This is a genomic window from Streptomyces sp. NPDC056738, from assembly GCF_042790435.1.
Classification (GTDB): domain Bacteria; phylum Actinomycetota; class Actinomycetes; order Streptomycetales; family Streptomycetaceae; genus Streptomyces.
The window spans coordinates 1-57,177 of record NZ_JBHTZF010000017.1; the positions used below are offsets into that span (position 1 = coordinate 1).

The following is a 57,177-nucleotide window of genomic DNA, read 5'->3' on the forward strand; positions in this document are numbered from 1 at the left end:
GTCGTGCACACGCCTCCGGCACCTCCTCAGACGCGCCCGGCGGTGTCCCGGCCGGCCTTCGCGCCCGTCGGCGTGATCCCCGACGCCACCTTCTCCCGGGCCGCGAGCAACGCCCGCAGCCGCGGAGGCCACTTGCGGGTGTCGCGCGGTTCGACGTAGGGCTCCTCGGTCGGGGGCCGGCCCTCGGTGATGGCGCGCTGGCGGGCCAGCTCCGCGTCGAACTCCAGGCCCAGCAGGATGGCCAGGTTGGTGAGCCACAGCCAGACGAGGAAGACGATGGCGCCCGCGAGCGTGCCGTACGTCTTGTTGTACGAGCCGTAGCCGGCGGCGTAGACGGCGAAGCCCGCGGACGCGGCCAGCCAGACCAGGGTGGCGAGGACGCTGCCCGCGCTGAACCAACGGAAGCCGCGGCCGGAGACGTTGGGAGCGGCCCAGTACAGCAGCCCGATCATCAGCTCGACGAACACCAGCAGGACGGGCCACTTGACGATCGACCACGCGGTGATCACCGCGCCGCCGAACCCGAGGGCGGTCCCGGCGCGTTCGGCCAGCGGGCCGGTGAACACCACGATGACCGCGCTCCCGGTGAGGAGCAGCATCAGCGTGACGGTGAGCGCCAGCCTCAGCGGCGTGGTCTTCCAGACCGGGCGGCCCTCCGGAAGGTCGTACACCGCGTTGGACGCGCGGATGAACGCACCGACGTAACCGGACGCGGACCACAGCGCGGCGAGCAGCCCGACGATCGCCAGCACCCCGCCCGTACCGCCGCTGTGGCCCAGTTGGGTCACCGCGTCGCGCAGGATCTCGCGGGCCGGGCCCGGTGCCAGGTCCCCCACGTTCTCCAGGAGCCGGTCCGTGACGCGCCGCCCCATGACACCGAGCAGCGACACCACGACCAGCAGCGCGGGGAACAGCGACAGCACGCCGTAGTAGGTCAACGCCGCGGCACGGTCGGCGAGTTCGTCGTCGCTGAACTCCTTCACCGTGCGCCAGGTCGCGGACCACCAGGATCGAGCGGGCAGCTTGACGCGACCGCCCTGCCCTTCGGACCCCTCCGTGACCGCGCTCGCACCCGTGCCCCGCGTGCTGCCGGTGTCCGTGTCCGTGTCGGTGCGGGTACCGGCACCGGTGCCGGCGACCCTGCCCGTGTCCGCCTCCGCGCCCGTGTCCGGAAGAGCTCTCCGCTTCGATTCCGGTCGCTTCTCGTCCATGCCCGCCGTGTTGCCCGGATCCCGCTCCTGAAGCCCATCGGAGTGCCCCGGCCGCCCCGGATCCCGGTCGGCTACTGCGTCCGCCCCCGTCGGAACCCTGCCCCGCGGCCCACCGACGAATCGAGCCGTCTGGACAAGAAAAGTTTTCGGTGGGAGTCTGGAGTCATGTTGGACGTGACCGTGATCGAGGACGCCGAGGCCGCCGCCGTGTCGCTGGACCCCATACGGGCCCGGCTGCTCGCGGAGCTGGCCGCCGGGCCGGCGTCGGCCGCCATGCTGGCCGGCAAGGTCGGCCTGCCCCGGCAGAAGGTGAACTATCACCTCAAGACGCTGGAGCGGCACGGCCTGGTCGAGCTGGCGGGCGAGCGCCGCAAGGGGAACGTCACCGAGCGGATGATGCGCGCGACGGCGGCGTCGTACGTCATCTCTCCCCAGGCGCTGGCCGCCGTGCAGCCCGATCCGGACCGGTTCCGGGACCAGTTGTCCGCCCGCTGGCTCCTCGCGCTCGGTGCCCGGCTCGTCCGGGACGTCGGCTCGCTCCTCACCGGGGCCGCGAAGGCCCGTAAGCGGCTGGCGACGTACGCGCTCGACGGCGAGGTGACCTTCGCGTCGGCGGCGGACCGGGCCGCGTTCATCGAGGAGCTGACGGCCGGGGTGAGCGCGCTCATCCGCAAGTACCACGACGGGGACGCGGAGGCCGGGCGCCCGCACCGGATCGTCGTCGCCGTGCACCCCACGCTCAAGGCCGAGACCGAGGCCGAGGCCGGGCCCGAAGCCGGGGCGCCGTCCGAAGTCGAGGCCGGGCCCGAAGCCGGGGCGCCGTCCGAAGTCGAGGCCGGGCCCGAAGCCGGGGAAGCCCCCGCGGGTCCCGAAGCAACCCACTGATCATCCAGGAGTCATCATCATGCCCAAGGAATTCGAGGTCGTCCGCGAGTACGAGGTCGACGTCCCGCCCGCCCGGGTCTGGGACGCGATCACCGAAGGCAGCGGCGGCTGGCTGTGGCCGATGGAGTACGAGCCCCGCGAGGGCGGGGCGGGACCCTTCGGCAGCGTCATCACCACCTGGGACCCGCCGCACCGGCTGACCGTGCGCACCGAGGACGTCGGTTTCCCGACGCAGAGCCTCAACCAGATCGACCACACCATCGAGGCCCGCGGCGACGGCCGGAGTTCCTGGGTCCGGTACGTGCACAGCGGCATCTTCACCGACGACTGGGACAACCAGTACGACGGAGCCGACAAGCACACCGACTTCTATCTGCACACCCTGCGCGAGTACGTCACCCACTTCGCGGGCCGCCCGGTGGCCTTCGCGACCTTCGACGGGCCCGGCGTGTCCGCGACCGCCGACGCCTTCGCGGCCGTCGGAACGGCACTCGGCCTCCAGGACGGCACCGCCGAGGGCGCGCGGGTGCGGGCGAAGGGTCCCGGCGGCGAGGACTTCGACGCCGTGCTCGACTTCCGCAACCCGTACTTCATCGGGCTGCGCACCGACAACGCGCTCATCCGCTTCTTCGGGCGGGGCCGCTGGGGCGCGCCGGTCGGCATGAGCGTCCACGACTTCGCGCCCGGCGCCGACGCCAAGGCCGACGAGACCGCCTGGAAGGGCTGGCTCGACGAGGTCTTCGCGGGCTGAGCCGAGCGCGGCCGGAGAGCCGCGCCCGGCGAGCCGGAGCGGAGTCCCCGAGCAGGCGAAGAGCCCGGCCCCCCGGACGACGGGGCCGGGCTCTCGCGTACCGGAGCGGCTACGGACCGATGACCGGAACGGTCACGGTGCGCATGCCGGCGCGGCTACGGACCGACGGCGTGGCTACGGACGGAACCGCAGCACCTGCGGGTCGTGGTCGCTGATCTGGTCGGAGAACTCCGCATTGATGTGCACGCTGTCGTAGTCCAGGTCGCAGCCCTTGCGGATCGAGGGGCTGACCAGGATCTGGTCGAGGACCTGGGCGTTGCCCTGGTAGTCGTACGTGTAACGCTGGCTCTTGGGCAGCGACTTGATCGCCGACCAGAGCTCGCCGTCGCCTTCGAGGATCTTGGCGGTGTCGGAGAACTCGAAGTCGTTCATGTCGCCGAGCGCGATGACGTCGGCGTTCTTCTGCGTCTTCAGGATCTCGCCGACGAACGCGTTCACCAGGGTCGCCTGGGCGTGCCGCTGGACCTCGGAGCTGCGCGTCGGGGGCTGGTACTGCGCGGTCAGCCCCTGGTCACCACCCTTGGAGTTGAGGTGGTTGGCGATCACGAAGACCGTGTGGCCACGGAAGACGAACTCGCCCGCGAGCGGCTTGCGGCTGCTCTTCCAGGCCTCGTTCGCCGGGTCGATGCGGCCGGGGGACGCGGTGAGCTGCGCCTTGCCGCGCACCTTCGTGACACCGACGGCGGTCGTCGAGTCGCCGCCCGCGCGGTCGGTGAACGAGACCCGCTCGGGGTTGAAGAGGAAGACCTGGCGGATGTTGCCGCCGGGCTCGCCGCCGTCCTGGTCGTTGACCGGGTCGATGGAGCGCCAGTCGTACTTCGGGCCACCGGCCGCGACGATCGCGTCGATCAGCTTGTTGACCGTCTGGTCGGCGGCGACCGTGCCGTCGTCCGTCGCGCCGTTGTTGTCCTGGATCTCCTCCAGGGACACGACGTCGGGCGAGCTCAGGTTGTTCACGATCGCGGACGCGTGGGCGGCGAACGAGGCGTCGCCCGGGTCCAGGTTCTCGACGTTGTACGTCGCCACGGCCAGCTCGCCGCGCGCCTGCTTGCGCGTGGTCTCGCGCTCCAGGCCGCCCTTCTGGAGGGTGCCGAGCTGGTTCGCGACGAGGGTGTAGCCGCCGAACTGGTTGTAGTCGAGCGGACCCGCCGTGACGCCGGTGAGCTTGTCGCCGACGTTCGCGGTCGGGAAGTCGGCGGTCGCGCCGAGGGACTGTATCTGTATGCGTCCCGTGTTCTGCGAGGTGTACGAGCCGTACACCGTGCCGCCGCGGCGGGTGGCGTTCTCGTGCGGCTTCACCGTGACCCACAGCTCGGTGTACGGGTCGGTGGCGGTGACCACGCGGGTGTCTGCGACCTGGACGTTCATGCCCTCGAGGGACTCGTAGTAGTCCAGGGCGTACTGCGCCGGCTCCAGGGTGAGCGCGTTGACCGAACCGCCCGCGGCGGTGTCGCCGGCGGGGGCGTAGTCGTCCGGCACGGACCGGGCGCCGACGACCGTCGCGGCCGGGACGGCGTTGCCGCTGGAGACGACGGTGACCGTCGGCTTGGTGACCTCGGTGACCGACTGGTTGCCGGTGGAGACGCCGCCCGGGACGTACTCCGAGACCGTGCCCGTCACCGTGACCGAGTCGCCGACGGCGACCTTGGGGGCGGAGCTGGTGAAGACGAAGACGCCCTCACTGGTGGCGGGGTCGGCGTCCGGCGTGGGGTCCTGGAACCAGAAGCCCTTGGACGAACCGTACGTCCGCACGCCGGTGACGATGCCGGGCACGTCGGTGACCTTCGTACCCGCGAGGGGGGAGGTCCGGGTGGTGCCCTGGATGTCGTGGATGTGGACGGTGTCCGCCTGGGCCGGTGTGGTGAGCACAACGGCGGAGACGGTGGAACAGACCGCGGCGACGGTCAGCGCGCCGATGCGCGCGGTTCTCTTGCTCGGCAAGGGAATCCCTCCGGGGACGTTCGTGAGCGCCGGGACGAGGGTGGACTGGTGGGGGGAGCGCGACCTGCTTGCGGGCCAGTGACGCGCGTAGAAGGGTTCGACCGCACGGCCGTTGAACTTCTACGCGCGTCAATCTCGTGTGTGACGGGGGGAGTTGTCAAGGTTTCGACGGTGTACGAGACCTGTCGGACACATGAACCGGGCGGCATGGGTGGAAATCCGTCTAGGCTGAGCAGTTGGACGGATCCCCCGGGCCGCCTCCGGGCTCCCGTGCCCGCCGACGTCCGGCGGGACCCGGCGCCCGCCGTGGAGCCGGTCGGACCGCTCGCCTGCCTGTCCCTGATCGTCGTGGTTGTTCGGAGGAGAACTCAGCCGATGTCAGACAGCTCTTCCCTGCCGCCGGTGCGGCTGCACTCCGAGGCGCAGCTCGCGCGGGACGCGCTCGCCGCGCCGCTGCTCTCGCGCGCCGCGGGGCTGGCCCGCTGGGCAGGTCCCGCCACCCGGGTCGGCGCCGGGGGCGAACTCGTCGAGGAACAGCTTCCCGAGGCGGCCGGAGTCCTCGGCCTGACCGGCGACGACGCGGCCGCGCTGGCCGGAGAGGCCTGGCGGGTGGCCGTCGACACCGGGCTCGTCGAGATCGTGGACGAGGAGGAGGGCACCGTCACCGCGGGCGAGGACCTCGCCCTGCTCACCTCCGGCGCCCCGCAGGACGTCCTCGGCTACTGGCTCGGCGCCCTCGACGTCGTGCTGGCCGACGCGAGCGTGCCCGACCTCGGCGAACTCGTCGACGCGATGGACGAGCAGGGCGAGATCGACCTCTCCTCGGTGAACTGGGACCCGGAGGCCGAGTCCGAATTCCTCGACGGCGTGCTCGGCAACCTGTATCTGCTGACCGTCGGCGAGGACGCGCTCGGGGAGGTGTCGGTGCCGCTGCCCGCGCTCGCCGCCTCGATGATCCTGCCCGACGACATGGGGGAGCCCAGCAACGACGTCCTGGAGCAGGTCTCGGACGCCATGATGCGCCTCGACGAGCAGTTCCGGCTGCTGGAGCCCATCGGACTCGTCGCCTTCCAGCCGGTCGACGAGGCCCTGATGGTGGACGCCGCCGAGGAACCGGCCCCCGCCGACGACATGGACGTGTCGCGGTACGGGATGGTGCGGCTGACGCCGCTCGGCCTGTACGGGCTGCGCGCCCGGCTCATCGAGGCGGGCTTCTCCGCCCCCGCGGTGGGCGAGCTGACCGACAAGGGCGCGGACACGTTGCTCGACGGCACGGCGGGCTTCCCCCCGACCGCCGCGCAGGCCGAGATCGAGCAGTGGCTCGCCCGGCGTGAACCGCTCTCCGCCGCACGGGAGTTGCTCTCCGCGGCACGCGGCGGGGACCCGAACGCCCCGCTGCGCCGACTGCACTGCCAGCAGGCACTCGCGCTCGTCGGCACGGAGGCCGAGCCGGCGTTGCGCGAGGTGCTGGACGACGCCGAGCTGGGCGGTCTCGCCCGGGTCTGGCTCTCCGAGCGGGGCGCGTCCGACGTGCCGCCGCCGTCCGAGGCGATGGTCTTCTGGCTGACGATCGACACGGTGGCCGCCCAGCTCGCCGCCGAGGGGAACTCCGACGAGCTGCAGGCCCTGGTCGAGGGCCTGGCCCAGCAGCACAGCGGCTTCTTCGACACGGCCTGGCGGGTCGAGCACCCCGCCGCCCCGGACGTCCTGGAGGCCATGGGCCGGCTGCACCCCGACAAGAAGGTCGCCAAGGAGGCCCGCAAGGCCGCGTTCAAGGCCCGCTCACAACAGGGGGCGTGACGCGCGGCCGGTGAGGTGACGGGGGCGGGGCGTTGGCTGGCTGGGGGCTGCCGGGTGCCGGGCCCGGTGGTCCCCGGAGGGGGACGTTCCTGCTCCGGGTGGGTGGATTCACGCAAGCGGGGGCGCGGAAGTCGGCGTGCGTTCAACTCGTGTTCAGGCGGGGGCGGGACGGTGTGCCGCGAACCGAGGCCGCCGGCCGCCCCCCCACGACAGTCCGAGTCCACCGTCACAGGAGACATCACATGTCGCTCTCTCGCAGGGACTTCGCCAGGCAGTCCGCGATCACCGGTGCAGGCGTGGTCCTGATCGGCAGCGTGGGTGCCCTCGCCACCGCACCCAACGCGCTCGCCGCCACCGAGACGGAGACCGAGGGCGCGGGTGCGGACTCGGCGGAGGCCCGGCACGGCGGCGTCGGCTACGGCCCGCTCGTCACCGACCCCAAGGGCCTCCTCTCGCTGCCCGCCGGCTTCTCCTACCGCGTCATCACCTACAGCGGCCGCACCAAGCTGGACTCGGGTGAGTTCACGCCGTCCAACCACGACGGCACCTCCACCTTCCAGGGCCCGCGCGGCGCCACCCTTCTCGTCAACAACCACGAGCTCAAGGGCCCCCGCTCCGGCTGGACGTATCCCGTGCCGCTCACCGAGGGACTCGTCTACGACCCGGCCGCGTCCGGCGGCTGCACCGTCGTCGAGGTACGTCACGACCACGTCGCCGAGTGGGTCGGCATCGCCGGAACCTCCACCAACTGCGCGGGCGGCAACACCCCTTGGGGCACCTGGCTCACCTGCGAGGAGACCGAGGACAAGGCCGGCCAGAACGGCATGACCAAGGACCACGGCTACGTGTTCGAGGTCGACCCGCAGGACCGCCGCCGCAACAAGAACCCCAAGCCCGTCAAGGCGCTGGGCCGCTACGCCCACGAGGCCGTCGTCGTCGACCCCAAGCGCGGCCGGCTCTACCTCACCGAGGACGCCTCGGGCCCCAACGGCCTGCTGTACCGCTGGACGCCTCCGCAGGGCTTCGAGCACGGCCACGGACGGCTCGCCACCCTCGACGACAACGCCGGGGCGCTCCAGGCCTTCAAGTGCTTCGACTCCGGCGGCAAGTTCGTCGACGACCTCTCCCGCGCCACCAGGATCGGCACGGTCTACGGCGTGGACTGGGTCGACGTCCCCGACCGCGACGCCAAGACCGTCTCCGTCCGCAAGCAGTTCACCGACACCCAGGTCACCCGCGCCCGCAAGCTCGAAGGCATGTGGTGGGGTGACGGCGGCGTCTACATCGTCTCCTCCTACGCCCGCGCCGAGAGCCCCGGCCAGGCCCACGACGGAGCCGTCTGGTTCTACGACCCCAAGCGCCGCACCCTGACGCTGAAGGTCCTCATCGGCGTGAACCCCGACCCGTCCGTCGACGGAGCCTTCGACGGACCGGACAACATCACCGTCTCCCCGTACGGCGGCCTCGTCATCGCCGAGGACGGCGAGGGCGTCCAGCACCTCTTCGGCGCCACCGAGAGCGGCCGCACCTACCCGATCGCCCGCAACGAGCTCAACATCGGCACCGCCGAGGCGCCGGCCTACAGCGAGTTCACCGGCGTCACGTTCTCGCCCGACGGCCGTACTCTCTTCGCCAACATCCAGGAGCCGGGCATCATGCTCGCCATCACGGGCCCCTGGAAGCGGCAGAAGCGCGGCTGAACTCCCCCCCCCGCCTTCCCCGCGGATTAATTCGCTCGCCGGGTTCGCGGCCGCCCTCCTACAGTGGTGCACGTCCAGGTGCGAAGGCAGGACCTACTTCCACTGATAATGGGGCGGTCGCGGGTTCGAGTCCCGCCGTCGGCACAACGCGCCGATGTAGCTCAGGGGTTGGAGCACCTACGTCGGTTCCGCCGATCTCGATCTCTGGACACCACAACTTCATGCACCTCCCGGTGCGCGGGCCGCGGCTACTTCTCTCTCAAAGAATCCCCGCCGCGGCCGACTTGATCTCGGGAGGCGCAGCTCATGGTGGGTGCCCGGTGCGCAGGCAGCGGATACTTCGGGAACTGGTGGGGCCACGGCCTCGTGCGGGTTCGAATCCCGTCATCGACTTCGGGTCGGTGTGGCGGAAACGGAAGACGCGCCAGTTTATAAGCAACCGTCGCCGTCCCTGATCTCGGACACCCTCCATTTGCTGTGCCTCCCTCCGAAACGCTCATGAATTCGGGGGAATTCACCATGGCACGCTTCAACAACAAGGCGGCGAAGGCGCAGCCCACTTCCCGCGTGACGTCCACCGGCCGAGTGCTGCGGACGCACCAGGGGGGCCTCGGCCGCGAGCGTGACGCGCGCTCCGAGCTCTTTCTGCTCGCGATCGCCAACTTCGTCTCGCAGCGGACCTTCTACGAGACCGGCGACGCCCGCGACGACCGGTTCGCCACGCTCGTGCGCGAGCTCGCCGTCGCCGACCCGTCCTGGACGGCGGGCCTCCTGGGCTGGCTGCGCGGCGAGGGAAACCTCCGTACGGCCTCGCTCGTCGGTGCCGCCGAGTACGTGAAGGCGCGCCTCGACGCCGGTGCCACCGACGGCCCGGCCAACCGGCAGGTCGTCGCCTCCGTACTGCGCCGTCCGGACGAGCCGGGCGAGCTGCTCGCCTACTGGACCTCCCGGTACGGCCGCAACGTGCCCAAGCCCGTCAAGCGGGGCATCGCCGACGCCGTACGACGTCTCTACAACGGCAAGTCGCTGCTGAAGTACGACACCGCGTCCAAGGGCTACCGCTTCGGCGACATCCTCAACCTCGTGCACGCGGCGCCGGACCCGGACAAGCCCTGGCAGGGCGACCTGTTCCAGTACGCGCTGGACCGGCGCCACAACCCGGACACGGCCGTCGTCCCCAAGTCGCTGCCCGTGCTCGCCGCCCACCGCGACCTGATGGCGCTGCGGCCCGCCAAGCGGCGCAAGGTCGTGACCGGCGCGCAGGCCGCCCAGCGGCTCGCGGACGCCGGGATGACGTGGGAGGCGCTGGCCGGCTGGCTCCAGGGGCCGATGGACAAGGAGGCCTGGGAGGCCGTCATCCCGTCCATGGGTGCGATGGCCCTCGTCCGCAACCTGCGCAACTTCGACGAGGCCGGTGTCAGTGACGAGGTGGCCGCCCGGGTCGCCGCGAAGATCAGTGACCCGGCGGAGGTCGCGCGTTCGCGGCAGTTCCCGTTCCGCTACCTCGCGGCCTACCAGCACGCGCCGTCGCTGCGCTGGTCGTACCCGCTGGAGCAGGCGCTCGGCCACTCGCTGGCCAACGTGCCCGCGCTGCCCGGCCGCACCCTGGTCCTTGTGGACCGTTCGGGCTCGATGTTCTACTCGCGGCTGTCCGAGCGTTCCGAGCTCAACCGGGCCGACGCGGCGGCGATCTTCGGCACGGCGCTCGCGCTGCGGGCGGCGGACGCGGATCTCGTCGAGTTCGGCACCACCAGCAAGCGGGTGAAGTTCAGCTCGGGCGAGTCCGTGCTGAAGGTCATCGGACGGTTCGGCGACCTCGGCGGCACCAACACCACCGAGGCGGTCCGCAAGCACTACAAGAAGCACGACCGGGTGCTCATCGTCACCGACGAGCAGGCCATGTACAGCCAGTTCGGCGACCCGACCGAGCAGGTTCCGGCGCACGTTCCGGTCTACACGTGGAACCTCGCCGGCTACAGCGTGGGTCACGGGCCGTCGGGGACGGGTAACCGCCACACGTTCGGCGGGCTCTCGGACGCGGCCTTCCGGATGGTGCCGCTTCTCGAGTCGGCTCGGGACGCGGACTGGCCGTGGGCCCAGGCCGGGTGAGGGGCCGGGGCCGGGGTGGCTGAAGCCCTCGTCTCGGCTTGGGACGGTGCCGCCTGAGGGTTCAAGGGAAGGGTGCGGTCCGTACTTTGGTGCGGACCGCACCCTTGTCGGCTTCTGGGTCCGGGGCTAAGCGCCGCGTTTGGGTCGTCCACCCGTGATCACCAGTGCCGACAGCACCAGTGCGGTCAGGGCGATCAGGGAACCGGCGCCGAACGCCTGGGCCGAGCCCTTGGTCAGGATCTCCGACGGGGAGCCGTGGGCGTGCCGGGTCGCCGTGCCGAACACGGTGACCAGGACGGAGAGTCCCAGGGTGCCGCCGAGCCACTGGAGGGTCTGCAGCAGTCCGGACGCGGATCCCGCGTCGCGCGGTGCCACGCCCGCGAGAATGGTGGCGGTCAGCGGCATGAAGCTCAGGCCGACGCCGAGCCCCATCAGCAGCAACGGGCCCAGCAGACCGGAGAGGTAGCCGTCGCCCGGCTCCAGCCGCCACAGCCAGACGCCGGCGACCGCGATCAGCGACATCCCTGACAGCAGGACGGGCTTGGCGCCGAAGCGCTGAAGCAGCCGTGGCACGAGGCGCACGGTCGTGAACATCACCAGCGTCAGCGGCAGGAAGGCGAAGCCCGTGCGCAACGGGCTGTATCCCAGGGCCTGCTGGGCGACCAGGGTGAGGAAGTAGAACGCGCCGAACATGCCGGCGGGCAGCAGCAGGACCCCGGCGTAGCCGCCCGCCCGGTCACGGCTCGCGAAGAGGCGCAGCGGTATGACCGGTTGCTCCGCGCGCCGCTCCACCAGCAGGAAGCCGGCGAGCAGGGCCGCCGCCGTACCGAACCCCGTCAGCGCCTGGGTGTCCCTCCAGCCCTGCTCCGAGACCCGGATGAACGCGTAGACCAGCGAGGCGGTGCCCGCGGTGCCGGTGAGCGCCCCCGCCGCGTCGAAGCGGCCCGCGTGACGGGGGGTCTCGGTGACGAAGCGCGGCAGGGCGGCGGCGACCGCTGCGCCGATCGGCACGTTGATCAGCAGCGACCAGCGCCAGGACGCCCACGACGTGAGCATGCCTCCGACCACCAGGCCGACCGACGCGCCGATCCCGGCCATGGAGGAGTAGACGCCGAGCGCGTGGTGGCGTCGGGGGCCCTCGGGGAAGTTCGTGGTGATGAGCGCGAGGGTGCTCGGGGCGATGAGTGCCGCGCCCACGCCCTGGAGCGCGCGGGCCGCGAGCAGCCAGGAGCTCTCGGTGGCGAGGCCGCCGAGCAGTGAGGATGCGGCGAAGAGGAGGGCGCCCGTGGTGAGGGTCCGGCGGCGGCCCGCGATGTCGCCGATCCGGCCGCCGAGGAGGAGCAGGCCGCCGAAGGCGAGGGTGTATGTGTTGAGGACCCAGGACAGGCCGGTGGGGGTGAAGCCGAGGTCCCGCTGGACGTCCGGCAGGGCGACGTTGACGACGGTGGAGTCGATTCCGACCATGAGGTAGGCGGTCACGATGACGAGGAGGGCCGTCGTGCCGGGTGTCGCCTCCGTGCTGCGGAGTCGCTTTGGACGTAACGCTGCTGACGGGGTGTCGGGAGTGGGGGTGCCGGTGCCGGTGGACATGGAGTTCTCCTGGTCTGGCGTCCCCGGTACGGTGCGAGTGGGCAGCACGGACTGCCCGCGACATAAGCGGGGACTGTCTCCGTTTAACCCTCGCCAAGATACGGAGGGGGTCCCCGGTTCGCAAGGAGTGTCTGAATGACCCAGGTCAAGCCGATGCGGGCGGATGCGCGGCGGAACTATGAGCGGCTTCTCGCGGAGGCGGCGGTCGCGTTCGCCGAACACGGGGAAGGTGCGTCCCTGGACGACATCGCCAAGCGGGCCGGTGTCGGGTCCGGGACGCTGTACCGGCACTTTCCGACCCGGCGGGCGCTGTTGGAGGCCGTCTACGTGGACGCCATCGAGGCGATCGCGGTCCGCGCGGACGAGATCGCGGCCGCGTTGCCGCCGGGGGAGGCGCTCGTGGAGTGGCTCAACGAGCTCTGCCTCGGGATGATCCAGGTCCGGGGGCTGAAGGCGCTGCTCGGGTCGGCCGTCGCGGACGGGAGTTCCGAGGTGCTGGCGCGGTGCGGGGCCTCCGTGAAGGGGGCGGCGGGGAGGCTGGTCGGGGCCGCGCAGCGGGAGGGCACGCTGCGGGGGGATCTGGAGCCGATCGATGTGTTGCGGCTGGCGCATGGGGTGGCCACCGCGTCGGAGCTGGGGAGCTCGGACGGTTCGGACATCCGGCGGTATGTGTTGTTGCTGACGGAGGGGTTGCGGGCGTAGCCCTCCGGGCGGGTGGGCGGGCGGGTTCGGTCCGGTGGGTGCGTCGGGTTCTGTCCGGTGGGTGGGTCGGGTTCGGCCGGCGGGTGGGTCGGGGCCGTGCCGGTGCATCAGCCCGTCGCCGTTGGGTGAGGTGTGGGCGTCGGTGGCGACGGCCATTGATGTACCGGCACGTCCCCTCACGCCGGATCCCGGCTGCGGGTCCGCGTTCGCTGGGGTTCGGGGGTGAGTTCCAGCCCTTCCGGGCTGCCTTTCGGGTGCGGGGCACGTTTCAGCCCCGGCCGGCGAAATTTTCAGCCCCTCCGGCGTTTGAGGAGCGGGGTCTGGGGCGGAGCCCCAGGGGTGATGGGGGTCCCCCCTGGTCGAGCGAAGCCGAGACCTTGGGGGAGGGTAGGGGCGGAGGGGGCGAGGAAAAGGGTGGGCTGAGCCGGGCCGGATTCTCGCCCCCGGTCATGGGGGTCGCCCCGGGTCAGAGGGATTCCGCTGCCGGCTTCACCATGCCGCGGACCGTGCGGGACTTGACGAAGTTGCCCATCGCCGTCATGTCCCACTCACCGGAGAACTGCTTGATCAGCTTGGCCATCATGACGCCCGTCTGGGCCTCGGCGTTGGTGAGGTCGAAGCGGACGAGTTCCTCACCGCTGGCGGCGTCGATGAGGCGGCAGTAGGCCTTGGCCACCTCGGTGAACTTCTGGCCGGAGAAGGAGTTGACCGTGAAGACCAGGCCGGTGACCTCCTGGGGGAGACGGCCGAGGTCGACGGTGATCACCTCGTCGTCCCCGCCGCCCTCACCGGTGAGGTTGTCGCCGGAGTGCTTGATCGCGCCGTTCACGATCGAGAGCTTGCCGAAGTAGCAGCTGTCGATGTGGTTGCGCTGCGGGCCGTACGCGATGACCGAGGCGTCCAGGTCGATGTCCTTGCCGCGGAACGCCGGCTCCCAGCCGAGGCCCATCTGGACCATGGAGAGCAGCGGGGCGCCCCCCTTGACCAGGGACACCGTCTGGTTCTTCTGGAGGCTCACCCGGCCCTTGTCCAGGTTGATCTTGCCGGTGGCGGCGGGCGGCGCCGGGGGCATGGGCGGGACCGGGGGCGCGGCCGGGGACTGCGGGGCGGAGAGGCGGGGGTCCGCGGCCGGGGGCTGGGCCGCGGGGGCGGGCTGGGCGGCCGGGGCGGGCTCCTCCACGCTCACGCCGAAGTCGGTGGCGATGCCCGCCAGGCCGTTCGCGTAGCCCTGGCCGACGGCGCGGGCCTTCCAGGCGCCGTTGCGGAGGTAGATCTCGACGATCACGAGGGCCGTCTCCGTGCCCAGCCGCGGCGGGGTGAAGGTGGCCAGGACCGTGCTGTCGTCCGCGTTGCGGATCGTCGCGGTCGGCTCGATGCCCTGGAAGGACTGGCCCGCCGCGTCGGGGCTCGCCGTGACGACGATCTTCTCGATGCCCGGGGGCACCGCGGCCGTGTCGACCGTGATCGCGTCGGGCGCGGTGCCGCCGCCCGACCGGTAGGTCACGCCGGGGCCGGTGGGCTGGTTGTAGAAGATGAAGTCGTCGTCGGAGCGCACCTTGCCGTCGGCGGTGAGCAGCAGGCTCGACACGTCGAGCCGCACCGGGGCGGTGACGTCCACCGTCACGCGCGAGACGGGGAGAGGGATGTTCGAGCCGGGCGTCATAGCTGTCATGACTGGGGTAACGAGCGGGGGCGCTTTACCGTTCCCTTACCCAAGGGTGAAGAGGGACGCAGGGGGAGGGTTCCACTTCGGGCCCGCTCGCGGGGGCGTGCGGGCCCGGGTGGTCGTGTCTCAGGGCACCACGACGATCTTGCGGCCCACGCCCGACGCGAACTGTTCCAGGGCCTGGGGGTAGCTCGTCAGGGGGAGGCGGTCGCTGATGAGGACCGACGGGTCGAGGACGCCCGCGGCGAAGAGTTCCGCCGCGCGTTCGAAGCTGTGCAGGACGGCCATCGAGCCGGTGATGGTGATCTCCTGGTTGTAGATGCGGTACGGGTCGACGGTGACCCGGGTCGCGTAGTCCGCCACGCCGAACTGGAGGAAGGTGCCCGCCTTCGCCACCCGGTCGAGACCGTCCTGGATCGCCGCGGCGTTCCCGGTCGCGTCGACGACCACGTCCCAGCCCTGGGGCCGGTCCAGCTCGTCGGCGTTCGCCGCGGCCGCGGAGACCCCGAGCCGCCGGGCGGTGGCGAGCCGTTCGGGGTTCACGTCGACGACGTCCACGCTCGCCGCGCCGGTGCGCTTGGCGAGCTCCAGCATCATCAGGCCCATCGTCCCGGAGCCGTAGACCAGGATGTGGGCGCCGAGCCGGGACCGCAGGACGTCGTAGCCCCGGACGGCACAGGAGAGCGGTTCGATCAGGGCCGCGTCCTGGGTGGCGACGTGTTCGGGGAGCTTGACGCAGTTGGCGACGGGCGCGGTCGCGTACTGGGCGGCGCCGCCCGCGGTGGTCACGCCGATCGCGGCCCACCGTTCGCAGAGGTTGCTGTGGCCCGTACGGCAGTAACGGCACTCGTGGCAGTACAGGGACGGGTCGACGGCCACCCGGTCGCCGACCGCGAGCTCCGTCACCCTTGTGCCCACGCCGACCACCTCGCCGGCGAACTCGTGGCCCGGCACGATCGGCAGCTTCGGGGCGAACTCGCCCTGGAGGATGTGCAGATCGGTGCCGCACAGGCCGCAGGCGGCGACCTCGACCACGACCTCGCGGGGGCCAGGAGACGGGTCGGGGACCTCGGTCACGACGGCACGGCCCACGGACTCGATGACTGCGGCCTTCATTTCACGGCTCCGAGCGACAGGCCCTGGACCAGTTTGTCCTGGGCGGCGAACCCCGCGGTGAGCACCGGCAGGGAGACGACGAGCGACGCGGCGCACACCTTCGCCAGGAACAGGCCCTGGCTGGTGATGAATCCGGTCAGGAAGACGGGGGCGGTCCCGGCGACCACACCCGTGAGCACCCGGGCGAACAGCAGCTCGTTCCAGCTGAAGATGAAGCAGATCAGGGCCGTCGCCGCGATGCCGGGCAGGGCGATGGGGGCCACGACCCGGCCGAGGACCGTCGGGAGCCGGGCACCGTCGAGCTGCGCCGCCTCGATCACCGCGACGGGGACCTCGGCGAGGAACGACTGCATCATCCACACGGCGATCGGCAGGTTCATCGAGGTGTAGAGGACGACCAGCAGCCAGATGTTGTCGAGCATGCCGGTGTTCTTGGCGAACAGGTAGATCGGGAGGAGGCCCGCCACGACCGGCAGCATCTTGGTCGACAGGAAGAAGAACAGGACGTCCGTCCACTTCCGCACCGGGCGGATCGACAGGGCGTACGCGGCCGGGAGGGCCAGCAGCAGGACGAGGAGGGTCGAGGCCACCGACGCGACCGTGGAGTTGACGAGGGAGGGCCAGGGGCTCGCGCCGCCGCCCGCGCCGAAGAACTCCCGGTAGCCGTCGAGGGTCAGGGCCGCGCCGAAGGCCGGCGGGTTCTTCGCCGCGTCCGGTTCGGAGTGGAAGGACGTCAGGGCCATCCACGCGATGGGCAGGAAGAACACGATGCCGAGCGCCCAGGCGGCCAGGCCCAGGCCGGCCCCCCTGGCACGGAGGGGACGCGGATGTGTCGCGGTCGTACTCATCAGCGGGACCCCTCCTCGCGGAACAGGGACGACACGACGCGCAGCGCGAAGGTCGCGATGACGATGGAACCGATGACCACCAGAACGCCCGCGGCGGAGGCGAGGCCGTTCTCGTGGGCCTGGTAGAAGCTCTGGTACACGGTGTAGGGCAGGTTGGCGGTGCCCAGGCCGCCGGAGGTGATCGTGAAGACCGCGTCGAAGTTCTGCACGATGTAGATCGAGCCCAGCAGCGCCCCCAGTTCGAGATAGCGGCGCAGGTGGGGCAGCGTGAGGTGGCGGAACACCTGCCAGTCGTTCGCGCCGTCCACGCGGGCGGCCTCGATCTGCTGGTGGTCGCGGCTCTGCAGACCGGCGAGCAGGATCAGCATCATGAACGGCGTCCACTGCCAGACCAGGGACGCCTCGACCGCGAGCAGCGGGGTGTCCGAGATCCAGTCGGGCGCGGGGCCGCCGACGTAGTGCAACAGGCCGTTCAGCAGGCCGTATTCGGGGTTGAAGAGCACGTGCTTCCACAGCAGGGCCGCGGCGACCGGGACCACCAGGAACGGTGCGATCAGCAGGGTGCGGACGATGCCGCGGCCCCGGAACCGCCGGTCCAGGAGCAGGGCGAGGGCCAGGCCGAGGACGAGGCTGACGAGGACCACGCTGACGGTCAGCAGGATCGTCGTCCAGACCGAGTGCCGCAGGCCCGCGTCGGTCAGCACCTCCGTGTAGTTGCCGAAGCCGGTGAAGTGGCGGGCCTTCGGATACAGGGCGTTCCAGTCGAAGAACGAGATCACCAGCGTGGCCACGAAGGGCAGTTGGGTCACCGCGATCATGAAGATCAGGGCCGGGAGCAGGGGGCCGCGGGCGGCCCAGGCGCGCAGCCGGGCCGAGGGTTGTCCGTGGGTGCGTACGGGGGGAGCGGCCACGCGGGCCGTCGTCGTGGCGGTCATCGGCCCTCGTACTCCTTGGAGATCTTCTCGGCGAGCTTCTGGGAGGTGTTCAGTGCCGCGTCGACGGACTGGCGTCCGGCGATGGCCGCGCTGATCTCCTGCGAGACCTTGGTGCCGAGGTCGGTGAACTCGGGGATGCCGACGAACTGGATCCCGGGCGCGGGGCGCGGCTGGACGCCGGGGTCGCGCGGCCGGGCGCCCTCGATGGCCTGGCGGGTCATGTCCTGGAAGGCGGCGGCCTCTTTGACGTAGGCGGCGTTCGTATACGTCGAAGCGCGTTTGCCCGCCGGGACGTTCGACCATCCGGTGGTGTCGCCCACCAACTGCTCGTAGCCCTTGCCCGAGGCCCAGGAGATGAACTTCCAGGCCTTGTCCGGGTTGTGCGAGGCCTTCTGGAGTCCCCAGGCCCAGGTGTAGAGCCAGCCGGAGGACCCGGTCCTCTCGACGGGGGCCGGGACGTATCCGAGCTTGCCCCTGACAGGGGAGTCCTTGGCCTCCAGCAGGCCCGCGGCGGAGGTGGCGTCGTACCACATGGCCGTCTTGCCCTGGGTCATGTTGTTCAGGCACTCGGCGAAGCCGGACTGGGCGGCACCGGACTCGCCGTGCTCGCGGACGAGGTTCACATAGAACGTGGTGGCCTTCTCGAACTCGGGGGAGTCCAGGCGCGCCTTCCAGTCCTTGTCGAACCAGGTGCCGCCGAAGGTGTTGACCACGGTGGTGAGCGGGGCCATGACCTCGCCCCAGCCGGGCAGACCGCGCAGGCAGATGCCCTTCATGCCGGGCTCGGCGCCGTCCGCCTTCGCCGCGAGGTCTGCCACCTGCTGCCAGGTGGGGTGCGCGGGCATCGTCAGGCCCTTCGCGGCGAACACGTCCTTGCGGTACATCAGGAACGACGACTCGCCGTAGAACGGCTGCCCGTAGAGCTTGCCGTCGGCGGCCGTCAGCGACTGCCGCATGGGCTTGAGGATGTCCTGCTCGTCGTATCCGCGGTCCTGGCGGACGTACGAGTCCATCTCGTGCAGCCAGCCGTTGCGGGCGTAGATCGGTATCTCGTAGTTGGAGAGGGTGGCGACGTCGTACTGGCCCGCCTGGTTGGCGAAGTCCTGGCTGATCTTGTCGCGGACGTCGTTCTCCGGCAGGACGGTGAAGTTCACCTTGATGCCGGTGTCCCGGGTGAAGTGGGCCTTGGTGAGTTTCTGCAGCTCGACCATCTGCGGGTTGTTGACCATCAGGACGTTGATGGAGTTTCCGCCGGAGCCCGACCCGCCCGCTCCGGTCCAGCAGCCGGAGAGGAGCGGGGAGAGCAGCGTCCCTGCGGCGGCCGCGGCGAGCAGTGCGCGCGGCCTCCGCCGGCTCGGGGTTCGCATGGATCACTCCTGGGGATGGGGATGGGGAGGGGGATGGGGAGAAAAGGGGAGAGATGGGGAGGGATGCGGATATAGGGGGCGGGGTGAGGTGTGGGGGTGCCTCGGGGCGACGCGGGGAGGGGGGAGTGGGCAGGTGGCCGGGGCGGGAGGGCTTTCAGACGCGGATGACCTGGGGGCCCAGCAGCGAGTAGCGGTGCGCCTCGGAGGCCGGGAGCAGGGTGCTGGTGACGATCGTCTCCAGGTCGCCGATGCCGGCGAACCGGCAGAAGCTGACGGCGCCGAACTTGGTGTGCACACCGGCGAAGACCGTGCGCCGGGAGGCCCTGATCGCCTGCGCCTTGACCTCGCTGACCGCCGGGTCGGGTGTGGTGAGGCCGTGTTCGCGGGAGATGCCGTTGGCGCCGATGAACGCGAGGTCGATGACGAAGCCGGCGAGCATCTTCGTGGTCCAGTGGTCGACCGTGGCGAGGGTGCCGGGGCGGACCCGGCCGCCGAGCAGCAGGACGCTCGTGTTCTCGGCTCCGGCGAGTGCTCCGGCGGTGGCGAGTGAGGCGGTCACCACGGTCAACGGCCTGTCCCTGGGCAGGGCTTCGGCGATGAGCTGCGGGGTGAACCCCTCGTCGACGAACACGGTCTCGGCGTCCCGGGCCAGCTCGGCCGCGGCGGCGGCGATCCGGCGCTTCTCGGGGACATGGCTCGTGGTGCGGAAGGCGAGCGTCGTCTCGAAGCCGGCGCTCTCCACGGGGTAGGCGCCGCCGTGGGTGCGGCGCACCAGGCCGTGGTCCTCCAGGGTGCGCAGATCCCGTCGTACGGTCTCCTTGGCGACGCCCAGTTCGACGGCGAGCTCGGTGACCTCGACCGAGCCCGTGCGGCGCGCGGTCCGGACGATCTCGCGCTGCCGTTCCTCCGCCGTCCTGCCCGTCATCGCCGTCACCCGCTCCCTCGCGCTCCGTCGCGCACTGCCCGTTCGGACCCGGTGGGGTCCATGAGGGAAGTTCTACAGCCGGTGTCCGTCACTGACCAGGCCTGTTGCGGGCCCGATGCTGCCCGGCTGTGCCCGTTCCGCGGCGCGGCCGCCCGCGGCGGACCTGGGGTGGAGCGGGGGAGGCGGCGGGATCGGGCAGGGGTCGTGCCCGAACACGGGGGCGGGCGGGCCCGTTTCCGGCCCGCCCGCTTCTCACCGGGCGGTCCGCTGTCCGCCCGCCCCCTCCGCCGGGCGGTTCCGCGGTCCGCCCGTTCCTTCGTCGGGCGGTCCGCTGTCCGCCCTTCCTGCGCCGGGCGGTCCGCTGTCCGCCCGTCGTCCCCGCCTTCTCGGCCGTGGTCAGTACGGCCAGATCGGCGGGTGCGTCGTGAAGTGGCCGCCCAGGTGCGCGTGGTCCGGGTTCGCCGGGTCGAGCTCGCCCTGTTCGGCGATGAGCTTCTCCGCGTACGGCTCGGAGTCGTCGCGCGGTTCGTAGCCGAGGGCCCGTGCCGACGAGAGGTCCCACCACAGGCGGGTGTTGGCGGAGGAGCCGTAGACGACCGAGTGCCCCACGTCCCGCGCGGTCAGGGCGGCGTGGAAGAGGCGGGCGCCGTCCTCGGGGCTCATCCAGACCGAGAGCATGCGCACACTCGTCGGCTCCGCGAAGCAGGACCCGATGCGCACCGAGACGGTCTCCAGGCCGTGCTTGTCCCAGTAGAACTGGGCGAGGTCCTCGCCGAACGACTTGGAGAGCCCGTAGAAGGTGTCGGGGCGGCGCGGGGTGCCGACCGGGATCAGCGGGTCGTCGCCCACCGGGCGCGGGGTGAAGCCCACCGCGTGATTGGAGGAGGCGAAGACGACACGGCGTACGCCCTCCTCGCGGGCCGCCTCGTACAGGTTGTACGTCCCCTCGATGTTGGCCTTGAGGATCTTGTCGAAGGAGGACTCCAGGGAGATGCCCGCGAGGTGGACGATCGCGTCGACGCCCCGTACCGCCTCGCGCAGTGCCGCCCGGTCGGCGAGGTCCGCGGTGATCGCCCCCGGTTCGCCCTCGACCGGGAGGACGTCGAGCAGACGCAGCTCGTAGCCGTACTCCGGCAGCAGCCCGCGCATGAGGGTGCCGAGTCCGCCGGCGGCGCCGGTGAGCAGAACGGTGCGGGGAGCGGGCATGGGGGTCTCCTCCGTGCGGGCGGGTGCGCCAGGGCCGGCTGCCGGGGGCCGTCGGCGGGGCCTTGTTCGTCAGTCGTATGCGTGTATGGCATTCACATTCATGGACACGCTAAGGAGCGTCGACGTGCCGCGTCAAGTGTCGCGCGGACGGGCGAAATCCGCCTTCGAGTTGCGGGTTTGCATGCTTGACCGGCCCCGAGGCGGCGGCTTAGCGTGGGCGAGTTCAGGGATATGGACATGGATCAGAAACATGCACTCGATGGGCACCTTTTAAGGGAGAGTCCGTGACGTCAGCCCCTCTTGCCGCCCGGCTGAGCATCCCCAGCGGGCCGCTCTTCTTCCCCGTCACCGCGTACGGCCCCGACGGCACCGTCGACCCCGGTGTCTACCGGGAGCACGTACGGCGCGGCGTCGAGGCGGGCGCGGCGGCGGTCTTCGCGTGCTGCGGCACCGGCGAGTTCCACGCGCTCGTGCCCGAGGAGTTCGAGACCTGCGTACGGGCCGCGGTGGAGGCCGCCGAGGGGCGCGTCCCGGTGGTCGCGGGCGCCGGATACGGAACCGCCCTGGCCGTGCGCTACGCGCGCCTCGCGGAGGCCGCCGGGGCCGACGGGCTGCTCGCCATGCCGCCGTATCTCGTGACGGCCGGGCAGGAGGGGCTGCTGCGGCACTACCGGGAGATCGCCGCCGCCACCTCCCTCGACGTCATCGTCTACCAGCGCGACAACGCCGTCTTCACCCCGGCGGGCGTGGTCGAACTCGCCCGCACCGAGGGGATCATCGGCTTCAAGGACGGGCTCGGCGACCTGGACCTGATGCAGCGGATCGTCAGCGCCGTACGCAGCGAGGCGCCCGGCGACTTCCTCTACTTCAACGGTCTGCCGACCGCCGAGCTGACCGGGCTCGCCTACCGGGGACTGGGGATCACGCTCTACTCCTCGGCGGTCTTCTGCTTCGCCCCCGAGATCGCGCTGGCCTTCCACCGCGCCCTGAACACCGGGGACGACGCGACGGTGAACCGGCTGCTGGACGGCTTCTACCGGCCCTTCGTCGATCTGCGGGCGCGGGGGCGCGGCTACGCGGTCGCCCTGGTCAAGGCGGGTGTCCGGCTGCGCGGACTGGACGTCGGCGAGGTCCGGCCCCCGCTCCACGAACCGGCCGAGGACCACGTCAAGCAGCTCGCGCAGCTCATCGACCGCGGGTACGCGCTCATCGAGGAGGGCCTGTGATCGCGTCCGCGTTCCTCTACCCCTGGGACGTCAACGGGGACCCGGAGGCCGCCGCCAGGACCGCGGCCCTCGGCGTCCGCCGGGTGACGCTCGCGTCCGCCTATCACTCCACGCGCGCGCTGACCCCTCGCCACCCGCGGCACCGGATCGTCACGGCCTCGCACGCCGCCGTGCTGTACCCGGTGGACGAGGCGCGATGGCGCGGCCGGGCCCTTCGCCCCTGTCCGGCCGGTGACTGGGCGCCCGGTGACGCGTACGGCGAGGCCGCCGCCGCGCTCGCCGGGGTGGGGCTCGACGTCCACACCTGGGTCGTGCTCGCGCACAACTCACGTATGGGGGAGGAACATCCGGAGACCTCCGTCGTCAACGCCTATGGGGATCGCTATCCCTGGGCGCCCTGCGTCGCCCGGTCCGCGACCCGCGCCTACCTGGCCGACCTCGCGGTGGAGGCCGCGGTACGGCCGGGTGCCGCGGGTACGGAACTGGAGTCGCTCGGCTGGTACGGACTCGCCCATCTGCACGCCCACGACAAGATCGGCGGGGTGTCGCTCGGGGACGCCGGGCACTATCTGATGTCTCTGTGCTTCTGTGCCGTGTGCGCGGACGGATACGGCCGACAGGGCCTGGACGCGGAGGAGTTGGCGTCCTTCGTGCGCGGGGCGCTGGAGCCGGTGTGGCGGGGGGAGCCGTCCGGTGGCGGCTGGGCCGGGGTGGAGAAGCTGCTCGGGGCGGGGACGGCGGCGGCCACCCGTGTCTGGCGCGACCAGGTCGCCCGCTCGCTCCAGGAGGAGACGGTCGCGGCGGTCCGCTCCGCCGCGCCGGCCGGGTTCCAGGTGCTGCTGCACGCCGACCCCGTCTCCTTCCACTGCGGCGCCAACGCCGGTGTGGACCCCGGGCACATCCTGTCCGTGGCCGACGGTGTGGTCGTGCCGTGCACCGGGGACGCGGGCCTGCTGACGCCGTTCGCGGAGGCGGTGCGGGCGGGGGCGCGGGGGAGGGTGCTGGCCGCCAACTTCACCGTGGTGTCCGGGATGGGGGGCCGGCCGGACCGTCTCGCGGCCGACGCGGCCCGCGCGGTCGAGCTCGGCGCGACCGAACTGCGGCTGTATCACGCGGGGTTGGCCTCGGACGCCGATCTGGAGGCGGTGCGGGGGGTGTTGGCGGGGCTGGACTAGGGCCCTTCCGGCAAGGCGCGCCGTTGCTTGAAGGGTGGCCCGGCGGTGTCGGGTGCGGCGAGAGGGCGTGCGCGGCGTCACGGCGTCGCCGGGCGGACGGGAACTGCCGGACGGGCCCCAGGGGGTGTCCGCAAAGTCTCGCTGGCCCGGCGACGCCTGGTGCGTTCCTCCAAGCTCTTCGAGCAGGGGCCCCACGACGCCGTCCGGCCCGCCCGGCGGGTGGACGACGCGACTTTGCGGACACGCCCCAGGGGCGGTCCGGCCGGGACCTCGCCGCTGCGCCCCCGCTGCCCCGGACGGGGTGGCGGGGGCGCAGCGGGTCGTGCCTTCAGCTCTTCACCGTGCGGGCGGTGATGTCGCCGTGGGCGGTGGTCGCGTGGATCGTCAGGCCGGGGGTGGCGCCCGAGTTCGTGAGCGAGTTGCTGATCCGGCCGAGGGTGGTGCCGGCGTCCAGGGCGGCGGAGACCCCGGGAGCGGCGCCGACGGTGATGTCCCCCAGCTGCGTGCTCAGCGTGAGCGTGCCGCGTGCGGCCTCGCTGACGGTCAGGTCGCCCTTCTGGGTGCTGATCTCGGCGGGGCCGTGCAGTCGGCCGACGGAGATGTCGGCGTCGAGGCCGGTCAGGCGGACGCTGTCGGCCTCGTCGAGCTCGACCGAGCCGTGGCCGCCCTCGAAGGTGACCTCGCCGAGCCGTCCCACGCCGCGGAACTCGGCCGCGGCCGCCTTCGCCTCGACCCGGGAGCCGGCCGGGAGCTGCACGGTGACCTCGACGGACCCGGACGGGCCGAGGCCCCGGTTCCTGGCCCCGGGGATCTCCACGCGCAGGACGCCGTCGGCGTAGGAGACCTCGGTCTGCTCGGCCGCCTTCACGTCGCGGCCCTTGGAGGCGTCGGCGGGCAGGACCTCGACGGTGGTGTCGGTGCGGTCGGCGGCGATGAAGCGGATGTGTCCCGCGGGGATGTCGATGATCGCGGAGACGGGGGCGGTGGTGTCGAACTTCTGCATGATGCTCTCCATGGTCTGCTTCGCGTGCGTTCCCGGTGTTTCTGACATTGGAAACGCTACGTTGCGTTCGAGGATCGGGCAACATGCTTGTTGCGCAATTCTGTTGTATCTGCAGGTAGATGTCGAGATTTCATTGCAATGACTCTGGCTCTAATGCAATGTCGACCGTTCGTTGTGTTGCAATGATCTGAGCTGAACGCTATGCGGGGAGCGGGCGCCCGGACTTCGCGGGCGCCCGCGTGCATCCGTCAGTCCTTCAGCAGCGCGCAGACGAAGTTCTCCTCGACCGTCCGCAGCCGCTCCAGCAGCGCGGGCTTGTTCGTCTTGTTCACCTGGGTGGTGAGCGTGAAGGTCAGGGACCGCCGGCCGTCCGGCGTGGCGGCGATCAACTGGGTGTATCCGGGGAAGTTGCCGGTGTGGCCGAGGACCACTCCGCAGCGGGTGGAATAGCGGAAGATCGCCTCTCCGGCCTTGTTCCGGCCGGGACCCGCCGGCTCGGAGGCACCGTCGATCCACCGGCGCTGCTCGCGCAGGGTGGCCTTGGAGATCAGCGCCCCGCCCGCGTACCCGCTGATGAAGCGCGTCAGGTCCGCCGGGGTCGAGATGATTCCGCCCGACGCCCACACGCCGGACGCGCTGAGCGCCTCGCTGACGTCCTCCGGGGGGTTGGGCGGCGTGACGTCGTACCCGTGCATGTACGGCTCGGGCATCTCGTAGCCCTGCGGGAGGCTCGTGTCCCGCAGGCCGAGCGGCCGGTAGACGAGCCCCCGCAGCAACTGCTCGTAGGGCTGTCCGGTGACCGCCTCGGCCATCAGCGCGACCGCGATGTTGTCCGAGTTCGAGTACTGGTACGTCGACCCCGGCCGGAACAGCAGCGGTTCGTCGGCCACGAAGTCGAGCAGCCGGCGCGAGTCGAAGTGGTGGTGCGGATCGGCGGTGAGGATCCTGATGAACTCGGGGTCCTGCGAGTAGTCGGGCAGCCCGCTGGTGTGGTTCAGGAGCTGGCGCAGCGTCACGGCGCGCCACTGCCGGGGCAGGGACGGCAGTACGCGGCCGATCGTGTCGTCGAGGGAGAGCGCGCGCCGGTCCACCAGACGCAGCGCCACGGCGCCGCTGAACGCCTTCGCCGTGCTCGCGATCCGCGTGTGGTCGTCCGGCCGGATCGGACGTCCGCTGTCCAGGTCGGCGACCCCGGCACGCACGACGCGGGACTCGCCCCCGCGGCGCAGGACGGCGATGACTCCGGGCGGGCCGCCGGGGCTGCGCACCAGTTCTTCGAGCTGCTGCCGCAGCGCGCGGTCGTGGTCCGCGGATCCGGAACCGGAACCGGCGTCGGCCGGTCCGGACACGGCACCGGTCAGGCAGGCGGCGGCCAGGAGGGCGCCGAGGGACGTACGCAGCCGGGGGCGGCGGGGCAGGGGCATGGGGGTCTCCCGAGTCGGGCGGGGCCAGGGCACGCCCAGCTTCGGCCCCGGGTGATCCGCTCGCCTGCGCCGCTGCTGCATACGGAGGAGCGGGTGACCGGGTGTTGGGCCGTCCGGCCGACCCGTTGCGGAAACCCCGGTCCGGGGAACCGATGAGTTTCCGGGACGGACGGGGTCCACCCCACCGGAGTGCACCCACGGGACCGCCCCATGGGCTTCGCTCAGGGGTGCGCTTCGAGGGGCCCGTCCCGCGGGACTCGCGAACGGAGACGCCTCGACGGGGCTCGCTCACGGGCGTGTCCCGTGTTCCCGGCGGATCCCCGAACCGGACCAGCAGAGAAATACGCGTTCTGAGGAGAATCGGATGACCGGCCAGACCTTCGACTTCGGGCCGCAGGCCCTCGTCGTGGCGCGCCTCGCTGAGGGTGTCACGGACGCGCAGCTCGACGGGGCGACCCCCTGTCCGCGGTACGCGGTGCACAACCTGCTCGGGCATCTGGCCGGACTGGCCGTCGCCTTCCGCGACGCCGGGCGCAAGGACCTGGGCCCCACGACCGACACGAGCCCCGCCGCGGCCGTGCCCGACATCGAGCCGGGCTGGCGCGAGGCCCTGCCGAAGGCGCTCGACGAACTCGCCGACGCCTGGCGGGACCCGGCCGCCTGGACCGGCATGACCCGGGCGGGCGGAGTGGACCTCCCGGCCGAGGTCGCGGCGGCCGTCGCCGCCGACGAACTGGTCGTGCACGGCTGGGACCTCGCGCGGGCCACCGGCCAGGACTACGCGCCCGACGAGACCGCCCTGCGGGTGACGCACGGGTTCCTCACGGGCGTGGCCGACGACCCGACCCGTGTCGGAGGGATCTTCGGTCCCGTCGTCCCGGTGCCCGACGACGCGCCGCTCCTCGACCGCGTGATCGGGCTCAGTGGCCGTGACCCGGGCTGGAAGCCGTAACGGAGGATCCGTTCGCACGAGCACACGCGCCCGGTGCCTCCTCCGGCGCGTGCCGCCTCTCCTCCTTTGCCTCACGGGCCGCCCGCCGAGCGGGCGGCCCGTCCGTGTGCTCCGGCACCCCGTCGCGGGAGCGAACGCCCGACGCGCCTCGCCCGGGCGGAGGGATCAGGGGGATCCGGGTTCCTCCGGCACCCCGCGCCGCGCGTCTTCGCAACTTCCTCTGTCGGAAGCGTTGACGAAACACGGTCACGCTCCTACCTTCAACGCGTCGTACTTCGTACGTCATATATGAGACGCGATACACGAGAGCGGGAGCCGGCGTCCACGGCCGGCTTTCCGCTGCCGTGATCCGACACGTGAGACCGGAGAGGCGCGCATGACCTCTGTGCCCACCCCGATCCCGTCCCGCACGCAGTTCGTGCTGGAGGGGATCAAACACCGCATCCTCACCGGGCAGTTGACCCCGGGACAGGCTCTGGTGGAGACCGACCTCGCCGCGCAGTTCGGGGTGTCGAAGACCCCCGTGCGCGAGGCGCTCAAGACCCTGGCCGGTACCGGGCTCGTCGTGATGAACCAGTACAAGGGCGTCACGGTGCGCATGGTGGACGCGGACATGGCGCGCGAGGTGTACGACGTACGGCTGCTCCTCGAACCCGAGGCGCTGCGGCGGGTGGTGCGCCGCAAGGCGTCCCTGGACGACGCCCGTGACGCGCTCACCCGTGCCGACGCCGCCGCCGACACCGCCGAACGGTCCCTGGCCAACCGGGAGTTCCACCGCGCCCTGTACACCCCCTGCGGAAACCCGCTGCTCGGCCGGATGCTCGACGAGGTGCGCGACCAGGCGGCCCTCGTCTCGGCGGTCGCCTGGGCCTCCGACCCCTCCTGGGAGCGGGAGGCGAGCGAGCACCGGGAGATCCTGCGCCTCGCCCTCGACGGCGACGCCGACGCCGCGGCCGCGGCACTGCACGCGCACATCGCCTCGTTCGTACGACGGGCCTTCCCGCAGGGCCAGGAAGAGGACGGACAGGAATGACAGCGACGTTCGAGACTCAGCGGGCGGCACTCGCCGAGGTCGTGGCCATCCCGGTCACACCCTTCGCCGAGGACGGCACGATCGACCGGGACACCCACCGGGCCCTGCTGCGCCGGCTGATCGACGGCGGAGTCCGCACCCTCACCCCCAACGGCAACACCGGCGAGTTCTACGCCCTCACCCCCGAAGAGCGCCGCACCATAACCGAGTTGACCGTCGAGGAGGCGGGCGACCGCGCGGCCGTCCTCGTCGGCGTCGGACACGACCTGCCCACCGCCGTCGCCTCCGCGCGCCACGCACGCTCCCTCGGCGCACCGATGGTGATGGTCCATCAGCCCGTGCACCCCTACGTCTCGGAGGGCGGCTGGGTCGACTACCACCGGGCGATCGCCGAGTCCGTGCCGGAGCTGGGCGTCGTGCCCTACATCCGCAATCCGGTCCTCGCGGGTTCACGGCTCGCCGAACTCGCCGACGTGTGCCCGAACGTCATCGGCGTGAAGTACGCCGTCCCCGACGCGGCGCGCTTCGCCTCCTTCGCGCGAGACGCCGGCCTCGACCGGTTCGTGTGGGTGGCCGGACTCGCCGAGCCCTACGCCCCCTCGTACTTCTCGGCCGGCGCCACCGGGTTCACCTCGGGCCTGGTGAACGTCGCCCCCGCCGTCTCGCTGAACATGATCGAGGCGCTGCGGTCCGGCGACTACCCGGCCGCGATGAAGGTCTGGGAGCGGATCCGGCGCTTCGAGGAACTGCGGGCCGCCGACGCCTCCGCGAACAACGTCACCGTCGTCAAGGAGGCCCTGTCCTCACTGGGCCTGTGCCGCCGTGACGTGCGCCCGCCGAGCCGGCCGCTGACCGCGAACGAGCGGTCCGAGGTCGCCGCCATAGCCGCCGGATGGTCCCTGTGAAGCGGCCCGAGGAACTCCGAAGCCATCAGTGGTACGGCACCGACGGACTCCGCTCGTTCAGCCACCGGGCCAGGACCCGGCAGCTCGGCTACCTCCCCGAGGAGCACCTGGGCAAGCCGGTCGTCGCGATCCTCAACACCTGGTCCGACATCAACCCGTGCCATGTGCACCTGCGCGACCGCGCCCAGGCCGTCAAGCGGGGGGTGTGGCAGGCCGGCGGATTCCCGCTCGAATTCCCGGTGTCCACGCTGAGCGAGACGTTCCAGAAGCCGACCCCGATGCTCTACCGCAACCTGCTCGCGATGGAGACCGAGGAGCTGCTGCGGTCGTACCCGGTGGACGGGGCCGTGCTGATGGGCGGCTGCGACAAGACCACGCCCGCGCTGCTCATGGGGGCGGCCTCGGTCGATCTGCCGACCGTCTTCGTGCCCGCCGGGCCCATGCTCCCGGGCCACTGGCGCAACGAGGTCCTCGGCTCCGGCACCGACATGTGGAAGTACTGGGACGACAAGCGCGCGGGCCTCATCGGGGACTGCGAGATGGCCGAGCTGGAGAGCGGGCTCGCCCGGTCGCCCGGCCACTGCATGACGATGGGCACCGCGTCCACGCTGACGGCCGCCGCGGAGGCGCTCGGCGTCACCGTCCCCGGCGCCTCCAGCATCCCGGCCGTCGACTCCGGACACGACCGGATGGCGGCCGCGGCGGGACTCAGGATCGTCGAACTCGTCCACAAGGGAAGGACGTTGTCCGACATCCTGACGGCGGAGGCCTTCACGGACGCGGTCACCACGGTGCTCGGCATCGGCGGCTCGACGAACGCCGTGATCCACCTGATCGCCATGGCCGGACGCGCGGGCGTCTCCCTCACCCTGGACGACTTCGACCGGATCGCCCGGACCGTCCCGGTGCTGGCGAACGTCCGGCCCGGCGGACAGAAGTACCTCATGGAGGACTTCCACTTCGCCGGCGGCCTGCCCGGGTTCCTCTCCCGCATCACCGACCTGCTGCACCTGGACCGGCCCACGGTCTCCCACGACACCCTGCGCGAGCAGCTCGCCGGCGCCCGGGTCCACGACGACGACGTCATCCGCACCCGCGACAACCCGGTCGCGGCCGAGGGCGGAGTGGCCGTCCTGCGCGGCAACCTCTGCCCCGACGGCGCCGTCATCAAGCACATCGCCGCCGAGCCGCACCTGCTGAAGCACACCGGCCCCGCGGTCGTCTTCGACGACTACCGCACGATGCAGCGGACCATCGACGACCCGTCGCTCGGCATCACCGCCGACAGCGTCCTCGTGCTGCGGGGCTCCGGCCCCAAGGGCGGCCCGGGCATGCCCGAGTACGGGATGCTGCCCATCCCGGAGCATCTGCTGAAGCAGGGCGTCCGGGACATGGTGCGGATCTCCGACGCCCGCATGAGCGGCACGAGTTACGGCACGTGCGTGCTGCACGTGGCGCCCGAGTCGTACGTCGGCGGCCCGCTCGCCCTCGTACGGAGCGGGGACCTGATCACGCTCGACGTCGCGGCACGCTCGCTCCGGCTCCATGTGGACGACGCGGAGCTGGAGCGCAGACGGGCCGCCTGGACCGCGCCGCCCGCCCGGTACGAACGCGGCTACGGCGCGCTCTACAACGACCAGATCACCCAGGCCGACACCGGCTGCGACTTCGCGTTCCTGGCCCGCCCGGGCAAGGTGCCGGACCCCTACGCCGGCTGACGCCCCCACGACCGCACACGGAAGACACCGACCGACCCATGAGGGTGTAGCAAGCGCTTCCTGCACCCGCTGTACCTGCCCCACTGCGAACGGAGAACAGTCATGGCCCAAGCCGCAGCCGTGGCGAAACCGCCCGCGCCACCCCGGCGGCGCCGTGCCTCCGCGACCCCGCGCAGGCTGCCGTATCTGCTCATCGCCCCGGCGGCGCTGCTGATGCTGGGCTTCATCGCCTACCCCGTCATCAGCGTCTTCCACTACAGCCTGCAGAACTACAACCCCACCAAACCGTGGCGCAACGGCTACGCGGGCCTCGACAACTTCGTGCACGCCTTCACCGACGACCCCCAGTTCTGGGACACGCTGACCTTCAGCGCGAAATGGGTCGTCGTCGAGGTCGGCCTCCAGCTCCTGTTCGGCCTGGCGCTCGCGCTGATCGTCAACCAGACCTTCGTCGGCCGGGCGGCCGGGCGCGCGCTGGTGTTCTCGCCCTGGGCCGTCTCCGGCGTACTGACCTCGGCGATCTGGGTGCTGCTCTACAACTCCCAGACGGGCATCACCCGTTACCTCGCCGACGCGGGCATCGGCTCGTACGGGACGAGCTGGCTCTCGGACACCTCCACCGTCTTCCCGGCGGCCGTGGTCGCCGACCTGTGGCGCGGCGTCCCCTTCTTCGCGATCCTGATCCTCGCCGACCTCCAGTCCGTCTCCAAGGATCTGTACGAGGCCGCCGAGGTCGACGGAGCGAGCCGCCTGCGGCAGTTCCTGCACATCACGCTCCCGCACCTCAAGGACGCCATCGTCCTGTCCACGCTGCTGCGCGCCGTGTGGGAGTTCAACAACGTCGACCTGCTCTACACCCTCACCGGCGGCGGACCCGCCGGCGAGACGACGACTCTCCCGCTCTACATCGCCAACACCAGCGTCGACGCCCACAACTTCGGCTACGCCTCCGCCCTCACCACGGTCGCGTTCGTGATTCTGCTGTTCTGCTCGATCGTCTATCTGCGGCTGAGCAAGTTCGGAGGCGGGGACAAGTGATCACCAAGGACGCCGCGACCATCGCCCCGGCCGCACCCGCCGCCCCGCCCGTCGAGGAACCCCGCCCGCCCGCCGCGAGGAAACGGCGCGCCTGGGACGAGGCCCCGCGCTGGCAGATCTACGTCCCCCTCGGCGGCTACCTCCTCTTCACGCTGATCCCCTTCTACTGGATCCTGCTCTTCGCGCTGCGCCCCGCCGGGTCCACCTCCCTCGTGCCCTGGCCCATGACGCTGGACCACTTCGACAAGGTGTGGACCGAGCGCAGCTTCGGGACCTACTTCCAGAACAGCGTGATCATCGCCGTCGCCACCCTGGTGATGACCACGCTCGTCGCACTCGCCGGCGGCTACGCGCTCGCCCGCTTCGACTTCAGGATCAAACGCGGCTTCATGCTCGCGCTGCTCTGCTCCCAGTTCGTGCCCGGCGCCCTGCTCCTGGTCCCGCTCTTCCAGATCTTCGCCGAGCTCCGGATGATCAACTCGCTGGTCAGCGTGATCATCGCCGAGACCGTCTTCCAGTTGCCGCTGTCGATGATCCTCATCAGCGGCTTCATCAGGAACGTGCCCTACACCCTGGAGGAGGCCGCCTGGGTGGACGGCTGCAACCGCTTCGACGCCTTCCGGATCGTCGTCCTCCCGCTCCTGCGGCCCGGGTTGATCGCCGTCGGCTCCTTCGCCTTCGTCCACGCCTGGAACCACTTCCTGTTCGCCCTGATGTTCCTCAGCGACCAGAGCAAGCAGACCATCCCGGTCGGCCTCAACACCCTGATGAGCTCCGACAGCGTCGACCTGGGCGCGCTCGCCGCCGGCGGCATCATCGCCGCCGTCCCCGTGGTCGTCGTCTTCGCCTTCATCCAGAAATGGCTGATCACCGGATTCAGCGCGGGGGCGGTGAAGGGATGACCGCCACCACCCGTCAGGGCCACGACCGGCACCCGGCCGGCACGCCGCTGCCCGTCGTCCTCGCCGGGGCCCGGGGACACGGCCGCTGGCACCTGGACAACATCCGCCGGCTCCAGGACAAGGGCCTGACGCGCCTCGTCGGGGTCTGCGAGCTGAACCCGCTCACCGAGGAGGAACTGGACGGCCGGCACGTCGAGCAGTCCCCCGACCTCGGGGCACTCCTCGACTCCACCGGCGCCGCCGTCGCGGTGATCTGCACCCCCATCCCCACCCACACCGACCTCGCGCTGACCGCCGCGCGCAGAGGCGTCCACCTGCTCCTGGAGAAGCCGCCCGCCCCCTCCTACGCCGAGTTCCGGCGGATGGCCGACGGCGTCGCGGCGGCCGGAGTCGTCTGCCAGATCGGCTTCCAGTCGCTCGGCTCGCACGCGGTGCCGGCGATCAGGAAGATGATCACCGAGGGCGCGCTCGGCCGGGTCACCGGAATCGGCGGGGCCGGCGCCTGGGTCCGCGACGAGGCCTACTTCCGCCGCGCCCCCTGGGCGGGCAGACGCCGGCTCGACGGAGCCGACGTCGTCGACGGGGTCCTGACGAACCCGCTGGCCCACGCCGTCGCCACGGCCCTCGCGCTCGACGGCTCGACCCGAGCTGAGGACGTCACCGCCATCCGCACCGAACTGCTGCGCGCCAACGACATCGAGTCCGACGACACATCGTGCGTCCAGGTGACGACCACCGGGGGCCGGATCACCGTCGCCGCCACCCTCTGCGCCGAGAGCCCCGGCGAACCGTACGTGCTGGTGCACGGCACGGGCGGCCGGATCACCTTCTGGTACAAGCAGGACCGGGTGCTCGTGCAGCGCTCCGGACACGGCCCCGAGGAGATCCTGTACGGCCGCACCGACCTGCTGGAGAACCTGGCCGAGCATCTGACCGGCGGCGCGGAACTGCTGGTCCCGCCCGAGTCGACGGGCGCCTTCATGAAGGTCGTCGAGGCCGTCCGGCAGGCCCCCGACCCGGTCGCGCTGCCCCCGGACGCCTGGCGGACGGTCCCCGGCCAACGACGCCGTGTCGTGCCCGGCGTCGACGGATTCGTCGCGGCCGCCGCCGACACCCTCGCCCTCTACTCCGAACTCGGCGCCTCCTGGGCGCGCCCGAAAGAGGTGAGCTCCGGATGAACGACGACTCGACGGCCCTGCGGATCGGTGGCCGCCCCGTCGCGCGCTACGTCACCCGGCCCGCGCTGCCGGCCCGGCTCTCGCCGCGCCCGTACCTGCACCCCGTCACCACCCTGGCCGGCACGGCCGTCACCGAGACCGGTCCGGCCGATCACACCCACCACCTCGGCGTCGGTGTGGCCGTACCCGACGTCGAGGGGCACAACTTCTGGGGCGGACGCACCTACGTCCGCGACCAGGGGCCGACCGAGCTCGACAACCACGGCACCCAGCGGCACACCGGCTTCCGACTGTGCGATCCGGACGGCTTCGTGGCGGAACTGCGCTGGACGGCCGCGGGCACCGAACTGCTGCGGGAACGCCGTACGGTCGCGGCCGTCGCCCTCACCGACAGCGCCTGGGCACTGGACTTCACCTTCTCGCTCACGAACGTCACGGAGCACGGCCTCTCGATCGGCAGCCCCGCCACCAACGGACGGCCGGGCGCGGGCTACGGAGGCTTCTTCTGGCGGGCGCCCAAGGAACGGGACGCCCCGCGCGTGTTCACCGCCGACGCCGAGGGCGAGCAGGCGGCGCACGGGCGCCCCGCCGACTGGCTCGCCCTCGCGGGAGCCGGCTGGACGCTCGTCCTCGCCGGGGCGACCGCCGAGACCCGCCGCGACCCGTGGTTCGTCCGCGCCGCCGACTACCCGGGCGTCGGTTCCTCGCTCGCCTCCGAGCGGCGGCTCACCGTCGCGGCGGGGGACACGCTCGTACGCCGGGTCGTCACCGTCGTCGCCGACGGCGCCCTCGACCGGACCGGGGCCGCCGCGCTGGTCCGCAAGGCGGTGAGCCCCTGATGGCCCTGCCCTCCGCCGACCTCGGTGACGGCACCTACCGCAACCCGATCCTCGACGCCGACTGGTCCGACCCCGATCCGCTGTGCGTCGGAGACGACTTCTACCTCACCGCCTCCAGCTTCGGCCGCGCCCCCGGCCTGCCGCTGCTGCACTCCCGGGACCTGGTGAACTGGACCCTCGTCGGACACGCTCTCGAACGCCTGGAGCCCGCGGGCGAGTTCAGGAATCCTCAGCCCGACCGCGGTGTGTGGGCGCCCTCGCTGCGCCACCACGACGACCGCTTCTGGATCTTCTGGGGCGACCCCGACCGTGGCATCTTCCAGGTCAACGCCCCAGCGATCAGGGGCCCTTGGACCAGGCCGCACCTGGTGAAGGAGGGCCGGGGGCTCATCGACCCCTGCCCGCTGTGGGACGAGGAGACCGGCGAGGCCTACCTCGTGCACGCCTGGGCCAAGTCCCGTTCGGGAGTGAAGAACCGGCTCACCGGACACCGGATGAGCCCCGACGGAACCGCGCTCCTGGACGAGGGGAAGGTGATCGTCGACGCCGACCTGATCCCCGGTTGGTTCACCCTCGAAGGCCCCAAGGTCCACCGCCACGACGGCTGGTTCTGGATCTTCGCGCCCGCCGGGGGAGTCGAGACCGGCTGGCAGGGCGCCTTCCGGTCGCGCGGCTTCTTCGGGCCCTACGAGGAGCGGGTGGTGCTGGAACAGGGGAGCACCCGCGTCAACGGCCCGCACCAGGGCGGCTGGGTGCGCACGGCGGCGGGCGAGGACTGGTTCGTGCACTTCCAGCAGCGCGGGGCCTACGGGCGGGTGGTCCACCTCCAGCCGATGCGCTGGGGTACGGACGGCTGGCCGGTGCTCGGCGACCGGGGCGCCCCCGTGCCCGTACACCGCAAGCCGGACCTGCCGGCCCAGCCGCCGTCCGCGCCCGCCACCGACGACGACTTCCCCGGCGGCCGTTTCGGGCGCCAGTGGCAGTGGACCGCCAACCCCCGGGACGGCTGGGCCACCCAGCACTCCGGCGACGGACTGCGGCTGACCTGTGTCCGTACGGCGGACGCCCACGACCTGCGCCGACTCCCGCACGTCCTCACCCAGCGGATGCCCGGCGCGGCGGCCACCGTCCAGGTCGACCTGCGTCTCGACAGCGAGGAGCCCGGAGCGCGGGCCGGACTCGTGGTGCTCGGGGACGCGTTCGGCTGGATCGGCCTCCAGCGCGAGCCGGGCGGATCCGTGCGGTTCGTGCACCGGTTCGCCGAGACCGTGGCCGTCGGGGCGCCCGTCGTGCGCACGGGGCCGCGCGAGGGCGAGCGCGAGGCCGCTCCGGGGAGCGCCGCTCCCGAGGACCGGGCCCGGCTGTGGATCGAGATCGGCGCGGGAGCCCGCTGTCGCTTCTCGTACGACGTCGGCGCCGGCCGGCAGCCCTCGGGGCAGGTCTTCGCCGCGACCGGCCGGCGCTGGACCGGCGCCCTGCTGGGCCTGTTCGCGCTCGCGCCGCCCGGCTCGGGGCACGCGGGGGCCGCCACCTTCACGCGCTTCCGAGTCACCCCGGCCCGCTGAGGGCCACCGTCCGCCGTTCGTCAGCAGTCCCCAGCCTTCACCAGTCATCACCAGCGTTCGTCAGCCGTTCGTCAGCCGTTCGTCCGCCTGTTGGGAGCCGCAATGTCGCACCTCCGTAGCAAGCGCTTGCCGGATGTGGAGGGAAGGGCGCGTCCCTTCCGCGAGCAGCCGGGTGCCGATCTCCGAGGACACCGCACCGACCCCACCACCCCGTTGGATCCGGAAGAAGAGAGCCGACCGATGAAGATCAGCCCACTCGGACACAGCCCACTCGGGAACAGCCCACTCGGGAACGGTTCACCGGCGACCGGGGCGAGAAGGTCCCGCGTCCCCGGTGCCCGGCGCGCCGCCGTGGCCGTCGCCCTCGGATCCGTGCTCGCGCTGACCGCCACCGCCTGCGGCGACGACGGCAGCGGCAGCGCGGGCGACAAGGGCACCGAGGGCTCCGGCAAGGGCGAGATCACCTTCTGGGACAACAACGGCGGTGTCCGCACCGACATCTGGAAGCAGATCATCGCCGACTTCGAGAAGAAGTACCCGGACATCAAGGTCAACTACGTCGGCATCCCGGCGGCGAGCGCGCAGTCCAAGTACGACACCGCGATCCAGGGCGGCGGCCTGCCCGACGTCGGAGGCGTGGGCACCGCCATGCTCGCCGAGGTCGCCGTGCAGGGAGCCCTCGAACCGCTGGACAGCCGGATCGAGAAGGGCGCGCTGAACGGAAAGCTGAGCCAGAACCTGCTCGACGTCAGCCGGTCGGCGGGCGGCGGCGACACCCTGTACCAGGTGCCGACCTCCGCCAACAACGGCACGCTCTGGTACCGCACCGACCTGTTCAAGGCGGCGGGCCTGGACGCGCCGACCTCCTGGTCGAAGTTCTACGACGCCGCCTCCAAGCTCACGGACGAGGGCAAGAACAAGTTCGGCTTCACCATCCGCGGCGGCGAGGGCTCCATCGCCCCGGCGCTGGACGCGGCGTACGGCCAGAGCGGCATCACCTCGTTCTGGGACGGCGACAAGACCACCGTCAACGACCCGAAGAACGTGGCGGCCCTGGAGAAGTACGTCGCCCTCTACAAGAAGGCGACTCCGTCCGCCGACGTCAACAACGACTTCACCAAGATGGTCGCGCAGTGGGACAGCGGCACCATCGGCATGCTGAGCCACAACCTCGGCTCCTACCAGGACCACGTGAAGGCGCTGGGCGCCGGCAAGTTCCGCGGCATCCCGAACCCCACCCTGGACGACGGCACACGGGTGCAGGTCTCCAACCCGGTCGACGGGCTGAGCCTGTTCAAGTCGGGCAAGAACAAGGCGGCCGCCTGGAAGTTCATCGAGTTCGCCGTCTCGGCGCAGGAGAACTCCAAGTTCAACGAGTCCGCGGGCCAGGTGCCGGCGAACACGGACGCCGCCAAGGACGCCTGGATCCAGCAGGCAGAGCCGACCAAGCTGGCCGCCGAGGCGCTCAACGGTGCCGGCACCAAGATCGTGCAGCTTCCCTACTACCTGCCCGACTGGAACACGATCTCCAAGGCCGACAACGAGCCCGGCTTCCAGAAGGTGCTGCTCGGCAAGATGAGCGTGAAGGACTTCCTGGACACGCTGGCCGACCAGCTCAACACGGCACAGGCCGACTGGAAGGCCCACCACTAGTCCGACGCGCCGCCCTCGGGGCCCGGCCGTGGCGCCCACCGCGCCACGGCCGCCCCGCGGTCCCGTCGCTCGGCCGAATTCCCGGCCGGACCCTCGGCCCAATCCTCGGCCGGGCCTCAGGCGGAGTTCCCGACCGGACTCTCGGCAGGCCCCGGCCAGACCTAGGCCGAATCCTCGGCCGGATCTCAGGCGGAGTGCCCGGCCGGACTCTCGGCCGGACTCTCGGCAGGACCTCGGCCGGACCCCGGCCAGACCTCGGCCGAATCCTCGGCCGGACCCCGGCCGGACCCTCGGCCGAACCCTGGCCGGATCTCTTCGGAACCCTCTGTCGAAAGGCACACGCCCGTGTCCCTCACGCGCAGACAGGTCACCTCGGCGGCCGTGGCCGCCTTACCGCTCGCCGCCGGGGCGGCGGCCCACGCGTCCGCCGCCCCGCACCGCGGCCCGCTCACCCTCCACATCGCCGGCGACTCCACCGCCGCCCAGAAGTACGCCGACGCCGCACCCGAGACCGGCTGGGGCATGGCCCTCCCGTTCTTCCTCCGCGAGGACATCGCCGTCGCCAACCACGCCGTGAACGGCCGGAGTTCGAAGAGCTTCATCGACGAGGGGCGACTCGCCTCGATCCTCGACGTCATCCGGCCCGGCGACCTCCTGCTCGTCCAGTTCGGGCACAACGACGAGAAGACCGCCGACCCGACGCGCTACACCGAGCCGTGGACGACGTTCCAGGACTGCCTGCGGCAGTACCTCGACGGGGCGCGGGCCCGGGGCGCGCGGCCGGTGCTCGCCACCCCGGTGGAGCGCAGGAAGTTCGACGCGGACGGCGCGGCGGTGCCGACGCACGGCGACTACCCGGCGTCGATGCGCGCGCTCGCCGCGGCCGAGCGCGTCCCGCTCCTCGACGTCCAGGCCCTGTCCATCGCGCTGTGGCAGCGGCTCGGCGTCGAGGAGACGAAGCGGTACTTCAACTGGACCGCGACCGAACAGGACAACACGCACTTCAACCCGCCCGGCGCCATCGCCGTGGCCCGTCTCGTCGCGGGCGCGCTGCTGCGCCGCCGGGTGCTCGGCCCCCGGGACGTACGCCGTCTGGACGCCGCCATACCCGAGTCCTGGATCACCTGGCCCACCGCCTGAACTCCTCGATCCCTGCCCCGGATCCCTGGATCCCCGATCCCCGGATCCCCCGAACCCGTGAGCCCGCCGGGCTCCGAGGCCCCGAGCCGAAGGAAAGAGAGTCGCACCATGCACACACAGGAATGGCATGCGCATGCCACAAGCTGGCGTGCGGTCACCATCCGCAGAGCCGCCGCGCTGATCGGCTGCACCGCCCTCGTGATCGCCGTCACCGGCACCACCGCCGAGGCCCGCCCCCGCGACCCCGGCCGCCAGACGCTCGCCGCGGGCGACGGCTGGGCGGCCGACGGGACCGGCACCACGGGCGGCTCGGCGGCCGGCGCCGCGCAGGTCAGCACGGTCTCGACCTGGGCGGAGTTCAAGGCCGCGCTCGCCGCGGGCGGCAGCGCGCCGAAGATCATCAAGGTCCGGGGCACGATCGACGCCAACGCCTCCGGCTGCGACTCCTTCGCCGCCCCCGGCTACGACTTCGACCGGTACCTCGCCGACTACGACCCCGCGGTGTGGGGCTACGACCAGGTGGTCAGCGGCGAGCAGGAGGACCTGCGGGCCGCCTCCGCCGCCGAACAGGACACCGCCATCAAGGCGTACGTCCCCGCGAACACCACCATCGTCGGCCTCGGGGCGAACGCGGGCTTCAAGGGCGCGAGCCTCCAGATCAAGGACGTCGACAACGTCATCGTCCGCAACCTCACCTTCGAGAGCCCCCTCGACTGCTTCCCGCAGTGGGACCCCACCGACGGTGACACCGGAAACTGGAACTCCGAGTACGACAGCGCCGTCGTCTACGGCGCCACGCACGTCTGGCTCGACCACGACACGTTCACCGACGGCGACCACCCGGACAGCTCGCTGCCGACCTACTACGGCCGGATCTACGAACAGCACGACGGCGAACTGGACATCGTCAAGGGCGCCGACTACGTGACCGCCTCCTGGAACGTCTTCGCCGACCACGACAAGACCATCCTGATCGGCAACAGCGACAGCGCGGCCACCGCCGCCGTGGACCGGGGCCATCTGAAGGTCACCCTCCACCACAACCTGTTCACCGGCCTCGTCGAGCGCGCCCCGCGCGTGCGCTTCGGGCAAGTGGACTCCTACAACAACCACTTCGTGGCCGACTCCTCCTACGGCTACAGCTACGGCATCGGCATGGAGTCCCGACTCGTCGCCGAGCACAACGCGTTCACGCTGCCGGACTCGGTCGGCGCCGGGCTGATCCTGAAGAAGTGGAAGGAGGCGCCGGTGACCGCCGCCGACAACTACGTCAACGGCGTCCCGACCGATCTGATCGCCGTGCACAACGCGCAGATCCCCGCCGAGACGCTCCAGTCCGGTGCCGGCTGGACCCCGGTCCTGCGGACGAGGGTCGACCCGCCGAGGGCCGTTCCCGCCCTCGTCGACCACCACGCGGGCGCCGGAAGGATCTGCTGACCATGGCCGGACACCCCGTCGGCAGAAGGGCGTTCATCGCCGCGGGCACCGGAGCCGCGCTGGCTCCCGTGCTCGCGGGCCCCGCCCGCGCCACCGCCCGCGCCACCGGCCGGGCGCCGTTCGGGCGCCACGGCTCGCCGTCCGCGCGGCCGGACGCGAGGACCCTGTACGTCCACCCCGGCGGCCTCGGCGACCACACCACCGTGCAGGCCGCCGTGACCGCCGCGACCGGCGCGGGCTTCACCCTGGTCATCGCACCCGGCGTGTACCGCGAGACGGTCTCGGTCGGAGCGGTCGACCCGGCGACCGGCCTGCCCGGAGCCGCCGGGTCCGAGATGACCTGGATCGGTGCCTCCGGCGACCCGCGCGACGTCGTCGTCGTGTACGACAACGCCAACGGCACGCCCAAGCCCGACGGTTCGGGCACCTACGGCACCACCGGGTCGGCGACGACCACCGTGCGCACCGACGGCTTCACCGCCCGCGCGGTCACCTTCGCCAACGACTGGCTGCGCGCCGACCACCCCGGGATCACCGGCACCCAGGCCGTGGCGATCAAGGTGCAGGGCGACCGGTCGGCGTTCCACCGCTGCCGCTTCCTCGGCCACCAGGACACCTTGTACGCCGACACGATCGCGCTCGGCACCTTCGCCCGGCAGTACTACCGGGACTGCTACGTCGAAGGCGACGTGGACTTCGTCTTCGGGCGGGCGACGGCGGTCTTCGAGCGCTGCCACTTCCGCACCCTGGACCGGACGGATCTGGCCGGCGCCCCGTACGGCTTCGTCTTCGCGCCGTCCACGGCCGTCGCCGACCCACGCGGATACCTGGTCACCCGCTGCGGGATCAGCAGTGCCGCGCCGGACGCCTTCTACAAGCTGGCCCGCCCCTGGGTGCCCGGCTCGGACCCCACCGCCCGGCCGATGCTGACCGTCCGCGACACCCGTCTGGGCGCCGGCATCGACGCGGTCGCGCCCTACACGAACATGTCCGCCGCCTACCCCTGGCAGAGCCAGCGCTTCGCCGAGTACCGCAACACGGGACCCGGCGCGGTGATCACCGTCCCCGAGAACCGCCCCCAGCTCACGGACGCGGAGGCCGAGCGGCACACCCGTGCCGCCTACCTCGGCGACTGGTGTCCGTGATTGCCCCGTTCCCTCCGACAGCACGACGAAAGGACCCCACTCCATGTCTCGTCGTACCGCTCTCCCGCTCGGCGCCGCCCTGGCACTGGGCGCAGGGCTCGCCGTCCTGCCCGGACAGGCCCAGGCCGCCACCGTCGTCGTGGACACCACCGCCGAGCTGACCTCCGCGATCTCCGGTGCCGCCGCCGGGACCGTCATCCAGGTGCGCGGCGGCACCTACTACCCGGCGGCCACCCTCCAGTCCACCGTCAACGGCACGTCCTCCGCGCCGGTCACGCTCACGGCGTACGGCTCGGAGACCGTGAGGATCGACGGCTCCTCGCTGCCCTCGGGCTCCTGGATCTTCAAGCTGACGGCCGACTACTGGAACGTCTCGAACATCACCTTCCAGAACTCCCCGGACAGCGCGGTCGTCTGCCAGTCCTGCACCGGCACCGTCTGGAGCAACGTCAAGACGATCAACGGCGGAGACTCCGGGTTCACGCTGACGGGCGACGGCACCGTCAACAACACGGTGAGGAACATCGACGCGTACGGCAACTACGACGGCGCCACCCACGGCGAGAACGCCGACGGCATCGCCGTGAAGTTCGGCTCCGGCACCGGCAACCTGATCACCGGGGCCCGCCTGTACAACAACTCCGACGACGGGATCGACTTCTGGTCGTTCTCCTCGCCCGTCACCGTCGAACACACCTGGTCCTTCGGCAACGGCAGGAACCGCTGGGGGGACTCGGCCTTCGCGGGCGACGGCAACGGCTACAAACTGGGCGGTGATGGCGAGGTCGTGGCCCACGTCGTCAACAACTCCGCGGCCTGGGACGACGCGGGCAGCGGCTTCACCGAGAACTCCAACACCGGCGCCATCGTCATCAACCGCACCACCGCCTACGCCAACGGGAAGTACGGCTACTACTTCGCCACCAGTGCCGCCAGACTGGGCAAGAACCTCGCGGTGGGCAACGGCACCGCGGTGTCCAAGGGGTCCTCGGTGACGTCCTCGGGCAACAACTGGGACTCCGGGGTCTCCACCCCTTCGTTCGTCTCCACGGACGCCACCACCACGTACAACTCCCGTTCCTCCAGTGGGACGTTGCCCGCGACCACCTTCCTCACGACCGGCAGCACGACCATCGGCGCGACCATGAACTGACCGCCGCCCCGCCGGGACGGGGCCCGAGGAGTCCGGCGCGAGGCCCAAGTCGGCCGAAAAGTATGTATCGATCCGGCAAAAGGTCTCGCGTCCACGGACGTTACGCGCGTAGAAAACCTGTCATGCATAAGCCACTCCGCATCGCGGCCGTCGCCGCGACCTGTGTCGTCGCCGGCGCCGCCCTGTACGGCACCGGCGTAGCCACCGCCGGTCAGTCGACGGCGAACTCGACGCACGAGCCGTACAACATCGGCGTCCTCGTCAAGGACATCGACACCTACTACGGCACCACCGCCGACAGCAACGGTGTCTACCAGGCGTCCCCCGACAGTCCGTACGCCAAGGACCTGGCCCGCCTCGACGCCTCCGCCAAGCGGTACATCGACCAGGCGGCCCGCAAGGCCCACCACCGGCACACCAAGCCCGCGGTCGTCTTCGACATCGACGACACGCTGCTGCTGTCCCTCGACTACGAGAAGAAGACCAACTACACCTACAACTCGGCCTCCTGGGCCGCGTACGTCGCCCAGGCGGACCGCCCGGCCGTCTTCGGCAGCCCGGAACTCGTCGAGTACGCCGCTTCCAAGGGCGTCGAGGTGTTCTACAACTCCGGTCTGAAGGAGTCGCAGCGCGTCTCCGCGGTCGACAACCTGAAGAAGATCGGCGTCGACGTCAACCTCGACTCGGCGCACATGTTCCTCAAGGACGCGGCCAACCCGCCCGCCTACCTGAGCGACTGCGCCACCGCGGCCGCCTGGAACTGCACGACCGTGCAGTACAAGGCCGGAACCCGCAAGCACATCGAGTCCCTCGGGTACGACATCGTCGCCAACTTCGGCGACCAGTACTCGGACCTCGACGGCGGCTACGCCGACAAGACCTACAAGCTCCCGAACCCCACGTACTTCGTGAGCTGACGCCTTCCCCCCATGGGCGAACGTCCCCGCCGGTCCTGACCGTCGGGGGCGTTCGCCTGTCCGCCGTGAGGAGTTCGGGGCGCGTCCGGACGTGTCGCTACGGATCTCCGCCGTCCGCGCCTCGGTCCGTGAAGTCCCCGGCCACGGAGGCCCGTTCGCCGTCCGCGGTCGTCGCCGTCACCGTGTAGGCGTCGTCCTTCACCTCCCGGCCGCCGCGGTCGTGGCCGTACTGGCCGGCGAAGACCCAGGTGCCCGGCCAGACCGTGCGACCGGGCCTGAGGGCCCAGGTGTAGACGAGGAAGCCGTCCCGCTCGGCGACCGTCGTGGTGAAGTCGCTCCCGGGCAGCGAGACCCAGGCACCCGCCTCGCTCACCCCACCGGTCTGCCCGACCTTCAACGTGACCGTGAGCGAGGTGAGCCGCCGCGTGGTCCTCAGGCTCACCTCGCTCTGCGCCCAGAAGTCGCCGCTGTGCGGGTCGACCGAGCCCTGCGACCGCAACGGGCCGTCGGCGGTGTCCCCGGCGGGTGGCCGAGCGGGGGTGGCGGTCCCGGCCGGAGCGGGAAGGTCCGAGGGGGAGGGGCGCGGCCCGCCCGAGGCCGTCGGTGTCCCGGAACGCGGTCCGGGCCCGGGCGTGGCCACACCGCGTCCGGCCGGGTCCCGCGAAGGGCCGGGAACCGGAGGGACGGCCACGGTCCGCGGAGCCGCACCGTCGTCCCTCACCACCGGGGCGACCGCGTAACCCCCGGCCACCAGGACGCCCGCGACGGCGGCCGTGGCGCCCAGGACACGCGCCCAGCCGGGCAGCGGGCGAGGCGCCGTACGACGCGGCGGCCGCTCACCGGAGCCCGCCATGCCGCGCTCGACCCGGGCCAGGATGCGGGCGCGGTCCGGCTCGTGGGACCCGGCCGCCTCGCGCAGCCGGGCGCGCAGCGCGTCGTGCGCCTCCCGCGACTCCCTCACCGGCCCCTACCTCCGGCCCCGCCCGCGGGCAGCGCCCCCGCGTGCATCCGTACCGCCGTCCCGTCCGTGCCGAGCAGCCGCTTCAGTTCCGCCATGCCCTTGGACGTCTGGCTCTTGACCGTACCCACCGAGACGCCGAGGGCGAGCGCGGTGTCCTTCTCCGACAGGTCGAAGGCGTGCCGCAGCACGACGCACGCGCGCTTGCGGAACGGCAGCCGGCGCAGCGCCTCCTGGACGTCGACCGTGCCGGGCACGTCCGGGTTCTCGGTCCTGTCCTCGCGCTGCGACCAGAAGAGCGTCATGCGCCGGCGCTCGCGCACCGCGGCCCGGATCCGGGTGCGGGCGAGGTTGGCGACCACTCCGCGCGCGTACGCCGTCGGACGGTCCGCCGCGCGCACCCGGTCCCAGCGGTGCCACAGCGCGAGCAGCGCTTCGGCGGCCAGGTCGTCGGCGGCGTCCGCCTCGCCCGTCAACAGATGGGCCAGTCGCGCCAGTTCGGCGTAGTGCCGTTCGAAGAAGGCGTGGAACTCCGCGGAGGCGGCGTCGTCGACGGGCGTGCCCACGGGGTGCCTCCCCTCGCTTCGGCTGCGGCGGCGGTGCGGGTGCGGTGGGTGCTGACCCGCGATCCCGTCGGGGACACGGGAGTTGGGGCGGAGCGGGACGCGTGAGCGTAGCAGCCGGTCGTACGGGCCCCGGAACGGTGCCCGGCGGGCCGAACCGGATTCCGTAACACGGGGAAAACCTGAAACGGGTTGATCGGGGGAACAATCCAGCCAGCATCCGCACACCAGGCACGCAGGCAACGAGGAGTTACGCCATGTCCGAAGCGCAAAAGGTCGACAACCGGCCAAGTGCCGCACCACCGACGGCAGGCGGGGTCGACGGGTTCTTCAAGATATCCGCCAGGGGCTCCACCATCGGCCGGGAGATACGCGGCGGGTTCGCCACGTTCTTCACGATGGCGTACATCCTCGTCCTGAACCCCATCATCCTCGGCAGCGCCAAGGACAAGTTCGGGCACACGCTCGACACGGGTCAACTGGTCACCGCCACCGCGCTGGTGGCGTGTGTGATGACGATCGTCATGGGCATCGGCGGCAATCTCCCGCTCGCCATCGCCGCGGGCCTCGGCCTCAACGCCGTCGTCGCCTTCCAGCTCGCGCCGCTGATGAGCTGGGACGACGCGATGGGCCTGGTGGTCCTCGAAGGCGTCCTGATCTGCGTCCTGGTGCTCACCGGGCTCCGGAAGGCGATCATGAACGCCATTCCGCAGCAGCTCAAGCAGGCGATCGGCGTCGGGATCGGCCTGTTCATCGCCTTCATCGGCTTCGTGGACTCCGGGTTCGTCAGCCGCATCCCGGACGTCGCGAACACCACCGTCCCCGTGCAGCTCGGTGCCGTGGGCCGTCTCACCGGCTGGCCCGTCCTCGTCTTCTGCCTCGGTGTCCTGCTGACCATCGCGCTGCTCGCCCGCAAGGTGAAGGGCGCGATCCTCATCAGCATCGTCACGATGACGGTCGTGGCGATCGTCATCGACGCCGTCGCCGACATCAAGAGCTGGGGCCTGACCACCCCGAAGGTCCCGGACAAGATCGTCGACAGTCCGGACTTCGGGCTCATCGGCCACTTCAGCCTGTTCGGGGGCTTCGCCGAGGCCGGTGTCCTCACCGCGGTCCTGCTGATCTTCACGCTGGTCCTGTCGGACTTCTTCGACGCCATGGGGACCATCGTCGGGATCAGCGCCGAGGCCGGGCTGCTCGACGAGCAGGGGCAGGTGCCGGGCATCGGCCGGGTGCTGTTCATCGACGGCGCCGCCGCCGTCGCGGGCGGTCTGGGCTCCGCCTCCTCCAACACCGCCTACATCGAGTCCGCGGCCGGTGTCGGCGAGGGCGCCCGCACCGGCTTCGCCAACCTCGTGACCGGCGGTCTGTTCGGCCTCGCGCTCTTCCTCACCCCGCTGCTGACCATCGTCCCGCTCCAGGCGGCGGCGCCCGCGCTGATCGCGGTCGGGTTCCTGATGATGACCCACGTCAAGCACATCGACTGGGACCAGTACGAGATCGCCATCCCGGCGTTCCTGACCATCGCGGTGATGCCGTTCACGTACTCCATCACCGACGGCATCGGCGCCGGATTCCTGGCCTACGTCGTCATCAAGGCGGTCGTGGGCAAGGCGAAGGAGGTCAACTGGCTGCTGTGGGCGGTCTCGGCCCTGTTCCTGGTGTACTTCGCGATCGACCCGGTGGAGCAACTGCTCGGCGTGAAGTGACCGTCCCGCGCGCACGAGCCGGCACCTGAGGCCGGCCGGGAGCGCGAGTGTCCGCGACGACCGGTCCGTACGGCGAAGCCGTCTGCCGAGCGGCCCCGCACCCCGTTCGACGGGGTGCGGGGCCGCTTCGCGTGCGGGCCGGGCGCGCCTCAGTTCTTCAGCGCGGCCCGCATCATCGCCTTGGCGACCGGCGCCGCCAGTCCGTTGCCGCTGACCTCGGAGCGCGCCGCGTCCGACTGCTCGACCATGACCGCGACGGCGACCTCCTTGCCGGTCGAGTCGGACTTCGCGAACGACGTGAACCAGGCGTACGGCGTCTTGCTGTTCTTCTCGCCGTGCTGGGCCGTGCCGGTCTTGCCGCCCACGGTCGCGCCGGGGATCAGGGCGTTCGTGCCCGTGCCGTCCTCCACGACCGTCTGCATCGCCGACCGGAGCTGGCGGGCGGTGTCCGAGCTGACGATCTCCTTGGTGTCCGCGCTGTCGTCGTAGTTCCTCAGCACAGTGCCGTCGGCGTCACTGGTCTGCGACACCATGTGGGGCGAGACCAGCTTGCCGTCGTTGGCGATTGCGGCGGACACCATGGCCATCTGGAGCGGCGTCGCGGTGACGTCGTACTGGCCGATGCCGGTCAGCGCCGTGGACGATCTGTCCATGTCCTTGGGGTACACGCTGGTGTACGCCCGCACCGGCACGTCCTGCTTCGTGTCGTTGAAGCCGAACTTCTCCGCCGTCGCGCGGACCTTGTCCTGGCCGAGGTCGACCGCCATCTTGCCGAAGACGTTGTTGCAGGAGTACTGGAGCGCGACCCGGATCGAGGCGTTCTCGCAGGGAGCGGACGCGTTCTCGTTCCTCAGGACGGTCGTCGTGCCGGGCAGGGTGTACGGGTCCGGGCTGTCCGTCTTGGCGTCCACGTCGTCGTAGAGCCCGTCCTCCAGCGCGGCGGCGGCCACGACCAGCTTGAAGGTCGAACCCGGCGGCAGCGGCTGCCGCAGCGCGCGGTTGACCAGCGGCTTGTCGGGGTCGGTCGTCAGCTTCTTCCAGACGCTGTTGTTGCCGGCGCTGATCGCCGACGGGTCGTACGACGGCGTCGAGGCGACCGCGAGGATCTTGCCGGTCTTCGGGTCGATGGCGACGGCCGCGCCCTTGTTGTTCCCGAGCGCGGCGTACGCGGCCTTCTGGACGTCCGGATCGATCGTCGTGACCACGTCACCGGGGTCGGCGCGCTTGTTCGTGAGCGTGTCCAGCGGGTTCTTGAGCTGGATGTCCGAGCCGTCGAGAAGCTTCTGGTAGATGCCCTCGAGCTGGGTCGCTCCGTAGACCTGCGAGCTGTACCCGGTGACCGCCGCGTACAGGCTGCCGTCCTTGTAGGTCCGCTTGTACTTGAGGTCACTCCCTGTCGTCTGCGCGGAGCCGGTGATCGCGTCGCCGGCCACGATGATGTTCCCGAGCGGGTTCGCGTACAGCGCGATCGCGTTCCGTCGGTTCAGCTTGTCGTCCGCGAGTGCCCGGCCGTCGTAGAACTGCACCCAGGTCGCCCTGACCAGCAGGGAGAGTACGAGCAGCAGCGTGAAGACGGCGGCACGCCTGATCGTCTTGTTCATTCCGTCCAGAAAGACGAGCGATCAGGGGTGAATCGTTCCCGTCCGCCCGGCTTTCTCATCGGTTCCTCATGAGGCGGCCGGGCCGGCCGCCCGGCCCGTCAGAGCCTGCGCGTGGCCAGGGTGAGCCGGTCGCGGGCGTCGAACAGGGCGTCCTTGACCATCTGCTCGTGCGCCGGGGTGAGCCGGGCCACAGGCACCGAGCAGCTGATCGCGTCGCGGGCGGGCGTGCGGTACGGGATCGCCACACCGAAGCAGCGCAGCCCCAGCGTGTTCTCCTCGCGGTCCACCGCGAAGCCCTGCTCCCGCACCTGGCGCAGCTCCTCGATGAGCTTCTCCCGGTCGGTGATCGTGTGCTCGGTCAGCGCGGGAAGCGTCTCCGGCAGCATCTTGCGGACCTGCTCGTCGCTGTACGTGGCCAGCAGCGCCTTGCCGAGCGAGGTGGAGTGGGCCGGGAGCCGGCGGCCGACCCGGGTGAAGGGGCGCAGATAGTGCTGGGACTGCCGGGTGGCGAGGTAGACGACGTTCGTGCCGTCCAGGCGCGCGAGGTGGATCGTCTCGGTGGTGTCGTCCGAGAGGCGGTCGAGGGTGGGGCGGGCCGCGGCGACCACCTCGTCGCCGTCGATGTACGAGGTGCCGACCAGCAGGGCCCGTACGCCGATGCCGTACCGCGTGCCCGTCGCGTCCGTCTCGACCCAGCCGAGCTCCACGAGCGTGCGCAGCAGCATGTACAGGCTCGACTTGGGATATCCGACGGCCTCCTGGACCGCGGCGAGGGAATGCATTCCGGGCCGGCCGGCGAAGTACTCCAGCAATTCAACGGTCCGCACCGCGGACTTGACCTGCGCCCCGCCGCCTGTCTCGCCTGCCGACATCGCCCTTGACCCCTTCGTTGGACGGGAAATAGTCTCCGACCAGAAGTTCATCATCAGAGACAGCGTTCAGCATATCGAACACCCCTGGTGAGTGACACAAGAACTTCGGCGAGAACTGTGGCATCACATCGGAAGGGACCCGCGGTGGCAGCAGCACCAGTCTGGAGTGTCGACCCCCGTACCGGGAAGCAGCGGGAACAGGTTGCGGTGGAGGCCACAGGCCAAGAGGTGGACGAGGCCGTCCGTGCCGCGCACGACGCGCGCCCCGCGCTGGCCGACCGCGCCGTGCGCGCCGCGTTCCTGCGCTCCGCCGCGGACCAGCTCGAAGCGGCCAAGGACCTGCTCGTCGAGGCGGCCGACGCGGAGACCGCGCTCGGCCCGGTCCGGCTCACCGGCGAACTCGCCCGGACCTGCTACCAGTTGCGCGCCTTCGCCGGGATCGTCGACGAGGGCGCCTTCCTCGACGTCGTCATCAACCACCCGGACGCCACCGCGACCCCGCCGATCCCGGACCTGCGCCGCTACAAGGTGCCGCTCGGCGTCGTCGCCGTGTACTCCGCCTCGAACTTCCCCTTCGCCTTCTCGGTGGCCGGCGGCGACACGGCGAGCGCGCTGGCCGCGGGCTGCCCGGTCGTCGTCAAGGCCCACCCCGACCACCCGGCGCTCTCCGAGCTGGTCGCGGCGGTCCTGCGCCGCGCGGCCGCCGGGCACGGCATCCCCGAGGGCGTCGTCGGACTCGTGCACGGCTTCGAGGCGGGCGTCGGACTGGTCCGGCACCCGCTCGTCACGGCCGCCGGGTTCACCGGCTCCGTGCGCGGCGGGCGCGCGCTGTTCGACGCGGCCGCCGCCCGTCCGGTGCCGATCCCGTTCCACGGCGAGCTGGGCTCCCTCAACCCCGTCGTCGTCACCGAGGCCGCGGCCGCCGAGCGCGCCGAGGAGATCGGCGCGGGACTCGCCGGCTCGATGACCCTGGGCGTCGGCCAGTTCTGTGTGAAGCCCGGCCTGGTGCTCGCGCCGGCCGGCGCGGCGGGCGACCGTCTGCTGAAGTCCCTGACCGACGCGGTGAGCGACACCGCCTCCGGGGTCCTGCTCGACCACCGCATGCGCGACAACTTCATCGCCGGGGTCGCCGAGCGCGCCGGGCTCCCGGACGTCCAGGCCCCGGTGACGCCGGGCGCGGGCGGCGAGCACACGGTGAGCCCCGGCTTCCTGACCGTGCCCGCGAGCAGGCTCACCACCGAGGGCGAGCACGATCTGCTCCTGGAGGAGTGCTTCGGACCGCTCACGGTCGTGGCGCGCTACGAGGACGAGTCCGAGGCGGGCGCGGTGCTCTCCCGGCTGCCCGGCAACCTCACGGCCACCGTGCAGCTCTCCGCGGAGGAGGCCGCGGGCGAGGGGCGCGGAGCGGAGATCCTCGCCGAACTGACCCCCCTCGCGGGCCGGGTCCTGGTGAACGGCTGGCCGACCGGCGTCGCCGTCGCCCCGGCCCAGCACCACGGAGGGCCGTACCCGGCGACCACCTCGACGTCCACCTCGGTCGGCGGCACCGCCATCGAGCGCTGGATGCGGCCGGTGGCCTACCAGGGCGTGCCCGAGGCGCTGCTGCCGCCCGAGCTGCGCGACGACAACCCGCTGGGGCTGCCGCGACGGTACGACGGGCGCCTGGAGCGCTGACGCCGGTTTCGTGCCGGGCCGGGTTCCGCGGCCGCCCGGTTCCGGTGCCGTCCGTTCCGTAACGGGCCGGTCCTTTCTCCCGAAGGGGCCGGCCGTGAACCTGAGAGACTTCGGGCCATGGACGTCACACTCCCCGAACTCCCCTTCTCCCTCCGCACCTACGGCCCCGACGGGAACTGGTCGTACGAGGACGGTGTCCTCACCGGCTGGGCCGGGCCCCGGCAGGACCGTTTCGTGCCGCCCACCGGCGAAGGCCTCGACCCGGCCTCCGACGCACCGAGGCTGCTCGGCTCGCCGGAGGGGGACTTCCAGCTCGTCGCCCGCGTGACGGTGGGCTTCGGGGCGGCCTTCGACGCGGGCGTGCTCTACGTCCACGTCGGGGAGCGGGCCTGGGCGAAGCTGTGCCTGGAGAACTCCCCGGACGTGCCCACCGTCTGCACGGTCGTCACCCGGGGCCACTCCGACGACGCCAACTCCTTCACGGTGGAGGGCAGTTACGTCTGGCTGCGGGTGAGCCGCACCGGCCGCGCCTTCGCCTTCCACGCCTCCCGCGACGGCGAGCGCTGGACCTTCATCCGCCTGTTCACCCTGGGGGAAGAGAAGGAGACCGGGGCCGCGCTGGTGGGCTTCATGACCCAGTCGCCGATGGGGGAGGGGTGTGTGGTGACCTACGACCACATCGAGTTCAGGCCCGCCTGGCCGCGCGACCTGCGAGACGGAAGCTGAGGACGTACGTCACCGTGAGCAGGGCCGCGGAGGCGGCCAGGCTCAGGCGCATCCCGGCCTCGAACCCGTCGGCGACCAGCGCGCCGAACACCGCGATGCCCAGACCCCCGGACACCTGCCGGGCCGCGTTGAGCACACCGGCCGCCAGTCCCGCCCGCTCGGCGGGAACGGCGTCCAGCATCGCGGTGGTGAGCGGCGGCACGGTCAGGGCGCACCCCAGGGCCAGCGGGACCAGCAGCAGCGACACCAGCACCGGGGACGTACCGGCGTCGACGGTGAGGAGGGCGAGCAGCCCGGCGACCGCCACCGGCTGTCCCACCAGCATCGGCAGCCGCGGCCCGTAGCGTCCCGTGAGCTTGCCGGCCACCACGTTCGTCACCGCGATCAGGCCCGTCATCGGCAGGAACAGCAGCCCCGCGTACAGCGCGGAGTGGTGCTGCACCTGCTGGAAGAAGAGCGAGAAGACGAACACCATGCTGTAGAAGGCCACGCTGACCGCCGATCCGGCGGCGACCGTCGTGGCCACCGTCCGGTCCCGGAACAGGCCGAGCGGCACCACCGGATGCGCCTGCCGCGACTCGATCCACAGGAACGCGGCGCCCGCGGCCACGGCCACCGCCGCCGCGACGAGGCCCGCCGCCCCGCCCTCGATCACCGCGAAGGCCAGCGCCGCGAGGGCCACCACCGCCGTGAGCTGGCCCGGCAGGTCCAGCGGGGCCGGGCGGGGCCGCGAGCGCGGGGCCCGGACCAGCAGGACCAGGATCGCCGCGCCCACCGGCAGGTTGACGAAGAAGATGCCGCGCCAGCCCCACGCCGTGGTCAGCGCGCCGCCCGCCACCGGGCCGAGCGCCACCGCCAGCGAACCGCCCGCCGCCCAGGCGGCCACCGCGCGCGCCCGCCGTGCCGGTTCCGTGTACGCCTGCCGCACCAGCGCCAGCGAGGCCGGGAGCACGACCGCCGCCGCCACGCCCTGCACCACCCGGGCGCCGATGAGGGACGGCAGGTTCGGGGCCAGCCCGCAGACCACCGAGGCGAGCGTGAACACCGCGGTGCCCAGCGCGTACGCCCGGCTCGCCCCGGCCCGGTCGGAGAAGGCGCCGGTGGACAGCATCAGCGCGGCGAAGGCCAGGGTGTAGGCGTCCACGACCCACTGCTGACCGGACATCCCGGTGCCGAACGAGGAGCCGATCGTGGGCAGGGCCACGTTCACCACGGACGCGTCGAGACAGGTCAGCGCGAAGCCGAGCAGAGAAGCGGTGAGCGTGAGCGCGGCGGCCGGCCCGCCGGCCCCCGACTCCCGCCGTACGAGGCCCGGTTCGGAGGATCGGGACATCTGGTTCGTTGGCATGTCCCCATGCTGCGGACCCATGGCGCCGTACAGTAGTGGCCTGAATGCCATACCTCCGGAGGTTCTGGCCATGCCCGACCGGCTCACCCCGCATCGCGTCACCGTCATCGCCCCCTCGCCCGTCGCGCTGTTCAACCTCGCGATGCCGGAGATGCTGTTCGACAAGGTCCAAGTGGACGGCCGGCCCGGTTACGAGGTGGTCGTCTGCACGGCCGAGCCCGGCCCCGTGCCCACGACCGGTGGGCTCGACCTGTACGTCCCGCACGGTCTGGAGGCCGTACGCGACGCGGACACGGTGATCGTCGCCGGCACCGGGGCGCCGTTCGAGCCGGACCCGCGGATCGTGGCGGCCGTCAGCGCGGCGGCCGCCGCCGGCAAGCGCGTCGCGTCCATCTGCACCGGCGCCTTCCAGCTCGCCGAGGCGGGCCTGCTCCAGGGCCGCCGGGCCACCACCTACTGGGCCCACGCGGAGGAGATGCGCCGGCGCTACCCGCAGGTCGACCTGCGGGGAGACGTCCTGTACGTGCAGGACGGGCCGTTCCTCACGTCCTCCGGCTACGCCGCCGGCATCGACCTGTGCCTCCATGTCATCCGCACCGACTACGGCGCCGCCGTGGCCAACGAGGTGGCCCGCCTCGCCCTCGTCGCCCCCGTACGGCCCGGCGGCCAGACCCAGTTCACCCAGACCCCGTTGCCCCCCGAACGCGGCGACGTCTGCGCCGACACCCGGGGCTGGGCCATGCGCAACCTCGACAAGCCGCTCACGCTCACCGACCTGGCCCGGCACGCGGGCGTCAGCGTGCGCACCCTCACCCGCCGGTTCCACGCCGAGAGCGGTGTCAGCCCCCTGCAATGGCTGCTCCACCAGCGCGTCGAACGGGCCAAGGAGCTCCTGGAGACCACGACGCTGCCGATGGACCGGGTCGCCGCGGCCTGCGGCCTGGGCACCGCCGACTCGCTGCGCGCCCACGTGGTCCGGCGGACCGGTCTCCCCCCGAGCGCCTACCGGGCGCAGTTCAGCCGACGCGGAACCGTGACCGGAGCCATGACGTCCTCCGTTGCATGATCAGTGATCGTGTGACCGGCGCGCTGATGATCCGCACCGCCCTGCCCGCCGAGGCCCGGACCATCGCCGACCTGCACTTCCGGGCCCGTTCGACGTACTACCCGGACGGCGTCCCGCAGAGCGACGTGGACTGGACCGAGGCCTGGCAGGGGTCCATCGCACGCCCCGACGGGCACGTACTGTGCGCCGTCGCCCAGGGCCGGATCGTCGGCATCGCCTCCTTCCGTACGGACGAGGGCGCGCCCGCCGACACGGTCAAGCTCTTCCAGTTCCACGTCGACCCCGACCGCTGGCGGGCCGGGATCGGGTCGGAGCTGCACGCGGCCTGCGTGGAGGAGTGGCAGGCGGACGGGAAGCGGACGGCGACGCTGGACGTGCACACCGGCAACCTGCGCGCCCAGGCCTTCTACGCCCGCCTGGGCTGGGTCCCCGATCCGCACAACCCGCCCGAGGAGGGCGACCACCACCTGTATCTGCGGTACGCGGTGCCCGCACGCGCGGACGGGAGCGAGGCCGCGGCCCGGGGCGCCGGCACGGCCGGGGAATGACCCGAGCCGCTTGAATGTTCACCTAACGACGTCCCCGGAGGGTGTCCCGTATCCGCACGACCTGGAGAGAGCCGAAGAATGCGCGTCGAGATCTGGTCCGACATCGCCTGCCCGTGGTGCTACGTCGGAAAGGCCCGTTTCGAGAAGGCGCTCGACGCCTTCCCGCACCGTGACGAGGTCGAGGTCGTGCACCGGTCCTTCGAGCTGGACCCCGGCCGCGCCAAGGGCGACATCCAGCCCGTGATCACGATGCTCACCAAGAAGTACGGCATGAGCGAGGCGCAGGCCCAGGCGGGCGAGGAGAACCTCGGCACGCAGGCCGCCGCCGAGGGCCTCGCGTACCGCACCCGGGACCGCGACCACGGCAACACCTTCGACATGCACCGCCTGCTGCACCTCGCCAAGGCGAGGGGCCGCCAGGACGAGCTGATAGGCCTCTTCTACAAGGCCAACTTCGCCGAGGAGCGGACCGTCTTCGGGGACGACGAGCGGCTCGTGGAACTGGCCGTCGCCGCCGGGCTCGACGCCGACGAGGCCCGCGGGGTGCTCGCCGACCCGGCCGCCTACGCCGACGACGTCCGCGCCGACGAGCGCGAGGCCGCCGAGCTGGGCGCGAACGGCGTCCCCTTCTTCGTGCTGGACCGCACCTACGGGGTCTCCGGCGCGCAGCCCGCCGAGGTCTTCGCCCAGGCGCTGTCCCAGGCCTGGGGCGAGCGTCCGGGTCTCACGCTGATCCAGGACGAAGCCGGCGACGCCGAGGCCTGTGGTCCGGACGGCTGCGCCGTCCCGCAGAACTGACGAGCGCGGGAGAGGGCCCCGGCGCCGGAAGACGCAGGTCGGGGCCCATGCATAAGCACTGCTTGGGGAAACCGCGTAAAACCTCGCAATGGACTTGGGGCCCGTCCGGGCCCACAGTGGTCCCATGGAGACCTTCGAGACCCTCGTCCGTGCCGAGTTCGCCCCGAAGAACACCTTTCTGAACACCGCGAGCACCGGCCTGCTCCCCGCCCGCACCGTCGCCGCCCTGCACGAGGCGGTGGCCCTGCGGGCCGCGGGCAGGCCGCTCGACTCCCTCTTCGAGGACATCGAGCAGTCCCGCGCCGCGTTCGCCCGGCTGGCGGGCGTACCGGCCGCCCGGGTCGCCGCCGGCCCGTCCGTCGCCGCCCAGACCGCGCTGGTCGCCTCCGGACTGGCCCCGGGGTCCGAAGTCCTCACCGCCGAGGACGACTTTACCTCCGTGCTGAACCCGTTCCACGTCCGCGGCGACCTGAAGGTGCGCGCCGTACCGCTGGAGCGGCTCGCCGAATCGGTGCGGCCCGGCACGGCGCTCGTGGCGGTCAGCGCCGCCCAGTCCGCCGACGGCCGGATCGCCGACCTGCCCGCGCTGCGCGAGGCGGCCCGCGCCCACGGGGCGCGTACCTACGTCGACTTCTCCCAGGCCGCCGGCTGGCTGCCCCTCGACGCCGACGGCTACGACTTCACCGTGTGCACCACCTTCAAGTGGCTGCTGGGCCCGCACGGCGCGGCCTTCCTCGTGGTGCCCGATGACTTCGGCGGGCTCACCCCGTTGTACGCGGGCTGGGTCGCCGCCGAGAAGCCCTGGGACTCCTGCTACGGCCCGGTGCAGGAACTCGCCCACTCCGCCCGCCGGTTCGACGTCAGCCCGGCCCTGTTCACCCATGCCGGGGTGCGCCACTCGCTCGCCCTGATCGAGGAACTGGGCGTGGACGCCGTGCACGAGCACGACCTGGCCCTCGCCGAGCGCTTCCGCGCGGGCCTGGCCGCGCTGGACCACGAGGCGCTGCCCGCACCCGGCTCCGCCATCGTCTCCGTGCCCGGACTCGGCCACCGGCAGGGCGAGTTGAGCCGGGCCGGCATCGAGGTGTCCGACCGCGCGGGCAATCTCCGGGCGTCCTTCCACCTCTACAACACGCCCGCCGACGTCGACCGCCTCCTGGACGTGCTGGCCGGCTGACACGCCGGACGGCCCCGGGGAGCACACGCTCCCCGGGGCCACCGGTCTCCCGCTCACTCCGCCGGAGGGCTCACCGCACCGGCGTGAAGTCCCGCGCCCCGATGAACTCCGGCCTGCGTACGGGCGCCGCGAAGGGCTCCACCGCGGCGTTCTCCACGCTGTTGAACACGATGAAGACGTTGCTGCGCGGGAACGGGGTGATGTTGTCCCCCGAGCCGTGCATGCAGTTGCAGTCGAACCAGGTCGCCGAACCCGCCCTGCCCGTGAAGAGCTTGATGCCGTGCCGGCTCGCCAGGTCGGTGAGCGCCTCGTCGGAGGGGGTTCCGGCGTCCTGCATCTGGAGCGACTTCTTGTAGTTGTCCTCCGGCGTGGCCCCCGCACACCCGAGGAACGTCCGGTGCGACCCCGGCATGATCATGAGGCCGCCGTTGGTGTCGTGGTTCTCGGTCAGCGCGATCGAGACGGACACGGTCCGCATGTTGGGCAGACCGTCCTCCGCGTGCCAGGTCTCGAAGTCCGAGTGCCAGTAGAAGCCGCCGGCCCCGAAGCCGGGCTTGACGTTGATCCGCGACTGGTGGACGTACACGTCCGAGCCGAGGATCTGCCGGGCCCGGCCGACGACGCGCTCGTCGCGCACGAGCCGCGCGAAGACCTCGCTGATCCGGTGCACCTCGAAGACGGACCGGATGTCCTGCGTTCTCGGCTCGACGATCGAACGCTCGTCGGCGCGGACCGCCGGGTCGGTGACGAGCCGTTCCAGCTCCCGGTGGTAGACGGCGACCTCGTCCTCGCCGATGAGCTGCTCGACGGAGAGGAAGCCGTCGCGCTCGTAGGCGTGGAGGTCGGGGACCGAGATCGGGCCGGGTTCGTCCGGCGCGCCCCAGACGACCGGGTCCTGGCGGGGCACGGCCACTTCGGTGGC

At 71.6% G+C, this 57,177-nt stretch carries 48 protein-coding genes (1 of these 48 only partly in view); 30 read left to right on the forward strand and 18 right to left on the reverse strand.

Annotated features, from left to right (window positions below):
* Window positions 1-26: 26 nt before the first annotated feature.
* Window positions 27-1,211 carry a YihY/virulence factor BrkB family protein gene (locus ACFRIC_RS34720; protein WP_382794393.1) on the reverse strand — a complete coding sequence of 395 codons (1,185 nt, stop codon included), beginning with the start codon at window positions 1,209-1,211 and terminating at the stop codon, window positions 27-29.
* 165 nt (window positions 1,212-1,376) lie between these two features.
* On the opposite strand from ACFRIC_RS34720, the gene ACFRIC_RS34725 reads away from it, so the two are divergent.
* Window positions 1,377-2,096 (forward strand): ArsR/SmtB family transcription factor, encoded by a 720-nt coding sequence (locus ACFRIC_RS34725; protein WP_382794396.1) that lies wholly within the window; start codon window positions 1,377-1,379, stop codon window positions 2,094-2,096.
* Between the two features lie 19 nt (window positions 2,097-2,115).
* Complete coding sequence (locus ACFRIC_RS34730; RefSeq protein ID WP_382794398.1) at window positions 2,116-2,847, forward strand: SRPBCC domain-containing protein; 732 nt, start codon at window positions 2,116-2,118, stop codon at window positions 2,845-2,847.
* Window positions 2,848-3,021: 174 nt separating this feature from the next.
* Here ACFRIC_RS34730 and ACFRIC_RS34735 read toward each other — a convergent pair whose 3' ends face one another.
* Window positions 3,022-4,848: an endonuclease/exonuclease/phosphatase family protein gene (locus ACFRIC_RS34735; protein ID WP_382794401.1), complete on the reverse strand. Its 1,827-nt coding sequence runs from the start codon at window positions 4,846-4,848 to the stop codon at window positions 3,022-3,024.
* Between the two features lie 375 nt (window positions 4,849-5,223).
* Here ACFRIC_RS34735 and ACFRIC_RS34740 point away from each other — a divergent pair, with 375 nt between their 5' ends.
* The 3 genes from ACFRIC_RS34740 to ACFRIC_RS34750 all read left to right on the forward strand — a co-directional run bounded on the left by ACFRIC_RS34740 (window position 5,224) and on the right by ACFRIC_RS34750 (window position 10,457).
* Entirely contained in the window at window positions 5,224-6,648 is a 1,425-nt protein-coding gene (locus ACFRIC_RS34740) for a hypothetical protein (protein ID WP_382794405.1), read from the forward strand.
* Between the two features lie 242 nt (window positions 6,649-6,890).
* On the forward strand, window positions 6,891-8,348 hold the full coding sequence (locus ACFRIC_RS34745; RefSeq protein ID WP_382794408.1) for an alkaline phosphatase PhoX: 1,458 nt from the start codon (window positions 6,891-6,893) through the stop codon (window positions 8,346-8,348).
* A gap of 519 nt (window positions 8,349-8,867) precedes the next feature.
* A complete protein-coding gene (locus ACFRIC_RS34750) occupies window positions 8,868-10,457 on the forward strand; it encodes a TROVE domain-containing protein (protein WP_382794410.1) in 1,590 nt (529 codons plus the stop codon).
* A 126-nt stretch (window positions 10,458-10,583) separates the two neighbouring features.
* Here ACFRIC_RS34750 and ACFRIC_RS34755 read toward each other — a convergent pair whose 3' ends face one another.
* The gene (locus tag ACFRIC_RS34755; protein WP_382794414.1) at window positions 10,584-12,047 is read right to left on the reverse strand and encodes an MFS transporter; all 1,464 of its coding nucleotides are present in this window, start codon (window positions 12,045-12,047) and stop codon (window positions 10,584-10,586) included.
* 135 nt (window positions 12,048-12,182) lie between these two features.
* Here ACFRIC_RS34755 and ACFRIC_RS34760 point away from each other — a divergent pair, with 135 nt between their 5' ends.
* On the forward strand, window positions 12,183-12,749 hold the full coding sequence (locus ACFRIC_RS34760; protein WP_382794417.1) for a TetR/AcrR family transcriptional regulator: 567 nt from the start codon (window positions 12,183-12,185) through the stop codon (window positions 12,747-12,749).
* A 466-nt stretch (window positions 12,750-13,215) separates the two neighbouring features.
* Here the strand turns inward: ACFRIC_RS34760 and ACFRIC_RS34765 are convergent, their stop codons facing one another.
* The 7 genes from ACFRIC_RS34765 to ACFRIC_RS34795 form a co-directional block, all read right to left on the reverse strand.
* Complete coding sequence (locus ACFRIC_RS34765; RefSeq protein WP_382794759.1) at window positions 13,216-14,412, reverse strand: TerD family protein; 1,197 nt, start codon at window positions 14,410-14,412, stop codon at window positions 13,216-13,218.
* Between the two features lie 129 nt (window positions 14,413-14,541).
* Window positions 14,542-15,531 (reverse strand): zinc-dependent alcohol dehydrogenase family protein, encoded by a 990-nt coding sequence (locus tag ACFRIC_RS34770; RefSeq protein WP_382794420.1) that lies wholly within the window; start codon window positions 15,529-15,531, stop codon window positions 14,542-14,544.
* Entirely contained in the window at window positions 15,528-16,379 is an 852-nt protein-coding gene (locus ACFRIC_RS34775; RefSeq protein ID WP_382794423.1) for a carbohydrate ABC transporter permease, read from the reverse strand. The genes ACFRIC_RS34770 and ACFRIC_RS34775 overlap by 4 nt, the downstream gene beginning before the upstream one ends.
* The gene (locus tag ACFRIC_RS34780; protein ID WP_382794426.1) at window positions 16,379-17,314 is read right to left on the reverse strand and encodes a carbohydrate ABC transporter permease; all 936 of its coding nucleotides are present in this window, start codon (window positions 17,312-17,314) and stop codon (window positions 16,379-16,381) included. Before ACFRIC_RS34780 ends, ACFRIC_RS34775 begins: the two co-directional genes overlap by 1 nt.
* Complete coding sequence (locus tag ACFRIC_RS34785) at window positions 17,311-18,681, reverse strand: ABC transporter substrate-binding protein (protein ID WP_382794428.1); 1,371 nt, start codon at window positions 18,679-18,681, stop codon at window positions 17,311-17,313. Before ACFRIC_RS34785 ends, ACFRIC_RS34780 begins: the two co-directional genes overlap by 4 nt.
* A gap of 154 nt (window positions 18,682-18,835) precedes the next feature.
* On the reverse strand, window positions 18,836-19,606 hold the full coding sequence (locus ACFRIC_RS34790; RefSeq protein ID WP_382794431.1) for a DeoR/GlpR family DNA-binding transcription regulator: 771 nt from the start codon (window positions 19,604-19,606) through the stop codon (window positions 18,836-18,838).
* A gap of 396 nt (window positions 19,607-20,002) precedes the next feature.
* Window positions 20,003-20,812 (reverse strand): NAD-dependent epimerase/dehydratase family protein, encoded by an 810-nt coding sequence (locus ACFRIC_RS34795; protein ID WP_382794434.1) that lies wholly within the window; start codon window positions 20,810-20,812, stop codon window positions 20,003-20,005.
* Window positions 20,813-21,096: 284 nt separating this feature from the next.
* On the opposite strand from ACFRIC_RS34795, the gene ACFRIC_RS34800 reads away from it, so the two are divergent.
* The gene (locus ACFRIC_RS34800; RefSeq protein ID WP_382794437.1) at window positions 21,097-22,038 is read left to right on the forward strand and encodes a 5-dehydro-4-deoxyglucarate dehydratase; all 942 of its coding nucleotides are present in this window, start codon (window positions 21,097-21,099) and stop codon (window positions 22,036-22,038) included.
* The gene (locus ACFRIC_RS34805; protein WP_382794441.1) at window positions 22,035-23,213 is read left to right on the forward strand and encodes a hypothetical protein; all 1,179 of its coding nucleotides are present in this window, start codon (window positions 22,035-22,037) and stop codon (window positions 23,211-23,213) included. Before ACFRIC_RS34800 ends, ACFRIC_RS34805 begins: the two co-directional genes overlap by 4 nt.
* A 328-nt stretch (window positions 23,214-23,541) precedes the next feature.
* Here the strand turns inward: ACFRIC_RS34805 and ACFRIC_RS34810 are convergent, their stop codons facing one another.
* Complete coding sequence (locus tag ACFRIC_RS34810) at window positions 23,542-24,216, reverse strand: DUF4097 family beta strand repeat-containing protein (RefSeq protein WP_382794443.1); 675 nt, start codon at window positions 24,214-24,216, stop codon at window positions 23,542-23,544.
* A gap of 248 nt (window positions 24,217-24,464) precedes the next feature.
* Window positions 24,465-25,640, reverse strand: a complete 1,176-nt coding sequence (locus ACFRIC_RS34815; protein ID WP_382794445.1) for a serine hydrolase domain-containing protein — start codon at window positions 25,638-25,640, stop codon at window positions 24,465-24,467.
* Window positions 25,641-26,004: 364 nt separating this feature from the next.
* On the opposite strand from ACFRIC_RS34815, the gene ACFRIC_RS34820 reads away from it, so the two are divergent.
* The 15 genes from ACFRIC_RS34820 (at window position 26,005) to ACFRIC_RS34890 (ending at window position 43,215) form a co-directional block, all read left to right on the forward strand.
* Window positions 26,005-26,592 carry a TIGR03086 family metal-binding protein gene (locus tag ACFRIC_RS34820; RefSeq protein ID WP_382794447.1) on the forward strand — a complete coding sequence of 196 codons (588 nt, stop codon included), beginning with the start codon at window positions 26,005-26,007 and terminating at the stop codon, window positions 26,590-26,592.
* Between the two features lie 376 nt (window positions 26,593-26,968).
* The gene (locus ACFRIC_RS34825; protein WP_382794451.1) at window positions 26,969-27,625 is read left to right on the forward strand and encodes a GntR family transcriptional regulator; all 657 of its coding nucleotides are present in this window, start codon (window positions 26,969-26,971) and stop codon (window positions 27,623-27,625) included.
* A complete protein-coding gene (locus ACFRIC_RS34830; protein WP_382794454.1) occupies window positions 27,622-28,530 on the forward strand; it encodes a dihydrodipicolinate synthase family protein in 909 nt (302 codons plus the stop codon). Before ACFRIC_RS34825 ends, ACFRIC_RS34830 begins: the two co-directional genes overlap by 4 nt.
* The gene (gene araD, locus ACFRIC_RS34835; protein ID WP_382794457.1) at window positions 28,518-30,248 is read left to right on the forward strand and encodes an L-arabinonate dehydratase; all 1,731 of its coding nucleotides are present in this window, start codon (window positions 28,518-28,520) and stop codon (window positions 30,246-30,248) included. The genes ACFRIC_RS34830 and araD overlap by 13 nt, the downstream gene beginning before the upstream one ends.
* 102 nt (window positions 30,249-30,350) lie before the next feature.
* Window positions 30,351-31,286, forward strand: coding sequence for a carbohydrate ABC transporter permease (locus ACFRIC_RS34840; RefSeq protein ID WP_382794460.1), 936 nt, complete (start codon window positions 30,351-30,353; stop codon window positions 31,284-31,286).
* On the forward strand, window positions 31,283-32,188 hold the full coding sequence (locus ACFRIC_RS34845; RefSeq protein ID WP_382794463.1) for a carbohydrate ABC transporter permease: 906 nt from the start codon (window positions 31,283-31,285) through the stop codon (window positions 32,186-32,188). The genes ACFRIC_RS34840 and ACFRIC_RS34845 overlap by 4 nt, the downstream gene beginning before the upstream one ends.
* Window positions 32,185-33,366 (forward strand): Gfo/Idh/MocA family protein, encoded by a 1,182-nt coding sequence (locus tag ACFRIC_RS34850; RefSeq protein WP_382794465.1) that lies wholly within the window; start codon window positions 32,185-32,187, stop codon window positions 33,364-33,366. Before ACFRIC_RS34845 ends, ACFRIC_RS34850 begins: the two co-directional genes overlap by 4 nt.
* Complete coding sequence (locus tag ACFRIC_RS34855) at window positions 33,363-34,205, forward strand: PmoA family protein (protein ID WP_382794468.1); 843 nt, start codon at window positions 33,363-33,365, stop codon at window positions 34,203-34,205. The genes ACFRIC_RS34850 and ACFRIC_RS34855 overlap by 4 nt, the downstream gene beginning before the upstream one ends.
* Window positions 34,205-35,770 (forward strand): family 43 glycosylhydrolase, encoded by a 1,566-nt coding sequence (locus ACFRIC_RS34860; RefSeq protein ID WP_382794471.1) that lies wholly within the window; start codon window positions 34,205-34,207, stop codon window positions 35,768-35,770. The genes ACFRIC_RS34855 and ACFRIC_RS34860 overlap by 1 nt, the downstream gene beginning before the upstream one ends.
* Before the next feature lie 351 nt (window positions 35,771-36,121).
* Window positions 36,122-37,423 (forward strand): ABC transporter substrate-binding protein, encoded by a 1,302-nt coding sequence (locus tag ACFRIC_RS34865; protein ID WP_382794474.1) that lies wholly within the window; start codon window positions 36,122-36,124, stop codon window positions 37,421-37,423.
* A 345-nt stretch (window positions 37,424-37,768) separates the two neighbouring features.
* Window positions 37,769-38,563 (forward strand): rhamnogalacturonan acetylesterase, encoded by a 795-nt coding sequence (locus ACFRIC_RS34870; RefSeq protein WP_382794476.1) that lies wholly within the window; start codon window positions 37,769-37,771, stop codon window positions 38,561-38,563.
* Window positions 38,564-38,671: 108 nt separating this feature from the next.
* Entirely contained in the window at window positions 38,672-40,000 is a 1,329-nt protein-coding gene (locus ACFRIC_RS34875; protein ID WP_382794479.1) for a polysaccharide lyase family 1 protein, read from the forward strand.
* Window positions 40,001-40,002: 2 nt separating this feature from the next.
* Entirely contained in the window at window positions 40,003-41,145 is a 1,143-nt protein-coding gene (locus ACFRIC_RS34880) for a pectinesterase family protein (RefSeq protein ID WP_382794481.1), read from the forward strand.
* A 43-nt stretch (window positions 41,146-41,188) separates the two neighbouring features.
* Window positions 41,189-42,298: a pectate lyase gene (locus ACFRIC_RS34885; protein WP_382794484.1), complete on the forward strand. Its 1,110-nt coding sequence runs from the start codon at window positions 41,189-41,191 to the stop codon at window positions 42,296-42,298.
* Between the two features lie 122 nt (window positions 42,299-42,420).
* On the forward strand, window positions 42,421-43,215 hold the full coding sequence (locus tag ACFRIC_RS34890; RefSeq protein WP_382794486.1) for an HAD family acid phosphatase: 795 nt from the start codon (window positions 42,421-42,423) through the stop codon (window positions 43,213-43,215).
* A 97-nt stretch (window positions 43,216-43,312) separates the two neighbouring features.
* Here ACFRIC_RS34890 and ACFRIC_RS34895 read toward each other — a convergent pair whose 3' ends face one another.
* Window positions 43,313-44,176, reverse strand: a complete 864-nt coding sequence (locus ACFRIC_RS34895; protein WP_382794489.1) for a hypothetical protein — start codon at window positions 44,174-44,176, stop codon at window positions 43,313-43,315.
* Complete coding sequence (locus ACFRIC_RS34900) at window positions 44,173-44,739, reverse strand: SigE family RNA polymerase sigma factor (protein WP_382794491.1); 567 nt, start codon at window positions 44,737-44,739, stop codon at window positions 44,173-44,175. The genes ACFRIC_RS34895 and ACFRIC_RS34900 overlap by 4 nt, the downstream gene beginning before the upstream one ends.
* Before the next feature lie 254 nt (window positions 44,740-44,993).
* Here ACFRIC_RS34900 and ACFRIC_RS34905 point away from each other — a divergent pair, with 254 nt between their 5' ends.
* On the forward strand, window positions 44,994-46,445 hold the full coding sequence (locus ACFRIC_RS34905) for an NCS2 family permease (protein ID WP_382794494.1): 1,452 nt from the start codon (window positions 44,994-44,996) through the stop codon (window positions 46,443-46,445).
* 149 nt (window positions 46,446-46,594) lie between these two features.
* On the opposite strand, the gene ACFRIC_RS34910 is transcribed toward ACFRIC_RS34905, so the two are convergent.
* Both ACFRIC_RS34910 and ACFRIC_RS34915 read right to left on the reverse strand, forming a co-directional pair.
* Window positions 46,595-48,046 carry a peptidoglycan D,D-transpeptidase FtsI family protein gene (locus tag ACFRIC_RS34910; protein WP_382794497.1) on the reverse strand — a complete coding sequence of 484 codons (1,452 nt, stop codon included), beginning with the start codon at window positions 48,044-48,046 and terminating at the stop codon, window positions 46,595-46,597.
* Window positions 48,047-48,144: 98 nt separating this feature from the next.
* Window positions 48,145-48,918 carry an IclR family transcriptional regulator gene (locus tag ACFRIC_RS34915; protein WP_382794500.1) on the reverse strand — a complete coding sequence of 258 codons (774 nt, stop codon included), beginning with the start codon at window positions 48,916-48,918 and terminating at the stop codon, window positions 48,145-48,147.
* 144 nt (window positions 48,919-49,062) lie between these two features.
* Here ACFRIC_RS34915 and ACFRIC_RS34920 point away from each other — a divergent pair, with 144 nt between their 5' ends.
* Window positions 49,063-50,592, forward strand: coding sequence for an aldehyde dehydrogenase (NADP(+)) (locus ACFRIC_RS34920; protein WP_382794503.1), 1,530 nt, complete (start codon window positions 49,063-49,065; stop codon window positions 50,590-50,592).
* 117 nt (window positions 50,593-50,709) lie between these two features.
* Window positions 50,710-51,318 carry a DUF1349 domain-containing protein gene (locus ACFRIC_RS34925; protein WP_382794506.1) on the forward strand — a complete coding sequence of 203 codons (609 nt, stop codon included), beginning with the start codon at window positions 50,710-50,712 and terminating at the stop codon, window positions 51,316-51,318.
* Here ACFRIC_RS34925 and ACFRIC_RS34930 read toward each other — a convergent pair.
* Window positions 51,278-52,666 (reverse strand): MFS transporter, encoded by a 1,389-nt coding sequence (locus ACFRIC_RS34930; protein ID WP_382794509.1) that lies wholly within the window; start codon window positions 52,664-52,666, stop codon window positions 51,278-51,280. The genes ACFRIC_RS34925 and ACFRIC_RS34930 overlap by 41 nt on opposite strands.
* A 70-nt stretch (window positions 52,667-52,736) precedes the next feature.
* Here ACFRIC_RS34930 and ACFRIC_RS34935 point away from each other — a divergent pair, with 70 nt between their 5' ends.
* The 4 genes from ACFRIC_RS34935 (at window position 52,737) to ACFRIC_RS34950 (ending at window position 56,255) form a co-directional block, all read left to right on the forward strand.
* A complete protein-coding gene (locus tag ACFRIC_RS34935) occupies window positions 52,737-53,732 on the forward strand; it encodes a GlxA family transcriptional regulator (RefSeq protein ID WP_382794513.1) in 996 nt (331 codons plus the stop codon).
* Complete coding sequence (locus ACFRIC_RS34940; RefSeq protein WP_382794516.1) at window positions 53,729-54,280, forward strand: GNAT family N-acetyltransferase; 552 nt, start codon at window positions 53,729-53,731, stop codon at window positions 54,278-54,280. The genes ACFRIC_RS34935 and ACFRIC_RS34940 overlap by 4 nt, the downstream gene beginning before the upstream one ends.
* 78 nt (window positions 54,281-54,358) lie before the next feature.
* Entirely contained in the window at window positions 54,359-55,078 is a 720-nt protein-coding gene (locus ACFRIC_RS34945) for a DsbA family oxidoreductase (protein ID WP_382794519.1), read from the forward strand.
* Window positions 55,079-55,202: 124 nt separating this feature from the next.
* Window positions 55,203-56,255, forward strand: coding sequence for an aminotransferase class V-fold PLP-dependent enzyme (locus tag ACFRIC_RS34950; RefSeq protein WP_382794523.1), 1,053 nt, complete (start codon window positions 55,203-55,205; stop codon window positions 56,253-56,255).
* A gap of 70 nt (window positions 56,256-56,325) precedes the next feature.
* Here the strand turns inward: ACFRIC_RS34950 and thpD are convergent, their stop codons facing one another.
* Window positions 56,326-57,177, reverse strand: the 3' portion of a protein-coding gene (gene thpD / locus ACFRIC_RS34955; RefSeq protein ID WP_382794526.1) for an ectoine hydroxylase. 36 nt of this gene lie beyond the right edge of the window; only the last 852 of its 888 coding nucleotides appear in the window; its start codon lies off the right edge, out of view; its stop codon occupies window positions 56,326-56,328.

Coding starts and splice junctions, on each gene's coding strand:
- ACFRIC_RS34720 (WP_382794393.1), bottom strand. CDS start 1,211: ATGGACGAGAAGCGACCGGAATCGAAGCGGAGAGCTCTTCCGGACACG.
- ACFRIC_RS34725 (WP_382794396.1), top strand. CDS start 1,377: ATGTTGGACGTGACCGTGATCGAGGACGCCGAGGCCGCCGCCGTGTCG.
- ACFRIC_RS34730 (WP_382794398.1), top strand. CDS start 2,116: ATGCCCAAGGAATTCGAGGTCGTCCGCGAGTACGAGGTCGACGTCCCG.
- ACFRIC_RS34740 (WP_382794405.1), top strand. CDS start 5,224: ATGTCAGACAGCTCTTCCCTGCCGCCGGTGCGGCTGCACTCCGAGGCG.
- ACFRIC_RS34745 (WP_382794408.1), top strand. CDS start 6,891: ATGTCGCTCTCTCGCAGGGACTTCGCCAGGCAGTCCGCGATCACCGGT.
- ACFRIC_RS34750 (WP_382794410.1), top strand. CDS start 8,868: ATGGCACGCTTCAACAACAAGGCGGCGAAGGCGCAGCCCACTTCCCGC.
- ACFRIC_RS34755 (WP_382794414.1), bottom strand. CDS start 12,047: ATGTCCACCGGCACCGGCACCCCCACTCCCGACACCCCGTCAGCAGCG.
- ACFRIC_RS34760 (WP_382794417.1), top strand. CDS start 12,183: ATGACCCAGGTCAAGCCGATGCGGGCGGATGCGCGGCGGAACTATGAG.
- ACFRIC_RS34765 (WP_382794759.1), bottom strand. CDS start 14,412: ATGACGCCCGGCTCGAACATCCCTCTCCCCGTCTCGCGCGTGACGGTG.
- ACFRIC_RS34770 (WP_382794420.1), bottom strand. CDS start 15,531: ATGAAGGCCGCAGTCATCGAGTCCGTGGGCCGTGCCGTCGTGACCGAG.
- ACFRIC_RS34775 (WP_382794423.1), bottom strand. CDS start 16,379: ATGAGTACGACCGCGACACATCCGCGTCCCCTCCGTGCCAGGGGGGCC.
- ACFRIC_RS34780 (WP_382794426.1), bottom strand. CDS start 17,314: ATGACCGCCACGACGACGGCCCGCGTGGCCGCTCCCCCCGTACGCACC.
- ACFRIC_RS34785 (WP_382794428.1), bottom strand. CDS start 18,681: ATGCGAACCCCGAGCCGGCGGAGGCCGCGCGCACTGCTCGCCGCGGCC.
- ACFRIC_RS34790 (WP_382794431.1), bottom strand. CDS start 19,606: ATGACGGGCAGGACGGCGGAGGAACGGCAGCGCGAGATCGTCCGGACC.
- ACFRIC_RS34795 (WP_382794434.1), bottom strand. CDS start 20,812: ATGCCCGCTCCCCGCACCGTTCTGCTCACCGGCGCCGCCGGCGGACTC.
- ACFRIC_RS34810 (WP_382794443.1), bottom strand. CDS start 24,216: ATGCAGAAGTTCGACACCACCGCCCCCGTCTCCGCGATCATCGACATC.
- ACFRIC_RS34815 (WP_382794445.1), bottom strand. CDS start 25,640: ATGCCCCTGCCCCGCCGCCCCCGGCTGCGTACGTCCCTCGGCGCCCTC.
- ACFRIC_RS34820 (WP_382794447.1), top strand. CDS start 26,005: ATGACCGGCCAGACCTTCGACTTCGGGCCGCAGGCCCTCGTCGTGGCG.
- ACFRIC_RS34825 (WP_382794451.1), top strand. CDS start 26,969: ATGACCTCTGTGCCCACCCCGATCCCGTCCCGCACGCAGTTCGTGCTG.
- ACFRIC_RS34830 (WP_382794454.1), top strand. CDS start 27,622: ATGACAGCGACGTTCGAGACTCAGCGGGCGGCACTCGCCGAGGTCGTG.
- araD (WP_382794457.1), top strand. CDS start 28,518: ATGGTCCCTGTGAAGCGGCCCGAGGAACTCCGAAGCCATCAGTGGTAC.
- ACFRIC_RS34840 (WP_382794460.1), top strand. CDS start 30,351: ATGGCCCAAGCCGCAGCCGTGGCGAAACCGCCCGCGCCACCCCGGCGG.
- ACFRIC_RS34850 (WP_382794465.1), top strand. CDS start 32,185: ATGACCGCCACCACCCGTCAGGGCCACGACCGGCACCCGGCCGGCACG.
- ACFRIC_RS34855 (WP_382794468.1), top strand. CDS start 33,363: ATGAACGACGACTCGACGGCCCTGCGGATCGGTGGCCGCCCCGTCGCG.
- ACFRIC_RS34860 (WP_382794471.1), top strand. CDS start 34,205: ATGGCCCTGCCCTCCGCCGACCTCGGTGACGGCACCTACCGCAACCCG.
- ACFRIC_RS34875 (WP_382794479.1), top strand. CDS start 38,672: ATGCACACACAGGAATGGCATGCGCATGCCACAAGCTGGCGTGCGGTC.
- ACFRIC_RS34880 (WP_382794481.1), top strand. CDS start 40,003: ATGGCCGGACACCCCGTCGGCAGAAGGGCGTTCATCGCCGCGGGCACC.
- ACFRIC_RS34885 (WP_382794484.1), top strand. CDS start 41,189: ATGTCTCGTCGTACCGCTCTCCCGCTCGGCGCCGCCCTGGCACTGGGC.
- ACFRIC_RS34890 (WP_382794486.1), top strand. CDS start 42,421: ATGCATAAGCCACTCCGCATCGCGGCCGTCGCCGCGACCTGTGTCGTC.
- ACFRIC_RS34905 (WP_382794494.1), top strand. CDS start 44,994: ATGTCCGAAGCGCAAAAGGTCGACAACCGGCCAAGTGCCGCACCACCG.
- ACFRIC_RS34910 (WP_382794497.1), bottom strand. CDS start 48,046: ATGAACAAGACGATCAGGCGTGCCGCCGTCTTCACGCTGCTGCTCGTA.
- ACFRIC_RS34915 (WP_382794500.1), bottom strand. CDS start 48,918: ATGTCGGCAGGCGAGACAGGCGGCGGGGCGCAGGTCAAGTCCGCGGTG.
- ACFRIC_RS34925 (WP_382794506.1), top strand. CDS start 50,710: ATGGACGTCACACTCCCCGAACTCCCCTTCTCCCTCCGCACCTACGGC.
- ACFRIC_RS34930 (WP_382794509.1), bottom strand. CDS start 52,666: ATGCCAACGAACCAGATGTCCCGATCCTCCGAACCGGGCCTCGTACGG.
- ACFRIC_RS34935 (WP_382794513.1), top strand. CDS start 52,737: ATGCCCGACCGGCTCACCCCGCATCGCGTCACCGTCATCGCCCCCTCG.
- ACFRIC_RS34940 (WP_382794516.1), top strand. CDS start 53,729: ATGATCAGTGATCGTGTGACCGGCGCGCTGATGATCCGCACCGCCCTG.
- ACFRIC_RS34945 (WP_382794519.1), top strand. CDS start 54,359: ATGCGCGTCGAGATCTGGTCCGACATCGCCTGCCCGTGGTGCTACGTC.
- ACFRIC_RS34950 (WP_382794523.1), top strand. CDS start 55,203: ATGGAGACCTTCGAGACCCTCGTCCGTGCCGAGTTCGCCCCGAAGAAC.